53 protein-coding genes and 1 pseudogene (2 of these 54 running past the window's edge) are annotated in these 56849 nt (G+C 66.9%); 24 read left to right on the top strand and 30 right to left on the bottom strand.

Annotated features, from left to right (window positions below):
• Nucleotides 1-486, top strand: the final stretch of a protein-coding gene (locus HNP02_RS11835) for an amidase (RefSeq protein ID WP_375373659.1). The gene continues 1242 nt to the left of window position 1, outside the view; the window shows 486 of its 1728 coding nt (coding positions 1243-1728); its start codon lies beyond the left edge, outside the window; the stop codon is at nt 484-486.
• Between the two features lie 9 nt (nt 487-495).
• Here HNP02_RS11835 and HNP02_RS11830 read toward each other — a convergent pair whose 3' ends face one another.
• Nucleotides 496-2112 carry a PucR family transcriptional regulator gene (locus HNP02_RS11830; protein WP_184438425.1) on the bottom strand — a complete coding sequence of 539 codons (1617 nt, stop codon included), beginning with the start codon at nt 2110-2112 and terminating at the stop codon, nt 496-498.
• A 131-nt stretch (nt 2113-2243) separates the two neighbouring features.
• On the opposite strand from HNP02_RS11830, the gene HNP02_RS11825 reads away from it, so the two are divergent.
• Entirely contained in the window at nt 2244-3749 is a 1506-nt protein-coding gene (locus tag HNP02_RS11825) for a CoA-acylating methylmalonate-semialdehyde dehydrogenase (protein WP_184438423.1), read from the top strand.
• Between the two features lie 11 nt (nt 3750-3760).
• Nucleotides 3761-5143, top strand: coding sequence for an aspartate aminotransferase family protein (locus HNP02_RS11820; protein ID WP_184438421.1), 1383 nt, complete (start codon nt 3761-3763; stop codon nt 5141-5143).
• Here HNP02_RS11820 and HNP02_RS11815 read toward each other — a convergent pair whose 3' ends face one another.
• The 5 genes from HNP02_RS11815 to HNP02_RS11795 form a co-directional block, all read right to left on the bottom strand.
• The gene (locus HNP02_RS11815) at nt 5144-6313 is read right to left on the bottom strand and encodes a S1C family serine protease (RefSeq protein ID WP_184438419.1); all 1170 of its coding nucleotides are present in this window, start codon (nt 6311-6313) and stop codon (nt 5144-5146) included.
• 105 nt (nt 6314-6418) lie between these two features.
• Nucleotides 6419-7267: an aldo/keto reductase gene (locus tag HNP02_RS11810; protein WP_184438417.1), complete on the bottom strand. Its 849-nt coding sequence runs from the start codon at nt 7265-7267 to the stop codon at nt 6419-6421.
• Nucleotides 7268-7391: 124 nt separating this feature from the next.
• Nucleotides 7392-7541 carry a hypothetical protein gene (locus HNP02_RS11805; RefSeq protein ID WP_184438415.1) on the bottom strand — a complete coding sequence of 50 codons (150 nt, stop codon included), beginning with the start codon at nt 7539-7541 and terminating at the stop codon, nt 7392-7394.
• Between the two features lie 159 nt (nt 7542-7700).
• Nucleotides 7701-8381 carry a GAF and ANTAR domain-containing protein gene (locus HNP02_RS11800; protein WP_255506439.1) on the bottom strand — a complete coding sequence of 227 codons (681 nt, stop codon included), beginning with the start codon at nt 8379-8381 and terminating at the stop codon, nt 7701-7703.
• 140 nt (nt 8382-8521) lie between these two features.
• Nucleotides 8522-8764 carry a hypothetical protein gene (locus HNP02_RS11795; protein ID WP_184438413.1) on the bottom strand — a complete coding sequence of 81 codons (243 nt, stop codon included), beginning with the start codon at nt 8762-8764 and terminating at the stop codon, nt 8522-8524.
• Between the two features lie 87 nt (nt 8765-8851).
• On the opposite strand from HNP02_RS11795, the gene HNP02_RS11790 reads away from it, so the two are divergent.
• Genes HNP02_RS11790 through HNP02_RS11780 form a run of 3 tightly spaced genes read left to right on the top strand, consistent with a single transcriptional unit; the run spans nt 8852 to nt 12525 of the window.
• Nucleotides 8852-10069, top strand: coding sequence for an acetyl-CoA acetyltransferase (locus HNP02_RS11790; RefSeq protein WP_184438411.1), 1218 nt, complete (start codon nt 8852-8854; stop codon nt 10067-10069).
• A 5-nt stretch (nt 10070-10074) separates the two neighbouring features.
• Nucleotides 10075-11616, top strand: coding sequence for a carotenoid oxygenase family protein (locus tag HNP02_RS11785; RefSeq protein WP_184438409.1), 1542 nt, complete (start codon nt 10075-10077; stop codon nt 11614-11616).
• 51 nt (nt 11617-11667) lie between these two features.
• Entirely contained in the window at nt 11668-12525 is an 858-nt protein-coding gene (locus HNP02_RS11780; protein ID WP_184438940.1) for a helix-turn-helix domain-containing protein, read from the top strand.
• A 75-nt stretch (nt 12526-12600) separates the two neighbouring features.
• Here HNP02_RS11780 and HNP02_RS11775 read toward each other — a convergent pair whose 3' ends face one another.
• Nucleotides 12601-13191, bottom strand: a complete 591-nt coding sequence (locus HNP02_RS11775) for a GNAT family N-acetyltransferase (protein ID WP_184438407.1) — start codon at nt 13189-13191, stop codon at nt 12601-12603.
• On the bottom strand, nt 13188-13622 hold the full coding sequence (locus HNP02_RS11770) for a hypothetical protein (protein ID WP_184438405.1): 435 nt from the start codon (nt 13620-13622) through the stop codon (nt 13188-13190). Before HNP02_RS11770 ends, HNP02_RS11775 begins: the two co-directional genes overlap by 4 nt.
• 48 nt (nt 13623-13670) lie before the next feature.
• Between HNP02_RS11770 and HNP02_RS11765 the strand changes: the two genes are divergently transcribed.
• Nucleotides 13671-14117 carry a cupin domain-containing protein gene (locus HNP02_RS11765; RefSeq protein WP_184438402.1) on the top strand — a complete coding sequence of 149 codons (447 nt, stop codon included), beginning with the start codon at nt 13671-13673 and terminating at the stop codon, nt 14115-14117.
• Here the strand turns inward: HNP02_RS11765 and HNP02_RS11760 are convergent.
• Nucleotides 14107-14832, bottom strand: a complete 726-nt coding sequence (locus tag HNP02_RS11760; protein WP_184438400.1) for a 3-keto-5-aminohexanoate cleavage protein — start codon at nt 14830-14832, stop codon at nt 14107-14109. The two genes, HNP02_RS11765 and HNP02_RS11760, sit on opposite strands and share 11 nt — an antisense overlap.
• Nucleotides 14833-14896: 64 nt before the next feature.
• Here HNP02_RS11760 and HNP02_RS11755 point away from each other — a divergent pair, with 64 nt between their 5' ends.
• A complete protein-coding gene (locus HNP02_RS11755) occupies nt 14897-16618 on the top strand; it encodes an NAD-binding protein (protein WP_184438391.1) in 1722 nt (573 codons plus the stop codon).
• A gap of 65 nt (nt 16619-16683) precedes the next feature.
• On the opposite strand, the gene HNP02_RS11750 is transcribed toward HNP02_RS11755, so the two are convergent.
• Nucleotides 16684-17406: a dienelactone hydrolase family protein gene (locus HNP02_RS11750; RefSeq protein ID WP_184438389.1), complete on the bottom strand. Its 723-nt coding sequence runs from the start codon at nt 17404-17406 to the stop codon at nt 16684-16686.
• Nucleotides 17403-18050: a TetR/AcrR family transcriptional regulator gene (locus HNP02_RS11745; RefSeq protein ID WP_184438387.1), complete on the bottom strand. Its 648-nt coding sequence runs from the start codon at nt 18048-18050 to the stop codon at nt 17403-17405. The genes HNP02_RS11750 and HNP02_RS11745 overlap by 4 nt, the downstream gene beginning before the upstream one ends.
• Nucleotides 18051-18147: 97 nt before the next feature.
• On the opposite strand from HNP02_RS11745, the gene HNP02_RS11740 reads away from it, so the two are divergent.
• The 5 genes from HNP02_RS11740 to mdlC are packed head-to-tail and all read left to right on the top strand — an operon-like array spanning nt 18148 to nt 23318.
• Nucleotides 18148-18597 (top strand): heme-binding protein, encoded by a 450-nt coding sequence (locus tag HNP02_RS11740; RefSeq protein WP_255506438.1) that lies wholly within the window; start codon nt 18148-18150, stop codon nt 18595-18597.
• Nucleotides 18598-18634: 37 nt separating this feature from the next.
• Nucleotides 18635-19489 carry an HpcH/HpaI aldolase/citrate lyase family protein gene (locus HNP02_RS11735; RefSeq protein ID WP_184438385.1) on the top strand — a complete coding sequence of 285 codons (855 nt, stop codon included), beginning with the start codon at nt 18635-18637 and terminating at the stop codon, nt 19487-19489.
• 34 nt (nt 19490-19523) lie between these two features.
• Nucleotides 19524-20078 (top strand): cupin domain-containing protein, encoded by a 555-nt coding sequence (locus HNP02_RS11730; protein WP_184438383.1) that lies wholly within the window; start codon nt 19524-19526, stop codon nt 20076-20078.
• A gap of 7 nt (nt 20079-20085) precedes the next feature.
• Nucleotides 20086-21681, top strand: coding sequence for an FAD-dependent oxidoreductase (locus HNP02_RS11725; RefSeq protein WP_184438381.1), 1596 nt, complete (start codon nt 20086-20088; stop codon nt 21679-21681).
• 20 nt (nt 21682-21701) lie between these two features.
• Complete coding sequence (mdlC, locus tag HNP02_RS11720; protein ID WP_184438379.1) at nt 21702-23318, top strand: benzoylformate decarboxylase; 1617 nt, start codon at nt 21702-21704, stop codon at nt 23316-23318.
• Here mdlC and HNP02_RS11715 read toward each other — a convergent pair.
• From HNP02_RS11715 to HNP02_RS11670, 10 genes are all read right to left on the bottom strand, one after another.
• Nucleotides 23293-24063 (bottom strand): VOC family protein, encoded by a 771-nt coding sequence (locus tag HNP02_RS11715; RefSeq protein ID WP_184438377.1) that lies wholly within the window; start codon nt 24061-24063, stop codon nt 23293-23295. The two genes, mdlC and HNP02_RS11715, sit on opposite strands and share 26 nt — an antisense overlap.
• 57 nt (nt 24064-24120) lie before the next feature.
• Nucleotides 24121-24741: an RES family NAD+ phosphorylase gene (locus HNP02_RS11710; protein ID WP_184438375.1), complete on the bottom strand. Its 621-nt coding sequence runs from the start codon at nt 24739-24741 to the stop codon at nt 24121-24123.
• On the bottom strand, nt 24734-25249 hold the full coding sequence (locus HNP02_RS11705) for a hypothetical protein (protein ID WP_184438373.1): 516 nt from the start codon (nt 25247-25249) through the stop codon (nt 24734-24736). The genes HNP02_RS11710 and HNP02_RS11705 overlap by 8 nt, the downstream gene beginning before the upstream one ends.
• Nucleotides 25250-25338: 89 nt before the next feature.
• On the bottom strand, nt 25339-26223 hold the full coding sequence (locus tag HNP02_RS11700) for an amidohydrolase family protein (protein WP_309241518.1): 885 nt from the start codon (nt 26221-26223) through the stop codon (nt 25339-25341).
• Between the two features lie 79 nt (nt 26224-26302).
• Entirely contained in the window at nt 26303-26755 is a 453-nt protein-coding gene (locus HNP02_RS11695; protein WP_184438371.1) for an SRPBCC family protein, read from the bottom strand.
• Between the two features lie 2 nt (nt 26756-26757).
• Nucleotides 26758-26982, bottom strand: a complete 225-nt coding sequence (locus HNP02_RS11690) for an antitoxin (RefSeq protein ID WP_184438369.1) — start codon at nt 26980-26982, stop codon at nt 26758-26760.
• Nucleotides 26983-27045: 63 nt separating this feature from the next.
• Nucleotides 27046-29433, bottom strand: a complete 2388-nt coding sequence (locus HNP02_RS11685) for a cation-translocating P-type ATPase (protein ID WP_184438367.1) — start codon at nt 29431-29433, stop codon at nt 27046-27048.
• Between the two features lie 28 nt (nt 29434-29461).
• Nucleotides 29462-31069: a serine hydrolase gene (locus HNP02_RS11680; RefSeq protein WP_184438365.1), complete on the bottom strand. Its 1608-nt coding sequence runs from the start codon at nt 31067-31069 to the stop codon at nt 29462-29464.
• Nucleotides 31070-31086: 17 nt separating this feature from the next.
• On the bottom strand, nt 31087-32196 hold the full coding sequence (locus HNP02_RS11675; RefSeq protein WP_184438363.1) for an MBL fold metallo-hydrolase: 1110 nt from the start codon (nt 32194-32196) through the stop codon (nt 31087-31089).
• Nucleotides 32197-32931 (bottom strand): enoyl-CoA hydratase, encoded by a 735-nt coding sequence (locus HNP02_RS11670; RefSeq protein WP_184438361.1) that lies wholly within the window; start codon nt 32929-32931, stop codon nt 32197-32199.
• 37 nt (nt 32932-32968) lie between these two features.
• Between HNP02_RS11670 and HNP02_RS11665 the strand changes: the two genes are divergently transcribed.
• The gene (locus tag HNP02_RS11665) at nt 32969-34444 is read left to right on the top strand and encodes a carboxyl transferase domain-containing protein (protein WP_184438359.1); all 1476 of its coding nucleotides are present in this window, start codon (nt 32969-32971) and stop codon (nt 34442-34444) included.
• 171 nt (nt 34445-34615) lie between these two features.
• Nucleotides 34616-35284, top strand: a complete 669-nt coding sequence (locus tag HNP02_RS11660; protein WP_184438933.1) for a hypothetical protein — start codon at nt 34616-34618, stop codon at nt 35282-35284.
• Between the two features lie 22 nt (nt 35285-35306).
• Here the strand turns inward: HNP02_RS11660 and HNP02_RS11655 are convergent, their stop codons facing one another.
• The gene (locus HNP02_RS11655) at nt 35307-36434 is read right to left on the bottom strand and encodes a substrate-binding domain-containing protein (protein WP_184438357.1); all 1128 of its coding nucleotides are present in this window, start codon (nt 36432-36434) and stop codon (nt 35307-35309) included.
• Between the two features lie 61 nt (nt 36435-36495).
• Between HNP02_RS11655 and HNP02_RS11650 the strand changes: the two genes are divergently transcribed.
• The 3 genes from HNP02_RS11650 (at nt 36496) to HNP02_RS11640 (ending at nt 39718) form a co-directional block, all read left to right on the top strand.
• Entirely contained in the window at nt 36496-36861 is a 366-nt protein-coding gene (locus HNP02_RS11650; RefSeq protein WP_184438355.1) for a MarR family transcriptional regulator, read from the top strand.
• Between the two features lie 542 nt (nt 36862-37403).
• Nucleotides 37404-38648: a formamidase gene (fmdA, locus tag HNP02_RS11645; protein ID WP_184438353.1), complete on the top strand. Its 1245-nt coding sequence runs from the start codon at nt 37404-37406 to the stop codon at nt 38646-38648.
• 20 nt (nt 38649-38668) lie between these two features.
• On the top strand, nt 38669-39718 hold the full coding sequence (locus HNP02_RS11640; protein ID WP_184438351.1) for an alpha/beta fold hydrolase: 1050 nt from the start codon (nt 38669-38671) through the stop codon (nt 39716-39718).
• Here the strand turns inward: HNP02_RS11640 and HNP02_RS11635 are convergent.
• A complete protein-coding gene (locus HNP02_RS11635; RefSeq protein WP_184438349.1) occupies nt 39700-40242 on the bottom strand; it encodes a TetR/AcrR family transcriptional regulator in 543 nt (180 codons plus the stop codon). The two genes, HNP02_RS11640 and HNP02_RS11635, sit on opposite strands and share 19 nt — an antisense overlap.
• 102 nt (nt 40243-40344) lie before the next feature.
• Here HNP02_RS11635 and HNP02_RS11630 point away from each other — a divergent pair, with 102 nt between their 5' ends.
• Both HNP02_RS11630 and HNP02_RS11625 read left to right on the top strand, forming a co-directional pair.
• Nucleotides 40345-41484 carry an NAD(P)/FAD-dependent oxidoreductase gene (locus HNP02_RS11630; protein WP_184438347.1) on the top strand — a complete coding sequence of 380 codons (1140 nt, stop codon included), beginning with the start codon at nt 40345-40347 and terminating at the stop codon, nt 41482-41484.
• Nucleotides 41485-41521: 37 nt separating this feature from the next.
• The gene (locus HNP02_RS11625) at nt 41522-42367 is read left to right on the top strand and encodes a VOC family protein (RefSeq protein ID WP_184438345.1); all 846 of its coding nucleotides are present in this window, start codon (nt 41522-41524) and stop codon (nt 42365-42367) included.
• Here the strand turns inward: HNP02_RS11625 and HNP02_RS11620 are convergent.
• The 4 genes from HNP02_RS11620 to HNP02_RS11605 form a co-directional block, all read right to left on the bottom strand.
• A complete protein-coding gene (locus HNP02_RS11620; RefSeq protein WP_184438343.1) occupies nt 42339-42797 on the bottom strand; it encodes a hypothetical protein in 459 nt (152 codons plus the stop codon). The genes HNP02_RS11625 and HNP02_RS11620 overlap by 29 nt on opposite strands.
• A gap of 3 nt (nt 42798-42800) precedes the next feature.
• Nucleotides 42801-44756: a primary-amine oxidase gene (locus tag HNP02_RS11615; RefSeq protein WP_184438341.1), complete on the bottom strand. Its 1956-nt coding sequence runs from the start codon at nt 44754-44756 to the stop codon at nt 42801-42803.
• On the bottom strand, nt 44753-46210 hold the full coding sequence (locus HNP02_RS11610; protein WP_184438340.1) for an APC family permease: 1458 nt from the start codon (nt 46208-46210) through the stop codon (nt 44753-44755). The genes HNP02_RS11615 and HNP02_RS11610 overlap by 4 nt, the downstream gene beginning before the upstream one ends.
• 114 nt (nt 46211-46324) lie before the next feature.
• Entirely contained in the window at nt 46325-47833 is a 1509-nt protein-coding gene (locus tag HNP02_RS11605) for an aldehyde dehydrogenase family protein (protein WP_184438339.1), read from the bottom strand.
• A gap of 242 nt (nt 47834-48075) precedes the next feature.
• On the opposite strand from HNP02_RS11605, the gene HNP02_RS42610 reads away from it, so the two are divergent.
• The 3 genes and pseudogenes from HNP02_RS42610 to HNP02_RS11590 form a co-directional block, all read left to right on the top strand.
• Nucleotides 48076-49533 carry an APC family permease gene (locus HNP02_RS42610; protein ID WP_375373664.1) on the top strand — a complete coding sequence of 486 codons (1458 nt, stop codon included), beginning with the start codon at nt 48076-48078 and terminating at the stop codon, nt 49531-49533.
• Nucleotides 49530-50249 carry an IclR family transcriptional regulator C-terminal domain-containing protein gene (locus tag HNP02_RS11595; RefSeq protein ID WP_184438338.1) on the top strand — a complete coding sequence of 240 codons (720 nt, stop codon included), beginning with the start codon at nt 49530-49532 and terminating at the stop codon, nt 50247-50249. The genes HNP02_RS42610 and HNP02_RS11595 overlap by 4 nt, the downstream gene beginning before the upstream one ends.
• A 70-nt stretch (nt 50250-50319) precedes the next feature.
• Nucleotides 50320-50745 (top strand): annotated as a pseudogene (locus HNP02_RS11590) (Clp protease N-terminal domain-containing protein); the annotation flags it as partial.
• A 9-nt stretch (nt 50746-50754) separates the two neighbouring features.
• On the opposite strand, the gene HNP02_RS11585 reads toward HNP02_RS11590, so the two are convergent.
• Together HNP02_RS11585 and HNP02_RS11580 are read right to left on the bottom strand one after the other, a co-directional pair.
• The gene (locus HNP02_RS11585; RefSeq protein WP_184438337.1) at nt 50755-52368 is read right to left on the bottom strand and encodes an AMP-binding protein; all 1614 of its coding nucleotides are present in this window, start codon (nt 52366-52368) and stop codon (nt 50755-50757) included.
• On the bottom strand, nt 52365-54071 hold the full coding sequence (locus tag HNP02_RS11580) for an AMP-binding protein (protein WP_184438335.1): 1707 nt from the start codon (nt 54069-54071) through the stop codon (nt 52365-52367). The genes HNP02_RS11585 and HNP02_RS11580 overlap by 4 nt, the downstream gene beginning before the upstream one ends.
• A gap of 58 nt (nt 54072-54129) precedes the next feature.
• On the opposite strand from HNP02_RS11580, the gene HNP02_RS11575 reads away from it, so the two are divergent.
• Nucleotides 54130-54987 carry a LuxR C-terminal-related transcriptional regulator gene (locus HNP02_RS11575; RefSeq protein WP_309241517.1) on the top strand — a complete coding sequence of 286 codons (858 nt, stop codon included), beginning with the start codon at nt 54130-54132 and terminating at the stop codon, nt 54985-54987.
• An 83-nt stretch (nt 54988-55070) separates the two neighbouring features.
• Here HNP02_RS11575 and HNP02_RS11570 read toward each other — a convergent pair whose 3' ends face one another.
• Nucleotides 55071-56849, bottom strand: the 3' portion of a protein-coding gene (locus HNP02_RS11570) for an ABC transporter ATP-binding protein (protein WP_184438331.1). The gene runs 42 nt beyond the window's last position; only the last 1779 of its 1821 coding nucleotides appear in the window; its start codon lies off the right edge, out of view; its stop codon occupies nt 55071-55073.

Raw genomic sequence — 56849 nt, 5'->3', positions numbered from 1 at the left:
GGGGCATTATCGGACCAGTATCACGGCTTCGACGACCAGATCTCGGCGTATCCCGCACACGTGCGGGAGCACCCGGTGCAGGCGTTCACCGACATCCCACACCTCGAAGAAGGCCTGCGCGGGCTGGAGCAGACCCGCCGCATCGACCTCGAGGACTGGATGGACCGCCTCGGTCTTGACGCGGTCGTGTTTCCCGCCGTCGCCGACGTCGGCAAGGCCGACATGGACGTCGACGAGACATCCGCGGAACACGGCTGGCGCAACGGTGTTTGGGTGGCAAACGGCAATCTGGTGCCACGCCACCTCGGCCTCCCCACGGTGACGGTGCCACTTGGCACGATGGCCGACATCGGCATGCCGGTGGGCGTGACCTTCGCCGGACGCGCCTACGACGACACAGCGCTGCTGGCGCTTGCCGCGGCCTTCGAGGCCACCGGCAGCCGGCGCACCGCACCACCCCGGACGCCCACTCTCGCGGCCGGCTGACGTTTGCGCTTAGCCCGGCACCCCGACGTCGTCGCCTCGCCGCGCCTCCAATACCAACAACGCCACGTGCAGCGAGAGCATCGACTCGGCGTCGTCCAGGTCAACTCGCAGGCTGCGCTCGATGGCCGACAGCCGCTTGTAGAGCGCCGGCCTACTGACGTGTAGATGCTTGGCCAACGCCGCCTTGTTTCCGCCCAATCGGAGGTACTCGCGCAGGATCGCCAGATCAGACGGTGCTCTGCCGTCCTCGGCGGCGAGCAACGTCTTGAGTTCCGTTTCGGCGAAGGCCTGGACGCGGGAGTCGTTCTGCAGCAGGGAAACCAGGCCCCGCAGTCGCACGTCTGATGCACGGTAGAACGGCCGCGGCCGACCGCGCATGGCAAGCGCGACCTCCGCGATGTGGGCGGCGTCGCTGAGCCCGATGACGGCATCGCCGACGAGAGCCGATGGCTCACCGAGCGCCAGCACGGCGCGCTGGCGGCTGTCGAGACGCGCGACCTCCCGCGCCAGGGCCGTGCCAAGGTCACTCCACGCCTTGTCCGATCCCCCTGCCCGGGTGGCACTCAACGCCACGACGGCGCCGATCTCGCCGTCGCCGCGAATCGTGAACAACCCGCTGTGGCCCGCGGCGTTGACGATCTGGGCCACGGTATCGAGGAAGCCGACGTTGCGGCGCCGGTCCGCGACGGGGTCGGACTTGGCGGCCGCGCTCCGGATGCTCACCACCACCGGGAAGTACCGGGTGGCCTTGTGCAGTCCCAATGCGTGTGCGCGAGCGGCGATTTCTCGCTCGTCACTGATCCTGCTGCGGATCACGTCGTCGATGAGGCCGCTCTGCGCCTGCTGATGCAACCCGGACCGGTCGCGCTCGATCATCCGGTTCAGTGCGAGCGCCGCGGCCGCCCGTTCGAGCACCAGGCCCGTGCGCGTCACGTCGGAGGGCAAGCGCGGCACGATGAGCCTTCCCCATTCCTCGCCGCGGGGGCCCACCATCGTCATCGCCCAGTCCTCGCCGGCGTGCCCACCGGCGAAGCGGCGAGAGCGCTGTTCCCAGTCGTCGAGGAGCGTCGCCGTCGCGGCAGGACCGGGAGCGACGGCAACCGCTTGGTGCGCAAGGTCTTCCAGCACGATCGGTTCGTCGAGCATCCTGGCGGCAGCCGCCACGATCCCCGTCGCCGACGCTCGCTTCATGCTGAGGTCGGTGAAGGTCCTGTGCACGCGCCTGTCGAAGGCGACCTCGTCGAACTGCTCTGACACGATCCGGCGGTGCACCTCCTCGGTCACCTCGACGAATCTGACTTCGCGGTGCAGCACCACCAGCGCCAGATTCAGCTCCTTGGCCACCGCCGCCGCCGATTCGGGGAGTGCACCCTTCTTCCCCAGTTCGACGACGACGCCAATGGCGCCCGCCTCGGCGATGCCGTGCAAATATCCCTTGGGTGACCTTCGCAGTGCAGCACCCGTGGTCAGCACGAGCTCCCCGCCCTGCAGCAAAGTGGACAGGCTCACTACATCGCTGACGTGTACCCAGCGGATCGGCTCCTGCCAGCGGCAACTACTGAGGATCTGCGGGTCGCCTCGCTGCAGAACCGGAAGGGCCACCACCTCACCCACCGTCATCGCCATTTACACACTGTAATCGTTCCGTGCGATCCGGTGACACATTGCTGGACCGTTACCCGCCCTGCACAGCGCAGACTTGGTTCAATGCTGGCCGTCTTCGATGGGCCGGCCCAACCTCGATGCGACGGAGACCGATGGCGAACGTTTTGCAACACTGGCGCGGCGGCGAACTGTTCAGAGGAGCCTCTGACCAAACTGCGCCGGTGACGAATCCTGCAACGGGTGTGGTGACCGGTGAGGTCGCGCTGGCCAGCGTGGAGGATGCGCGGGCGGTCATCGAAACCGCGGCAGCGGCATTCCCGGAGTGGCGGGATACCTCGCTGGCCAAGCGCACGCAGGTGTTGTTCAACTTCCGTGAGCTGCTCAACGCCCGCAAGGGCGAGCTCGCCGAGATCATCACCAGCGAGCACGGCAAGGTCGTCTCCGACGCCCTCGGTGAGGTGTCGCGCGGCCAGGAAGTCGTCGAATTCGCCTGTGGCATCCCGCACCTGCTCAAGGGTGGGTTCACCGAGAACGCCTCGACCAAGGTCGACGTCTACTCGATCCGCCAGCCGCTCGGTGTCGTCGGGATCATCTCCCCGTTCAACTTCCCCGCCATGGTCCCGATGTGGTTCTTCCCCATCGCGATCGCCACCGGCAACACCGTCATCCTCAAACCGTCGGAGAAGGATCCGTCGGCAGCGCTGTGGATCGCGAAGCTGTGGGCCGAAGCCGGCCTGCCCGCCGGGGTGTTCAACGTCCTGCAGGGCGACAAGACGGCCGTCGACGAACTGCTGACCAACCCCAAGGTGAAGTCAGTGTCGTTCGTGGGGTCCACCCCGATCGCGCAGTACGTCTACGCCACCGGCACCGCCGCCGGAAAGCGCATCCAGGCCCTCGGTGGGGCCAAGAACCACGCCGTGATCCTGCCCGACGCCGACCTCGATCTCGCCGCCGACGCCATGGTCAACGCCGGCTTCGGCTCCGCAGGGGAACGCTGCATGGCCATTAGCGCCTGCGTCGCCGTCGGACCGATCGCCGACGATCTGGTCGCCAAGATCACCGAGCGCACCACGGGACTCAAGATCGGTGACGGCACCAAGGATTCCGACATGGGGCCGCTGGTCACCAAGGCCCACCGCGACAAGGTCGCCTCCTACATCGACGCAGGCGAAGCCGACGGCGCCAAGATCGTCGTCGACGGCCGCAACGTCACGGCCGAGGTAGGCCCGGAAAGAGACCCCGACGGGTTCTGGTTGGGGCCCACGCTGATCGATCACGTCACCCCCGAGATGAGCGTCTACACCGACGAGATCTTCGGCCCCGTCCTTTCGGTGGTGCGGGTGGAGACCTACGACGAGGCCCTCGAGTTGATCAACGACAATCCGTACGGAAACGGCACCGCGATCTTCACCAACGACGGTGGCGCGGCCCGGCGCTTCCAGAACGAGGTCCAGGTCGGCATGGTCGGCATCAACGTCCCGATCCCGGTGCCCATGGCGTACTACAGCTTCGGCGGCTGGAAGGCCTCGCTGTTCGGCGATTCGCACGCCCACGGCATGGATGGCGTGCAATTCTTCACTCGACAGAAGGCCATCACCCAGCGCTGGCTCGACCCCAGCCACGGCGGCATCGAACTCGGCTTTCCGCAAAACCAGTGAGTGAGACAATCATGACCGTGGCCCCGGAAACCGAACTGCTGCCCAACGGTTTGACCGTCGACGAGGCCAGCCAACAGGCTTCGCGCACCTACGAACTCGACCGCAAGCACGTGTTCCATTCCTGGTCGGCGCAGGCGCAGATCAAGCCCATGACGATCACCGCGTCGCAGGGCTCGTACGTGTGGGACGGGGACGGCAACAAGCTGCTGGACTTCTCCTCGCAGCTGGTGTTCACCAACATCGGCCATCAGCACCCGAAAGTCGTTGCGGCCATTGCCGAACAAGCGGCGAAGCTGTGCACGGTGGCACCGCAGCACGCCAACGAGGCCCGCTCCGAGGCGGCCCGCCTGATCACCGAGCGCACACCGGGTGACCTGAACAAGGTGTTCTTCACCAACGGCGGAGCCGACGCCGTCGAGCACGCCGTCCGGATGGCCCGCCTGCACACCGGCCGCTACAAGGTGCTCTCCCGTTACCGCTCGTATCACGGTGGCACCGACACCGCGATCAACCTGACCGGCGATCCGCGGCGGTACCCCAACGATTACGCCAGCAGCGGCGTCGTGCACTTCAACGGCCCATTCCTGTACCGGTCGTCCTTCCACGCCGAGACCGAGCAGCAAGAATCCGAACGTGCGCTCGAGTACCTGGAGCGCCTCATCCAGCACGAGGGCCCGGCGTCGTTCGCCGCGATCATCCTCGAGTCGGTGCCCGGCACCGCGGGCATCATGGTGCCGCCCCCCGGATACATGGCAGGCGTGCGCGAGATCTGCAACAAGTACGGCATCATGTTTATCGCCGACGAGGTGATGGCCGGCTTTGGACGGACCGGAAAGTGGTTCGCCATCGAGCATTTCGACGTCGTCCCCGATCTGATGACCTTCGCCAAGGGCGTCACCTCCGGCTACGTGCCCCTCGGTGGTGTCGCGATCAACGACGAGATCGCCGCGACGTTCGACGACCGCGCCTACCCGGGCGGGCTGACCTACTCCGGCCATCCGCTGGCTTGTGCGGCCGCCATCGCGACGATCAACGCGATGGAGGACGAGGGCATGGTGGCCAACGCCGCCCGGATCGGATCCGACGTCCTCGGTCCCGGCCTGCAGGACCTCGCGGCGCGCCACCCGTCGGTCGGCGAGGTCCGAGGACTCGGTGTGTTCCAGGCGATCGAATTGGTCGCCAACCCGCAGACCCGTGAGCCGCTGGCGCCCTACGGCGGTTCCAGTCCGGCGATGAACGCGGTGATGGCCGCGTGCAAGTCAGGCGGCCTGCTCCCCTTCGCCAACTTCAACCGCATCCACGCGGTGCCGCCGTGCAACGTCACCGATGCCGAGGTCGCCGAGGGGCTCGAGATCCTCGATGACGCACTGGCCGTCGCCGACTCATTCCTGTAACTACGGCTGGTCGACCTGGTCGGTCCCCAGCAAGACCTGGGCACTGCGGGTGACGCCGGTGGGGTCGAGGTAACCGACGGTGACCCGATTGCCGGGCGCCTTCGACTGCACTGCGGCGGCCAGCGCGTCGGCGTCGTCGATGACCTGATCGTCGACCGTGACCACTACCGCGCCAGCGGACAAGCCTGCAGTCGCGGCTGGGCCGCCGCTCGTCACGTCCAGGATCTTGGCGCCGTGGGTCTCGTCGTCGCCTGCCTGCACGCCCAGCGAGGCATGCGACGCCGTTCCGGTGGCGACGAGTTCGTCGGCGACGCGCTTCGCCTGATCGACGGGAATCGCGAAACCCAAACCGATGGAACCACTCCCGGCGTCGGGCGAGCCGCCCAGCGTGGCAAGCGCCGAGTTCATCCCGATGAGCCGACCGTTAGCATCGACCAGCGGCCCTCCCGAGTTTCCCGGGTTGATCGGGGCGTCCGTCTGGATGGTGTCGATCGCCGTCGACGAAGTCTGCGAGTTGGGACCAGTGGTCACCGGACGGTTCAGCGCGCTGATGATGCCGGTGGTGACCGTGCCCTCCAGGCCCAACGGGGATCCCACCGCCACCACCTGCTGGCCCACGCGGAGGTCGTCGGACGTGCCGAGCGTGATGGGGGTGAGCCCAGAGACTCCCTTCGCCTGGACGACGGCGATGTCACTCGTCGGGTCCGTGGCGACCACCGCGAAGGGTGCGGTGCGGCCGTCGGCGAAGATGACCTGGGTGTGGGCTGCGGCGGGATCGGCGTCGGCCGCGGGCGCCACCACGTGGGCGTTGGTCATGATCAGCCCGTCGGGGGTCAGGACGATGCCAGAACCCTGCTCGCTCTGGTCGGCCACATCGGTCTCCAGTTGCACCACGCTGGGCACCACCTTTGCGGCGACCTCCTCGACCGTGCCCGGACCTAGGCTCGCCGTCGCGCGCGGTGCCGCCGCCGCGGCCGCCAGGGCGTCGAGTGTGGACGTGTGTGGCTGCAGGGCCAACGCCGCGAACCCGCCGACACCGGCGGACACCACCGCGAGCACCAGGCCCGCGAGGACCAGCCCACCAGAAGGATTGGGCGGCTTGCGATGTGCCGCCGCTGGCGCATCCGGCTGCCGTTGATCGTAGTGATCGGGGTACGGGAGCGTGGCCATGACACTTAGGATCGCGTCATTGGCACCAGGTGTCGTCAACGCTGCCGCCCATTGCCGATTGCTGCTAGCAGGAGTGCCGGATACCCGCTAGCTGCAACTCGGGCGTTAGGTGGGGATGCGGTCGAACACGTCCGGGTTGGGGCCCGTCCGCCCCGATTCGCCCTTGTCGAGGGCGGAGAGCGCGTCCATGTCGGAGTCGTTCAGTTCGAAGTCGAACAACTCGAAGTTCGACCGCATTCGGTCGGGCGATACGGACTTCGGGAAGACGATGTCACCGCGCTGAATGTGCCAGCGCAGCACGACCTGGGCCGGTGACTTGTCGACGCCCTTGGCGATTCGCTCGACGACCGGGTCGTCGAGCACCTTGCCCTGCGCGATCGGCGACCACGCCTCGGTGGCGATGCCATGCTCGCGCCCGTACGCGCGCACCTCTTCGTTCGTGAAGTAAGGATGAACCTCGATCTGATTCACCGCCGGGACGATCGAGGCCTCCTTCGCGAGGCGGTCGAGGTGCGCGGTTTGGAAGTTCGATACGCCGACGCTGCGGGCGCGTCCATCCCTGGCGAACTCCTCGAGAACACGCCAGGTGGAGACGAAATCACCGTCGTAGAGCGTCGGGAGTGGCCAGTGGATGAGGAACAGGTCGACGTAGTCGGATCCCAGCGCGTCGAGTGTGCCGTCGAACGCACGCCGTGCATCGTCCGGCTCGTGGAAACCGTTGTTCAGCTTGCTGGTGATGTAGACGTCCGCGCGATCCACCCCAGCGTCGCGGACACCCTGGCCGACTTCCCGTTCGTTTCCATACATCTCGGCCGTGTCGATGTGTCGGTATCCCGTCTCCAGCGCAGCCTTCACCGCCGACGCCGTCTCCTCTGCCTTGATCTGAAACACTCCGAATCCAAGCTGCGGGATGCGCGCACCGTCGTTCAGTTCGATGTCGGGAACGTTGCTCATCAGTAGGTCCTCTTCCTCGGTCGGCGGTCCGCAGCAATACCAACGATTGCACTCGACCCAGCGACTGTCGATGCCGCTGGTACCCGGGTGGCATACCCACTGACGGTAAGACTTCACATGCGCGTCAGCGCAGCGTCGACTGCTGCACCGCGGGCACCACGGTGGGGCCGGGCTCGACGGGCGCCATCATGCAGATCGCGCCGATGCCGATCAACCCGGCCACCAGAACGCCCAGGATGAGCCCTGGGCGGAAGGTCTCGTCTGTGTGGTTCATCGAAACTCCTACCGTGCGGCCGCCCGGTGCGGGCGGCGTTCACTAGGTAGGAGTCGCGAAGCGGCGAAAAGGGCACACTTTTTCGTCCACTTTGTGTCCAGGGTGCGAAATCGGCCGAAATCGCGCCCTGCGCGCAGCGTCGACGGTCAAGTCGCCGGGTTACTGCGTCCTGGTGTCGATGACCCGCTGCGCGACGTCGGTCAGCTTCGTATTGCCGTCTTGCGACAGCTGGCGCAGCATCGCGAATGCGCGGACGTCATCGATGCCGAACCGCTCCATGATGATGCCCTTGGCCTGGCCGATGCGGTCACGCGTCGACAGCGCCGACTGAAGCTGGTCACCCTGGCGGCTGGCCAGGATGGCCGCCGCGGCGTGCGCCGCCAGCACCATGCCGATGGTCTCGGCTTCGGTGTCCCACAGCCTCGGCTCGAAGGCGAACAGGTTGAGTGCGCCTGCGGTGCGGTCGGCGGTGTACAGCTTGAAGGACAGGCCGCTGCGCACTCCCAACCCGACGACCGCAGGCGAGTAGTTGGGCCATTTCGGCTCGTTGCGGAAATCGTCCGTGCGCACGACGATCTCGTCTAGCGCCGCCTGGACGCACGGCCCTTCGAGATAGCGCATCTGCAGCTCGTCGAGCTTGAACATCAGATCGGACGTGGCCGCCACGGTGTCGAAACTGCCGTTCTTGCCGACCAGCAACACACCGGCGACGTCCACGCCTGGGATCAGTGTCATGGCGGCAGCGGTGACGTCGGCGAGCACATCGTCGACGCTGCGCAACGCAGTCGAACGCGCCAGCTCGGCCATCCGAAGTGCGAGGTCGTGATTCTGCAGGGCCATGGCTGCATCATCCCCCCTGATCCGATGGATACACACGTTTGTGCCACCGGCAGCCGGGCAATGCTCGCACAGGTGCGCTTGGCGGTGCACTACCAAGCGCGCCGAGGTCTCACCGGTTCAGAACCGAGCCGGTGGGACCGTCACGCCGCGACGAGGACGTCCACGGACAGCAAGTCGCTGATGGCGTGAACCGCGGGCCAGTTGCCTGCGCGGGCGGCGCGGGCGAGGTCCTCGGCCATCGGGCTGTCGACTCCAAGCTCGGCCAACCACGCCGACACCGTGGCAGCGATCCGGTTGACCGGCACATGGGCCGCCCGCCGGGCGTACAGCCGGTCGATGATGTCGTACGTCGTCGCTTTTCGGAGATGACTTGTCGTGCTCATACAGGTAAGAGAGCGGTGCCCGACCGAAACCGACACTTTTCTACAATCAATCTCCAGTCACTCTGTTAGTTGTAGTACGGTGCCGTCATGGCTGGTTCGAACGTGTGGATTCTCGGCGGCTACCAGAGCGACTTCGCGCGGAACCTGACCCGTGAGGAGGTCGACTTCGCGGACCTGACGGCCGAGGTGGTGACGGCCACTTTGGAGACGGCCAAGATCGACACCGTCGACATCGGCGTCGTCCACGTCGGCAACGCCTTCGGCGAGATGTTCGCAGCTCAGGGCCACCTCGGCGCGATGCCCGCCAGCGTCGTCGACGGCCTCTGGGCCACCCCGTCGTCACGCCACGAAGCCGCCTGCGCCTCCGGGAGCGTCGCCACCCTGGCGGCGATCGCCGACCTGCGGTCCGGCGCGTACGAGACCGCGCTGGTGCTCGGCGTCGAACTGGAGAAGACGGTGCCCGGCGACATCGCCGCCCAGCACCTCGGCGCCGCCGCCTGGACCGGGCACGAGGGTCAGGACGCCACGTTCATGTGGCCATACATGTTCAGCCGCGTCGCCGACGAGTACGACCGCCGATACGGCATCGACGACGTCCATCTCCGGGCGATCGCGCAGCTGAACTTCACCAACGCGCACGCCAACCCGAACGCCCAGACCCGGGACTGGTCGGTGCCCGATCTGATGGCCGGCAGCAACGATGAGGTCAACCCCATCGTCGAGGGGCGGATCCGCCGGTTCGACTGCAGCCAGATGACCGACGGCGGCGCGGGCATCGTCCTGGTCGGCGACGACTATTTGCGCGACCACCCCGATGCCCGCCCGATCGGCCGGATCGAGGGCTGGGGCCACCGCACCGTCGGGCTGGGCCTGCAGCACAAGCTCGACCGCTCGGCCGGCGACCCGTACGTCATGCCGCATGTGCGGCGGGCCGTGCTGGACGCCTTCACGCGCGCCAGGGTGTCGCTGGACGATCTCGACGGCATCGAGGTGCACGACTGCTTCACGCCGAGCGAGTACCTCGCGATCGACCACATCGGGCTGACCGGCCCCGGCGAATCGTGGAAGGCCATCGAGAACGGCGAGATCGAGATCGGCGGCCGGCTGCCGATCAACCCGAGCGGCGGGCTGATCGGCGGTGGCCATCCCGTCGGCGCTACCGGGGTGCGGATGCTGCTCGACGCCGCCAAACAGGTCAGTGGCACTGCAGGCGAGTATCAGGTCGACGGCGCAAGGACGTTCGGCACGCTGAACTTCGGCGGCAGCACGGCCACCACGGTGAGCTTCGTCGTGAGTGGGGTGTGAGAGACATGGACGTCGAAGTCGTGGGCAAGTTCCTGTCCACGCTGCCCGAGGACGACGACCACCCCTATCGAACGGGGCCGTGGCGCCCGCAGACCACGGAGTGGGACGCCGACGACCTGACCGCGGTGGCGGGTGAGATCCCTGCCGACCTCGACGGCGTCTACCTGCGCAACACCGAGAACCCGCTGCACCCGGCGATCAAGGCGTATCACCCGTTCGACGGTGACGGCATGATCCACGTCGTCGGCTTCCGGGACGGAAAGGCGTTCTACCGCAACAGGTTCGTTCGCACCGACGGCTTCGCCGAGGAGAACGCGGCTGGCGGCCCGCTGTGGCCCGGGATCGCGGAGCCGGTCGAGCTTGCGCGTCGCGACTACGGCTGGGGCGCAAGGACGTTGATGAAGGACGCGTCCTCGACTGATGTGACGGTGCACCGCGGGACGGCACTCACCAGCCACTACCAGTGCGGCGATCTGTACCGCATCGACCCGTATTCCGGTGAGACGCTTGGGAAACAGGACTGGGGCGGCGCGTTTCCCTTCGACTTGGGCGTGTCGGCGCACCCCAAGGTCGACGACCGCACCGGCGAGCTGCTGTTCTTCAACTACGGCAAGCAGGCGCCCTACATGCACTATGGCGTCGTCGACGCAAGCAACGAACTGGTGCATTACGTCGACGTGCCACTGCCAGGCCCACGCCTTCCGCACGACATGGCCTTCACCGAGAACTATGTGATACTCAACGACTTTCCGTTGTTCTGGGAACCAGAATTGCTCGAACACAACGTGCACCTGCCGCGCTTGCACCGCGATATGCCCTCGCGCTTCGCGGTCATCCCGCGCCGTGGGGACAGCTCGCAGATCAGGTGGTTCGACGCCGATCCGACCTACGTCCTGCACTTCACCAACGCCTACGAGGACGGCGACGAAATCGTGCTCGACGGGTTCTTCCAGGGCGACCCCGAGCCTGCCGACAACGGGATGGGCAACAAATGGCAGCGGGCGTTCCGGTTCCTCGCGCTGGACCGGATGCAGCCCCGGTTGCACCGTTGGCGTTTCAACGTCGTCACCGGCGGTGCTCGCGAGGAGCAATTGACCGACAGCATCACCGAATTCGGGATGATCAACTCGGGTTACGCGGGAAGCGAGTACCGCTATGCCTACGCCGCGACGGGCAAGCCAGCCTGGTTCCTGTTCGACGGGCTGGTGAAGCACGACCTGCTGACCGGAGCGGAGGAGCGGTTCGCCTTCGACGACGGCGTGTACGGCAGCGAGACCGCGATGGCGCCCCGAGTCGGCAGCGTCGGCGAGGACGACGGCTACCTGATCACCATCACCACCGACATGAACGACGACGCCTCCTATTGCCTGGTATTCGACGCCGCAAGGATGACCGACGGGCCGGTGTGCAAACTGGCTCTGCCGGAACGGGTTTCCAGCGGCACTCACTCGACGTGGGCTCCCGGTTCGGAGCTACGCCGCTGGCACGAGACCGACTCCGCGGCCGAGTCGATCGGACTCGCTGGGGCGAGCGAAGCGACGGGGTGATCTGTAGTGCCCACCGCGTTGCCCGCAGGCGGAACCAATGCCGTCGGCCGGATGCTCGGGCTTCTCGGCGACGAGTGGACGCTGCTGATCCTGCAACGGGCGACGCTCGGTGCGACGCGGTACGGGCAATTCACGGAGCGCCTGCCGATCTCACATGCGGTGCTGACCCGGCGGTTGGAGGCGATGACGGCCAACGGGCTGTTGGCAAGGCGCACCTATCAGGCCAGGCCGCCGCGGGCCGATTACGTGCTCACGCCGCGCGGGCGCGCGCTGTGGCCGGTACTCGTGTCGATCTGGGAGTGGGAAAGACACTGGGTCCCCGACCACGCCCAACGACTTCCCGCGATGCACCACACCGTCTGCGGCGGCGACTTCGCACCGCTGCTGCAGTGCGCCGCGTGCTCGGAGTCGGTGACGGAGAAGGACATTGGCGCACAGTGGGGTCCGAGCGGCGGCTGGTCGCGGTCGATTCCCGCGCTCGCGACGCGGCGCCGATCGAGCTCCGACCGCGTCCGCGGCCGGGCGGACCTGTTCCCGGAGACGATGAGCATCCTCGGCGACCGATGGGCGTTCGCCTTGCTGGTGTCAGCGTTCGTCGGCGCCAGCCGGTTCGGCGACTTCCAGGACCAACTCGGTGCGCCACCCGGTTCGCTGGCCGACCGCTTGCAGATCTTCACGGCCAACGGCGTGCTGGCTGCGGGCGACGGGCGCTACCGGTTGACCGAGAAGGGGCGAGCGGTGTTCCCGATCCTCATCACTGCGCTGCAGTGGGCGCAGCGGTGCTTCCACACGCCGGAGGGGCCCGCCGTCGACCTGGTGCACACCGACTGCGGTGCGGCGTTCCAGGCCACCCTGGCGTGCGACCAGTGTGCGAGCCCGCTGCGCGGTGCCGAGGTGGCGACGCGCTAGGCCGCTCGTTCGTGAATCTGACGACGCGACGCGCCGCTGGGGTGTCGCCAGGTGCACAAACGGCCGGCTGATGCGCTAGCGGTCCAGCCGGAACCGCAGGTTGTTGCGCACCGCTGGCCATTCGATGTCGAGGATCGAGTAGACGACGGTGTCGCGCCGCGACCCGTCAGCCGACAGCTGATGGCTGCGCAGCACGCCGTCGAGCTTGGCGCCGAGCCGCTCGATGGCGGCCCGGCTGGTGGAGTTGAAGAAGTGCGTGCGGAATTCGACTGCTATGCAAGCCAACTCGTCGAACGCATGGCCGAGCATCAGCAGCTTGGCCTCGGTGTTGACGCCGGTTCTGCGCACCGACCCGGAGAACCAGGTGTACCCGATCTCGAGGCGCCGGTTCGGCGGGTCCACGTTGCAGTAGCTCGACGACCCGACCAGGCGGCCGTCCAGCGTGCGTACGACGAACGTCAGCCCGGTATCGGGGTGTTGCACGGCCAACCGCCCGTCCACCCACTCCCGCGCCGTGCGATGAGATGGCGCGCTGGTGAACCACAGGCTGCCGACGTCGCCGTCGGCCGAGGCCACCGCGATCTCCGGGACGTCCGCGGCGCACAAGGGCTCGAGCTTGACCCACTGCTGCCCGGTCAGCACGACCGGCTCGACGAATCCCGTCATCGGCGTCTACTCCCCTCGGACCACGCGGCGACCATTGCCAGTACGGACAACACCACGGCAACGGCGGTCGCTGCCCCGCCGATGTAGAACCCGTAGCCCGCTGCGATCGGCGGTGCCACGTACAGCCGGAAGTACCACCATGCCAGAACCGTCAAGAGCACCGAAATGGACAGGGCCGCAGTCGAAGCGATCCGTGCCGAGAGACCGCGCGCCGCCATCGCCGCGGCCACGATCAACGTCGCGGACAACAGCACCATCAGCTGCCCGACGCCGAAGCCGGGCGGCGGCACGGCGATCTGGCCGAGCTTTCCGCCGATCGCGTTGGCCCGTCCGCCGCCGCCTGCACTGGTCGTCAACCATGGCAGCCACGCGCTGACCAGCAGCACCAATGCACACAGCACGACGAACCATGCGGGGCGCAGGCGTGCCATGCGATGAGGGTATCGGGTTGGCATGGTGCTCCGACGTAGGCTAGACCGATGACGGAGCTACCCGGCTGGGCCCGCACGCTCGACCTCGCCCCGCATCCGGAGGGCGGCTGGTTCAAGGAGACGTGGCGCAGCGAATTGACGGTCGCGCAGTCCTCCCTGCCACCGGGCTACACGGGCGCCCGCAGCGGCGGAACGGCCATCCTGTTCCTGCTGATGCCGGGCCAGCAGTCGGCGTGGCACACCGTGCGCAGCGCCGAGTTGTGGTTCCACCACAGGGGTAGCCCTCTGCTGTTGGAAATCGGACCCGAACAGGACGGTGCCGCAACGCTTCTGCTCGGCAGCGACGTCGGTGCGGGCGAAGCACCACAGCTGGTGGTTCCGCCGGGGCACTGGCAGCGGGCCCGGCCGCGCGACGACGAACCCACCCTGGTGAGCTGCGTGGTGGTGCCCGGCTTCGACTTCGCCGACTTCGCCCTGGCCACCACTACCGACTGAGCAGGCTCACCGCCGCCGACACCAGCGCGCCGTTGTCGGGCGCGACGGACCCGTCCGGCAGCTTCACGGTGTCCTCGAGACCAATTCGCGTCTGCACGCCGCGCTCCCCCGCGTATTCCAGTAACGGCCAACAACTCTCGTCGAGCCCGTGCAGCAGCACCGGGGCCGGCGATCCGACGGCGAAGACCCGCTCGAGCATGTCGTCCGCGGCCGCGATGTCCGCATCACCCTGCAGTTCGATCATCGCCCGCATGCAGTGCTTGGCCAAGTCGGATTTCGCCCAGGACGCGACCGCCTCAGCGTGGAACAGGCCCACCTCGACCCCGAGCCCCTTGCCAAGCAGCACGTGCGCCAGCTCCTCGGAGCCCGGTTCGTGCCAGTTCAGCGACGCGAAGTCGGGCAGCACCGTCCATGCCTCGACCGCCCTCAACCGGGCGTCAGCGTCGGGCAATGCCCAGAACCCCGTCGTCACTCCCAACGGCAGACCGGGCACGGCCGCGCGGACGGCGTGCACCGCCGCCGCGACCGCATCGCCGTACAGCGAGTCGACGCCGTTGGCGTCCTTGGGGTGCATGTGCACGGCCTGCGCGCCGGCCCGATGCGCCTCGAGCGCCGCTGCGGCCAGCTGATCGGGCGTGACCGGCAGGTTCGGGTGCTGGTCGGGGGTGCGGGCTCCGTTGATGCACGCCTTGAGGTAGATGCGTGGATTGCTCATCCATTCATCTTCGCCTGTCACGAACCAGCCGGCAGCCGATGCCCTGCCACAGTAACCTCGCAGCATGCGGGGCCACACCATCGTCTGCGGAGATGACCCGCTGGGACTGCGGATCATCGAAGAGCTGCAGGGTGCGGGGACCGACGTCGTCGTCGTCGCCAACGCCAAGGAGTTGGCCGCGGCCGGTGTTCAGGATGCGACGGCGGTGATCTGCGCCGATGACGACGACGCCCTCAACCTCGAGATCGCCCTGTTGGCACGACAACTCAATGAAAGCGTGCGGGTCGTCGCACGATTGGCCAACAGCGTGCTGCGCGAAGCGGTGGCCTTGAGCAACGGGCCAGGCGCGATCCTCGACGTCGCCGACCTCGCGGCGCCATCAGTCGTCGAGGCATGCTTGGCGCGCACCACCCACGCAATCCCGGTGGCCGGGGTGGAGTTCGTCGTCTCCGGCACCGAGGCACCGTACGACGCCACACTGCGCGACATCTACGGCGACCTCGCACCGGTCGCGGTGATCCACGGGGAGAAGTCACGAACGCCAGGTGAGGTGGTGGCCTGCCCGGGGCGCGACCAGCAGGTCCTGGCAGGCGACTGGACCGCCATGATCGGCACCGCCGACGAGCTGGCGGCCCAGGGCATCAACGTCGCGCAACCAGTGGCCACGGCACGGGCTCGCCGCTCCCCGCTGCGGAAGTGGATCAACGCCCTTCGCGCGTTGCGCGACGACATCAACCCGATGTTCTTCCGCGCATTCGCCGCTTCCATGACGCTGCTGCTCGGTGCGACGGTGCTGCTGCGCTTCTCGTATCGCCATCCCCCGGGGATGGGGTGGATCGACGCGCTGTACTTCAGCACCGAGACGATCGCCACCGTCGGCTACGGCGACTTCAGCTTCATAGGACAACCCATCTGGCTACGGATCTGGGGCATCGGGTTGATGTTCGCAGGCGTCACCACCACCGCGATCCTGGTGGCGTTCATCGCCGATCTGCTGCTGTCGCGTCGGATCGCTCAGTCCGCAGGACGGCGGCGGGTGCGCGACCTGCAGAACCACGTCATCGTCGTCGGCCTCGGCTCGTTCGGCATTCGTGTGGCCAGCGATCTGAAGGCCGCCGGATACGACGTGGCGGTCATCGAGCGCGACGACGACAACCGCTACCTGGCGTCGGCGCGCGAACTCGACGTTCCGGTCATCTTCGGGGACGCCACCCTGCGCCAGACGCTGGAATCCGCTCGCATCGACGAGGCCCAGGCGGTGGCGGTGCTGACCCAGGACGACATGGTCAACATCGAGACCGGGATCGTGCTCCGCGAGATGCTGTCCCACCGCGTGATGCCCGAGGTCGTCCGGCCCGACGTTCCGGTGGTGCTGCGCATCTACGACCGGGCGCTGGGTGCCGCGGTGGCGCATCGGTTCCACTTCGAAAACGTCCGCTCGACAGTCGAACTGGCGACGCCGTGGTTCATCGGAGAGGCGATGGGCCTGCAGGTGTTCGGCACGTTCTCGGTGGGGCAACGTTCGTTCATGGTCGGCGGCGTACTGGTGGAGGCCGCCAGTGAGCTTGACGGGCTCCGGATGGTGGAGCTGTCGAACCAGACTCGCGTGATCGCCATTGCCAGGGACGGCGCACCGTTGAAGCTGCATCCCCGCCGCGAAACACGGCTCGCGGCGGGTGACACCGCCTACCTGGTGGGGCCGTACCGCGAGCTGTTCGACATGCTCAAAAAGGGGCAACGCGCCAAGTCGACCCAGGTTCCTTCGCCGAGATCGAATTCGCACTAGGTCTGGATCAATCACGAAATTCGTAGCGTGAGAATGGTTTACGGCCGCAACAAGCGCAGTCTACGTCAGCGTAGGTGGGTGGCGAAGAACCTTTCGATCCGGTTCCACGCATCCGTGGCCGATTCGGGTTCGGGGCCGATGCCAGCTACCCGCAGGAGGGGACGAAGCACGCGGGGGCCTGCCTCGGCGTCGTTGAGGAAGGCGTGGCTGGCGGCGGGGTATTCCTTGACGTCGTGCGTCACGCCTGCGTTGTCGAGGGCTGCATCGAGCCGGCGGGCGGCACCTCGAAGCGAGGGGTCGCGGCCACCGTAGTTTCCGACGATCGGGCAGGCGCCTGCCACCGCTTCGTCGAGGTGACGCGGTAGCTGACCGTAATTGACTGCAGCCGCATCAAATCCGTTGTTCGCGGTGAGGAGCGCGAAGCCTCCTCCGATGCAGAAGCCGATGACGCCTATCTTGCCGGTGCACTCGGGAGAACCAGCCAGGTAGTCGTGGCCGGCCGAGATGTCTGCGAACGCGCGGCCGCGCCCACGGATCATGGCGGTCATCGTGGCGACCAGGCATCGTGCTGTGCTACCCGCGCTGAACAGGTCGACGGCCAGGGTGAGGTAGCCGAAACCGGCGAGCCGGTCGGCGTGACCGCGCATGACATCGTCGAGGCCGAAGATCTCGTGGATCATCACCACGGCCGGCCACGGGCCGGTGCCCACTGGACTGGCCAGGTAGCCACGAAGCGGCTGGGACCCGTCGCGGACAGCGGCGAAATTGGAGAGGTCGATGTCGGTCATGGTTGGGCATCCTGTGGCGTTGAGGCGGGCAATGCGTAGGGGCCGACGACGGCCGCGCCGAGTAGCGAAAGCCCGTTGCGCAGGGCATCGGCCGGTACGTCGTCAACGAGATGGTGCATCACGATCAGACCGTGCATGAGCGAAAACAGGGTCGCGGCAACCGCGTTGGTATCCGAGTTGGGAGGGATGTAGCCCTCGTCGCGCCACCGGCCAGCCAGTTCTGCGATGTGTCCGAGGGTTTCGAGGTAGAGCCCACGGGTACGTTCGTGGAGTACGGGATCTCGCAGCGCCTCTGCCCAGGTCTGCAGCGCGAGGCGGGTCATGTCGTAGTCGGGGTTGTTCGTCCTGCTGCGCAGTTCGGCGACCAGCTGGGTCACCGTTTCGGCGGGAGTAGGGACCGGGTCGCGGTCGAGTAGCCCTAGGAAAATGCCCCGCACCCGCACCACTCCTTCCTCGGCGCTGGCGTGGATGATCTCCTCTTTGCTGCCGAAGTAGCGGTAGACCGCCCGGGCGGACATCCCCGTCGCAGCGATCACCTGGTCCATCGAGGTGGTGTGAAAGCCGCCGCGTGAGAAGCACGTCCATGCACTCGTGAGGATGTGCTGGCGGCGCTGCGCGCGCGTCTGCTCGCTGAGTTTGGGCACGGATCCATACTAAACGAACACGATCACTTGCGCTATAGATTTATCCGGCGTACTTTCGTCTTTAAATGAACACGTTCATGTTTGTTTGGGAGGACGAATGCCACCCGCGACGGCTATGTTGATCGACCTGGTGCGCGCCCGCACGATCGTGGACCGCGCGCTCAACCACGCACGCAACACCGATTTCCCGCCGATGACGGTGGCCGTACTGGATGCCGCCGGCCGGTTGGTGGCCTTCGCGGGAGAAGACGGCTCGAGCCTCCTGCGGGAACGCATCGCCCGCGGGAAAGCACTCGGGGCACTGAACATGGGGGTGGGCAGCCGCAGCCTGGCCGGGCGCGCAGCGTCCAACCCCGCCTTCGTCAACTCCCTTGTGTCGCTGGCCGAGGGCAACCTAGTGCCCGTCCCTGGCGGGGTGCTCATCCGCGACGACAACGATGCCGTCATCGGTGCGGTCGGGGTGAGCGGTCACCTACCCGACGACGACGAAGCCTGCGCCATCCACGGCATCACAGCCTGTGAGCTGCGAGCCGATCCCGGCGCCTGATCTGTCACCAACCCCGCAACTGAAAGGCTCACCAACCATGTTCGATACCGACAACCGACTGCTCGCGATGATCCAGCAGAGCCAGATTCCGTTGGGAATGCAGTGTTTTACCGGCGATCGCGCGTTGATCGAAGTCCTGGGGCTGACCGGCTTCGACTTCGTCATGCTCGACACCGAGCATTCCCCGACGAACCCCCGTGCCATTGAGGAAGCGGTCCTGGCCGCGGACATCGTCGGCTTGGTGCCGCTGGTCCGCGTGCCGAGTTGTACGGATGAAACCGCCATCCGACGCGCGATGGAAGCCGGCGCGCAGGGCGTGTTCGTGCCGGAGGTCAAATCGGCCGACGATGTCCGCCAGGTCCTCGACGCCGCACTCTTTCCGCCGTTGGGCAACCGCGGCATCTGCCCGGCCACCCGCGCCGCGAGGTACTCCTACCGCACCTTCGTCGACTACGCCGAATGGAACAATCGCAACTTCCTCGTCGTCCCGCTCATCGAGAACCCCGACGCCGTGGACAACATCGATGAGATCTGCGCATTGAACCAAGTCCACGTGCTGGCCTTCGGTCCCGGCGATCTCGCCTACGCCATCGGCGAGGGCAACAACATGACCGACAGCCCCAAGATCCGTGAGGCGTACCTGAAGGTCCAGGCCGCCGCCGACCGGCACGGCGTCGCGGTGATGGGCGGCCCGGTACTCGATCCCAGTGTCGACGGCTGTAAATCCGCACTGGAAGACGGCGTCAAGGTGTTCTGCCTCGGCCTGGACGTCATGGGATTCCGGCGGTTCTGCGAGCACACCGTCCGCATCGCCGGCGACTCAGTGCAAGGCACCGCCTACACCCGCCCCGTTACCCCAACACCAGACTTCGCGCCCCATCTCAGTGCGTGAGAACGCGATCGGAATGATTGAAGGGAACAGTGGAATGACGGCTACTCGTTTGAACCGGTTCGTGGTCGGGCCCAACGCCGAAGGCCGCTCAGCGGTACTGCAACACGGTCTGACCAATGTCCAGTCCCGCGAGGGGTTCTACTGGCGCGCCACGCTGTGGGCGACTCAAGAGACGCCGGTGGACAACAGCATTGACGGCGACCGATCGCAGACGGAGGGTCTCGGCGCCAGCCGCGAACCTTTCCCCAACGGCATGATCTGCCGGGCACTGGAAATCCCGCCGGACGACACCGACGAAGTCGAACACCGCCGTGTCCTCGCCGAACTCAATGACGAGGTGCATCAAAAGCACCGGCCGAGCCAAACCGATCTCGCCCGGCATCCGAGCATGCACCGCACCGACACCCTCGACTGCCTCACCTGCGTCCGGGGCGAGATCTTTCTGGTCACCGACACCGATGAGACGCTGATGCGGCCCGGCGACACCGTGATCATCCGCGGCACCAATCACGCCTGGAGCAACCGGTCGAATGCGCCCTGCCTGCTCGTCGGCACCATGACCGACGCCACCCCTCCGAGCGGAGGCTGAGCAAGCAATGTCGGAATTGGCGGTCGACACGTGCGATTGTGACGTTCTGGTCGTCGGTGGCGGTCTCGTCGGTTTGGCCGCTTCGATGTTCCTGGCGCAACAGGGATTACGTGTGTGGTTGGTCGAGCGGCACGCCTCGACCTCGAGCCATCCCAAGTTGCGCGGTGTCAGCGCCCGAACGATGGAGTTGTATCGGTCCGCCGGAATCGAAGAAGCGGTACGCGCCGCGGGCGAGAACCATTTCGGTGTTGCGATCGGCGACAGTCTCTCCGGTGAGTACGAGCGGGTACATCTACCACTCACGCTCGCCCGCCAGAACCGGCTGAGCCCCACCACGCACTACGCATGTGACCAGGACCGAATGGAACCCATTCTGTTGCAACGCAGCATCGAGTTGGGCGCCCTACTGTTCTACGGCTGCACCGCCGTCGACATCGAGCAGCACGACTCCACCGTCACCGCCGACGTGGTGTGGTCGTCATCCCATGTCGGCACGCCCGCGCCGGCCGCGCCACCGAGTCGGATCACCGCCCGCTATCTGGTGGCCGCCGACGGGGCCAAGGGCACGATCCGGGCCAGCCTCGGTATCGGACGCCACGGCCGACCCATACCGGGAAAAGGTCTGAGCGTGTTGTTCGACGCCGACCTCGAGTCGGCACTGAGGGGACGGCGGATCAGCGCAATGGTCGCCCCGGCCGAGGGTGCCCTGTTGTTCACTCGTAGCGACGCTCGCGACCACAACTGGTTCGCCCTGACCCCAAGGGCCGACTTGGATTCCATTGATCCGACTGCTGTTGCCACCGAGGCGATTCCGATGATCCGGTCCGTGGTTGGTGTAGCCGACCTCGACGTTGCGGTTCACAGCGCGATGACCTGGAGCACCGGGGCCTTCGTCGCCGACCACTACCGCGCCGGTCGCATCTTCCTGGTCGGCGACGCAGCCCATCTCATGCCGCCCTACGGCGGATTCGGCGGCAACACCGGAATCGCCGATGCGCACAACCTGGCCTGGAAACTGGCCGCTGTCTGTTCGGGCGACGCCGAAGACACATTGCTGGACACCTACCAGTCCGAACGCCAACCGATCACGGAGTTCACCCTCAAACACGTCATGCTGCGCGCCGGGGACGGGATCGGCGAATTCTTCCGGCAGTTCGACCAGTTCGACCCCAATCCGATCACACTGGGATTTCGCTACCCCATGGCCACAGCAGAAGGATTCGATCCCGAACTGCCCGTGGAAGACCCGGCCCAACCTAGCGGACAGCCCGGCACCCGCGCCCCTCACATCCCACTCAAAGGGGCGATTTCGAGCACGCTGGACCTGCTGGATCCGGGCGCGTTCACCTTCCTCACCCCTGATGCCAGCTGCTATGCCTCCACATTGCGAGCACATCCGGTCTCTGGCGTGCGGCTGCGTGAGATCCGCCGCCAAGAAATAGCCGACCACAACACATGGGACCGGATCTTTCCCGCGCCCGCAACCGCAGGCCTACTCATCCGGCCGGACGGCGTGATCTGCTGGCGAGCCCAGTCCACCCACCCGGATCCGGCACTGGTGGTGCACACCGCCCGAGCACGCGCACTCGAACCGAAAACCTAGATCGAAGGCAGTGATTCGCCATGCCCACTGTTCACCAAGCCACCTGGGGATTGCTGCGCGCGCTGGGCGTGCGCAAGGTGTTCGGCAACCCGGGGTCAACCGAGATGCCGTTCCTGGCCAACTTTCCCGACGACATCGACTACGTTCTCGGCTTGCACGAGGGCTCGGTGGTCGGCATGGCCGACGCCTACGCCCAGCTGACCGGCGAACCCACGCTGGTGAACCTGCATACCGCGGTGGGCCTCGGCAACGCGATGGGGGCGATCATCAACGCCGCGAGCGCACACAGCCCGTTGGTCATCACCGCGGGCCAACAGGTGCGCGCGACGTTGACGATGCAACCACTGCTGGCCAACCCCGATCCGACAATGCTGCCAAGGCCTGCGGTCAAGTGGGCGTTCGAGCCGCCCCGTGCCCAGGACGTGCCCGCTGCGCTCGCTCGGGCATTCCGCTACGCGGCACTACCGCCGGCGGGGCCGGTATTCGTGTCTCTGCCGATGGACGACTTCGAGCAGCCCGCGGAAGCCGGCACCACGGAACTGCTGGCGGCGCGCCGACTAACCGGCCGGTCCGTCCCCGCCCCCGTCGAGCTCAACGCGCTCGCGAAACGCCTTGCTGCCGCCCGCAATCCGGTGTTGGTGGTGGGCGCGGGGTTGGACGCGGCGCCGGGCGGGTTCGAGGCAAGCGTCGCGCTGGCCGAACGGCAGAACCTGCCGGTGTGGCTCGCCCCGAACGCCTCGCGGGTCGGGTTTCCCACCGACCACGCACACTTCCGGGGCAGCCTCCCCGCGGGCATCGCGTGGCTGTCCGAGTCGCTCGCCGGGCACGACCTGATCCTTGTTGCCGGGGCACCGGTGTTTCAGTACTACCCCTACGCCCCGGGCAGCTACCTAGGTCCCGGCGCCGAACTCGTTGCGATTACGGACGATCCGGATGCCGCGGCACGTGCGCCGCTCGGCGACGCGGTGGTCGCCGACCCTGCCCTTGCCTTGCAGGGTCTGCTGGAGCTCCTACCGCAGACCAACAGGCCCGCGCCAGCACCGCGTGCACCGCTCGAGATTCCGCCCGCAGTCGACACGCTCACCGCATCCCAGGTCTATGACATCGTTGGACCGCAGTTCGGTCACGACGGCATCGTCGTGACCGAATCGATGAACGGTGCTGCCGCCATGTGGGACCGGATGAAGTTTCGCCGTTCGGGTTCGTTCTTCTTCTGCGCCGCAGGCGGCCTCGGGTTCGCCATCCCCGCCGCAGTGGGTGCCCAGCTCGCCCAACCCGAGCGGCCGGTGCTGGCAGTCAGCGGCGACGGCGGCGCGCAGTACGGCATCCAAGGGTTGTACACCGCGGCCAGCCGCCGACTTCCCGTCACGTTTCTGATCCTGGTCAACCGCGAATACGGAATCCTCAAGGGTTTTGGCGACTACCTGACCACCACCGGTGTGCCGGGTCTCGACCTCGACTACCTCGATTACGAAGCGCTGGCCAAGGGCTACGGCATCCCCGCCGTGCGAACCGGGCGCGCCGACGAATTGGCCGTTGCGGTGAAGGAAGCATTCGCCGCGGCCAACGGGCCGCACATGGTCATCGTCGACGTCGCGCCGGGTGGCGCCGTCAGCCCTGCAGCGACGACAGGTTGAAGCCCGCACCCGTCGGATCGGTGACCGCGGCGAGGCGGCCGTACGGGGTGTCCTCCGCGCCGCGGACCACGCTGCCGCCGTAGTCGGTGATCAGCTCGACCGTCTTGTCGACGTCGTCGGCGCCGAGGAAGACCGCCCAGCTCGACGGCCCGACCTCGGGGAAGACCGATCCGTCCATCACGCCGAGCAACGGCTCACCATCGAAAATCGCGTTGCTGTAGCGGAATTCGGGGGTGTCCGCCTCGACCTGGATCTGCCAACCGAAGACCTTCGCGTAGAAGTCGATGGCGCGGGCGAAGTCGCTGGTGGTGAGCTGATGCCAGACCGGGGCACCCGTCTCGTTGACGACCTCGAAGCCGTTGTGGCCATTGGGCTGCCAGAGCCCGAAGAACGCACCGGTGGGATCGTTCAGCGTGGCCATCCTGCCCTTGGCCGGAATGTCCATGGGTTCGCCGCACGAGCTGCCGCCTGCGTTGACGGCGGCCGCGATCGTCGCGTCGACGTCGGCGGAGTGGAGGTAGGTGGTCCAGCCGTCGGGTGTCCGGAATTGCGGATCATTGCCCATCAATCCGGCTACGGGTCGGCCGTCCTTGGACGCAGTGACGTAGCCGCCGTATTCGGGTCCTGCGGATTCAAACGTCCAACCGAACAACGTGCCGTAGAAGTCCTTGGCGCGGTCCAGGTCGGACGTCAGCAGGTCGATCCAGGTGGGCGCGCCCAGCGGGGCGACGGTGCGGTTGGCCATGAGGTCTCCTTGGTCGGCGGGTCGGTCACTGGTATCGACCGGGCCCGCCCAGAAAACTCATCGCGGGCCGATGTCCCAGTCCACGGTGAAGCCCTCGCGCAACACCAGATCGATCAGGACGTCGCTGCGCTCCGCGAGAGGCCACCAGTCGTGCATGAACCCGTCGATGCCGAAGAAGGCGTAGTTCGCCGAGGTGCTCGGCGTCGTCCGGGATCGGTAGACGATCGCGTCGAGGTCGGGCCACCATCGGCGGGCCGCATCGGCGAGGTGCTGGCATGTGTTCCACACCGCCTCGTGTTGGCCAGTGCTGATCTGGTCGTCGACGTGGAGCGCATCGAGATTGCGCTCGGTGCGCAGGTCGAGGAGCCGCAGCGACCGTGTGCTCACCAGCCGGATGAGACGTTGACCGGCGTGGTCCGTTGGCACGACCGAGCCCGTGGCGCGGTAGCGCTCGCGGAATGCACCGACGAGTCGGGTTGCCGCATACCGCGTCCGGAATCCACCCGACACCGGATCGAACCGGTAACGCGGATCCGCGAACCCCTTCCACGTCCATTCCGAGGGATGGGTGGCCTCCACGCGCCACAACTCGGTGCCGGCCCGGACGCGTCGACTCTGCAGCCCGCTCGGCCGCTGCGCGGGCAGCGGCCGACGATAGCCGGCTGGGAGGTCAGGCACCGAGCGAGGTGAGGATCCGCCATGCCGCGTCTGCCGTGGCCGGGTGGCGCAACGCCTCGGTGATCGACGAGCCGTCGAGTTCGTCGCGGGTCATCCGCATGATGCGGTCGGCGGCCACCGGATCCGACGTGAACTGGGTGAGCAGGTCGAGGATCCGGGGTAGGTCGGTGCGCAGTCTGTCGTCGTCGAACTGCCATGCCGGAAACCACGTCTGGTTGCCGACGGGGCCACCGAGCAGCCGGCCCCGACTGCGGAGTCGATGCACGGCTTGCGGTGAGGCGAACCGCAATAGGTGCTGGACCTCGGACGTCGGCAGGGCGCCGTCCATGAAGTCACTCGCGAGCACGGCACGGCGGCGTTCGTTGATACTGCCCGCCGCCACGTGCTCGAGCGTTCCCTCCGGCGTCGTCGGCGCGAGCAGGAGCTCGTCGAGGACCTGCGCGAAGCCGGCGTCTTGGCGAACACGCGCCTCGACCTGGCGAACGAGTGGGGAAACAGCGGCGGTCATGCTGCGATTCTACGCTCCACGTTCCAATTGAAACAATCGAAACAGAATCCACGATCACCGAGCAGTGTATCCGCGTGCTTCCCCTGCTGTTAGGGCGAGATCCCCAGCACCCGCAGCGCGTTCTCCTTGAAGATCAGCGGCCGCACGGCCGGATCGAGATCGAGGGCGTCGAAGTCCTTCTTCCAACGGTCCAGCTGGATGTAGGGGTAGTCGGTACCGAAGAGCGCCTTGGTGCGCAATTGCCTGCCGAGGGCACGGACCAACTGCGGGGGGAAGTACTTCGGCGAGTAACCCGAAAGATCAAGGTACACATTGGATTTGTGTGCCGCGATGGCGATCTGCGAGTCGACCCACGGCACCGCTGGGTGGGCCATCACGATGGTCAGGTCGGGGAAGTCGGCGGCGACGTCGTCGAGCAACATCGGGTCGCTGTAGCGGAGTTTGATGCGGTGCCCGCCGGGCAATCCCGAGCCGATCCCGGTCTGCCCCGTGTGGAACAGCGCGGGCACACTCGCGCCTGCGATGGCGTCATAGATCGGGTAGAACCGGCGGTCATTGGGCTCGAACGCCTGCATGCTCGGATGGAACTTGAAGCCCTTCACACCGAGCCCGGCCTGCTCGCGGACCCGTTGCACGGCGCGGTCGACCTGCAACGGATCGACCGTCCCGAACGGGATCAACACGTCGTTGTTGCGCGCGGCACCGGCGATCAGGTCCTCGATCGAGTTCGGCGCGTGGCCCATCGCCGTCTCGGCGTCGATGGTGAAGACCACCGCGACCGCGTTGCGCTGGCGGTAATGGTCGGCGAGTTCGTCGACGCCCGCCGCCGCGGTGTCACCCATCTTGAAGTACGACCGGGTGGCGTCCACCAACTCGTCGTCATACGAGTTGTGCCCGTGGCCGTCGACCTCGACGTGCGTGTGGATGTCGATGGCCTCGACGGCATCGAAGTCGATCCCGTACGCGTAGCTCACGACGCGACCCTCCGTTCCCGCGAGCAGTCGTAAATGGCCCTCATTTGGGCCGAATCAGGGCCATTTGTGTCTGCTCGCGCTATGGGGAGGTGGACGCGAAGACGGTCTTGAACTTGTTCAATGAGTCCCGGATGTCACCCTTGAGCGCCCCTGCAACGACCATGCCGATCGGGCCGAAAAGCGCAGGGCCACCAAGGTGCAGGTCCAACGTCACCGTGGACGCCTCTGGGTGGTTTTCGGCCTGTTTGATCTTGGCGATCAACTTGACCTTGACGCCGCCCTTGCCGTTGCCGTCGAGCGTCATGGCCTGCGGCGGTTTGAAGTTGACGATCGTCCAGCTGATCCGATTGAGCATGCCCTTGACCTCGACGATCGACTCGAGTTGGGCGCCCTTCTCCAGCGTCTCGGGCAGCTTGGTACGCCACATCCGGTGGATGGTCAGCCACTCCTTGTAGCGCGACAGGTCGGAGGCGGCCGCCCACGCGTGCTCTGGAGGCAGCGGGACGTCGACCGAGACCGACAGCTTGGCCACCCCTAGGACGCGGGCGGTGCAGGCGGCGCGGCCGGAGGCGGGGCCTGCGGGGGCTGCTCCGTGGTGCCGTCCGCCGCCTTCTTCGCGGCCTCCTGCGCCTTGTCGACGGCGCCCGCGTACTTGCCCTGCGTCTTCTGGTCGACGATGTCGCCGGCCTTCTCGATGGCCGTGTCGACCTTGTCGGCGTTCTTCGAAACCAGGCCCTTTAATGTGTCAAGAAATCCCATGGTCCCCACCTTATCTGTCGGCGATACCGTCATTCTTTCAATCCGCAGGCGATCTCCACAACCTCAATCCGAGGCTGAACGCCACAACCGACGGCGTTCCCCAATCACCGCGCCCTGCACCCACCAGATCACCTCGATCAGTCCGGCGGCGACGATACCGAGCCCGAACGCCATCGCCGTCAGCGCGGCGTTGGACGGATCGAGCATGAACTGTTCTCGAGCGAACGGGATCGAGAAGATCACGACGTAGGCCAAGGCGGACACCGCAACGAGCGCCACCCGCCACCACTCGTAGGGCCGCGCCACCACCGCGAGCACCCACAACGCTCCGATCAGCAGCGTGATGAGCGCGGCCGTCGACGCTTGGGTCTGCTCGGTCTCCGTCGCCGCCCGGCCCTCGTAGGCCAGCAGATAGGCGGTGAACGTCGCAATGCCCACCACCAGTCCGGACGGCAGCGCCGACGTCATCACCCGTCGCACGAAACCGGAATGGGCGCGCTCCTTGTTGGGTGCCAGCGACAGCACGAACGCCGGGATGCCGATGGTGAACCAGGCGGCGATCGTGACGTGGATGGGCTGGAACGGAAACAGCAACGGGTCGGTGCCGAACAGCTTCGAGGACAGCCCGGCCAGACCGACCAGCATGGCGAGCAGCACCGAGTAGACGGTCTTGGTGAGGAACAGGTTCGAGACGCGTTCGATGTTGCCGATGACGCGCCTGCCCTCGCCGACGACGTAGGGCAGGGTGGCGAACTTGTTGTCCAGCAACACGATCTGGGCGACCGCACGCGACGCCGAGCTGCCAGAGCCCATCGCCACCCCGATGTCGGCGTCCTTGAGCGCCAGCACGTCGTTGACGCCGTCGCCGGTCATCGCGACCGTGTGCCCGCGGGACTGCAGCGCATGCACCATGGCCCGCTTCTGATCGGGCCGCACCCGGCCGAAGGTGGTGTACTCCTCCAACGTGTCGGCCAGCTCGTCGTGTCCGGCGGGCAGGTTGCGGGCGTCCATCGTCTCGCCGTGCAAGCCGAGCGTGCCCGCCACCGCGCCGACCGACACCGCGTTGTCGCCGGAGATCACCTTGACGGTGACCTTCTGGGATGCGAAGTAATCCAACGTGTCTCGGGCGTCTGGGCGGACCCGCTGTTCGAGAACCACCAGCGCGACCGGCCTGACCTCACCGGGCGGATCGGGCGCATCGACCGAGATGTCGGACGACCCAAGCAGCAGCACCCGCAGACCCAGGGCACCGATCTGCTCGGCCTGCTCCGCTTGTGGCGACGCCGGGTCGAGCAGGACGTCGGGAGCGCCGATCACCCAGTTGCCGTTGTCGCCGTACGACGCACCGCTCCACTTGGTCGCCGACTTGAACGGCGCCTTCGCCGTTGCGGTCCAGCCCGGCGGCGTGCCATACGCCTCACCGATGGCGGCCATGCTGGCGTTCGGCCGCTCGTCGTCGGCGGCCAGCTGAGCGAGAACGTCCTCGACGTCGTCGGTGCTCAGCGCCTTGATATCGCTGACCCGCATGCCGTTTTCGGTGAGCGTGCCCGTCTTGTCGGCGCACACCACGTCGACGCGGGCCAGTCCCTCGATGGCGGGAAGTTCCTGCACCAGGCACTGCCGCCTGCCGAGCCGGACCACGCCGACGGCGAACGCGATCGACGTCATCAGCACCAGGCCTTCTGGCACCATCGGCACCAGGGCACCGACCATGCGCAGCACCGAATCCCGCCAGCCGGCGTCGGTGGTGAACAGTTGGGTGTAGATGATCAGCAGGCCCGAGGGGATCAGCAGGTAGGTGATGAATTGCAGGATCTTGTTGATGCCGCTGCGCAGTTCGGACTTCACCAGCGTGAACTTGCTGGCCTCCTCGGCGAGCTTGGCGGCGTAGGCCTCGCGGCCCACCCTCGTGGCGCAGTAGGCGCCGCTGCCCGCGACGACGAAACTGCCCGACATGATCTTGTCGCCGACGTCCTTGTCGATCGGGTCGGCCTCACCGGTGAGCAGCGACTCGTCGACCTCGAGGTTGGTCTCCTCGATGAGATCGCCGTCTACGACGATCTGGTCGCCGGGACCCAGCTCGATGACGTCGTCGAGCACCACTTCGTTGGGCAACCTCGCGACGGTGCCGGATTGCCTGCGCACCACGGGTTTCGCCTGACCGACGATGGCCAGCTTGTCCAAGGTCTGCTTGGCCCGCAACTCCTGGATGATGCCGATCCCGCTGTTGGCGACGATCAGCAGCCCGAACAGTCCATTGATGAACGATCCGGTGGCCAGCACGATGATCAGCAGAACGCCGAGGATCGCGTTGATGCGCGTGAAGACGTTGGCGCGCACGATCTCCTTGACGCTGCGAGCGGCCCGCGCGGGCACGTCGTTGGTCTTGCCCTCCGCGACGCGCCTGGCGACCTCGGCTTCCGACAGTCCTGCGGCGAGCGTGCTCGTCAACTGTGCCTTCTCTCTTCGCGCAAGCGGCTCATCGCCAAAAGGCGCCCATTCCGTCCTGGTCGTAGTACTCCAGTGTCAGCTTGCCACCGTCGAACGTGGCCTTGGAAACCGTTCCCGGCGGAGCGTTCTCGGCGACGAACGAGAAGGTGAATACGTTGCCGTCCCAATGCTGGAGCGGGACGCGGAGTTTCGGGCCGAGCGACAGTGTCAGCGCGCCGTCCTTCTCGTCGACGCGGGCCGGTCCCCAGTACGGGTTGTCGTAAGTGCCCGCGTAGCTCGGCAGCGCAGCGGCAGGCGCGGGGTTCGCGGGCGGCTGCTTGCCGACGAGCGAGCCGAACGGCTCCTCCATGTGTTTGAACGCGTCGTTGTAGAGGGTGAACCAGTCCTCGCGGACCTCACCGAACTGCACCAGGTCGGCGAACTGCGCGGTGAGTGCCTCGGGCACACCGGACGGCGTGGCATTGGTCAGCGCGACGATCGCCACGTCCGCCGACGGCAGGATGACGAAGTTGGTGCCCGCCCCGAGCTCGAAAGCCCCGGAGTGGCTGAGTTGCATCCGGGCACCCGAGGTGGTGCCGACGTTGAACCCGTAGCCGTAGAAGCCCGATCGCATCGCCGGCTCACTGGCCGGACTGGACACGATCTGCGGGGTCAGTGCCGGCAGCAGCGCCTTGGCGTCGACGATCTGCCTGCCGTCGTAGCTTCCGTTGGCCAGCACCATGTTCAGCCAGTGGGTGACGTCGTTGACCGAACTGCTCACACCGCCTGCCGGCGCCTCGGGCTGCGGGTCGCGGACGTAGTTCGGATGGTAGCCACCGTCGACGTGGATGTGTCCGACTGCGCGGTTGGGCCGGGCCAGGTACTCGTCGAATCGCGAGCTCGTCGACGCCATGCCCAGTGGTCGATACAGCACGTCCTGGCTGAGGTCCTCCCACGACTTTCCCGCGCCGACGGCAACGGCCTCCGCGCCAGCGGTGACGCCGAAGTTGGTGTACGCGTAGGACGTCCGGAACTCGCCGAGCGGGAGTTGGCGCAGGTGCTCGAGGACGTAGCGCCGGTCATAGCCGAGGTCCTCGAGCAGATCGCCCGCGTGGTCGGGCAGCCCGGACCGGTGCGAGTACATGTCGCCGATCGTCACCATCCTGCTGGCGGCCGGATCGGAGAGGGCGAACCACGGCAGTTTGTCGACGATTGGGGTGTCCCAGCCGATCGCGTTCACCCCGACCTGATGGGCGACCACCGTCGAACCGAACGGTTTGGACAGCGACGCCAGTTGGAACACCGTGTCGGGGTCCACCTTGTTGTCGGCGGCATCGCCGTTGCGGACGTCCTTGACCCCGAATCCCTTGGCATACACGGTCTTTCCACCGTGTACCACGGCGACTGCCATGCCGGGGATGCCGGTCTTGGTCATCAGATCTTGGGCAAGGCCGTCGAGTTTGGCAACCGCGTTCTCGACGGCGTTGTCCGGCAACGGCATCGCCGGTACCAACGGTGGAGGCACGTCGGACGACGATGGGGGGCTGGACGGTTCGGTCCCTTGGTCGGCCTTCTGAGATGGCGAACCACACCCGACGAGTAGGACCAGCGCGGCGAGCGCCGCGATCACCAGGCGAGACTTCGGGGGGCGGCGCACATCAGCACGCTAGCCGGTTACGACCTCCACCACGGGTCCAACGAAGAGGTCGGTCCGGCTTCGACGCGCTCGCCAGGTCTGGGAACGGCGACCCTGACACCCTCGGCGTCCGCGGCAAGGAGCGTGCGCTCCACGGGCTCCAACCACGGATGCGGCGCGAGCCGGAACGTTCCCCAGTGGATCGGCACCAGCAGCCCGGCGTCGCTGACGTCGCGGTGGGCGCGGACGGCGTCCTCGGGATTCATGTGGATGTCCGGCCAGCCAGGGTGGTACGCCCCGACGGGCATCAGCGTGAGATCGAACGGACCGTGGTCGGCGCCGATGTCGGGGAAGCTCTTGGTGTATCCGGTGTCGCCGCCGAAGAAGGCCCTGTGCCGCGGGCCGATCAGCGCCCACGACGCCCACAGCGTCACGTTGCGGGTCAGGAACCGTCCCGAGAAGTGCCTGGCAGGGGTGCACACCAGGGTGAGTTCACCGAGCTGGGCGCTCTCGTTCCAGTCCAGCTCGACGATTCGGTCGTCTGGGATGTGCCATGCCCGCAGATGCGCGCCGATCCCCAGCGGCACGTAGAACATGGCCCGCTGCGAGCGGGCCAGCTTCTTGATGGTGTCGACGTCGAGATGGTCGTAGTGGTCGTGGCTGATGATGACGGCGTCGATCGCGGGCAGCGCGTCCAGCGGGGCGGGCACCGGGTGCAGGCGCTGCGGGCCGAGCGCCCGCGACGGTGAGCATCGGTCGCTCCACATGGGGTCGGCGAGCACGCGGTAGCCGTCGATCTCGATCACGGCCGACGAGTGGCCGTACCAGGTGACGGCGAGATCCCCTGGGGGTAGATCTGCGGCAGGGATGACCAGCGGGATGGGCTTCTCCGGATGCTGGCGCGAGTTGCCCCCGACGATCTCGCGGACCAGCAGGAACTGTTCCTGGCGGGTGAGGCTCAGCATGGACGACGGTTCGAGATTCTTGAAGACGCCGTCGTGATAGTTCGGCGAACCCTTCGTCACGGCGTCGATCTCGACCGGCGAGGCGCCGAGCGCCGACGGGGCGCCCTGCACCGCACGCAGCGCCCACCCGCCGGCGGCGATGGCCGCCGTCCCGCCGATCAGCCGGGCCGCCTGCCACCACATCTAGGCGCCCTGGAAGTTCGGTGGCCGCTTTTCGATGCGGGCGACCTGCGCTTCGATGACGTCCTTGCTGCTCCACGCCTTCTCGAACAGTTCCTGGTGCGCGGGCCACGGGTCTTCGTAGGCGCCGTCGTCGTTGAGCACCCGTTTGGCGTGTTGCAGCGCTAGCGGAGCGAACCCGGCGATCTCGGCAGCCCACGCCTGCGCGTCGGCGAGCGTGCCGAGTCGGTTGGCCATCCCCGTGTGGAGTGCGGCATCCGCGGTGAGCCGCTCGGCGGCTATCAGCATGCCCCTGGCGCGGCCGGCACCGACGAGTGACGTCAGTCGGCGGATGCTCCAGTTGTCCAGCGCCAATCCATATTTGGCGACCGGGAACTGGAAGTAAGCATCCGTTGCGACGACCCGTAGGTCGCAAATCATGGCCAGGATGACGCCCGCTCCGATCGCCGGTCCGTTGATCGCGCCGATGACGGGGATCGGCGCCGCGTCGATGGCGAGGTTGAGCGCCTTTGCCTTGTCGGGCAGCTTCTCTGCCATCCCGGCTGTGTCGGTCAAGTCGGCACCCGAACTGAACACGTTGCCGGCGCCCGTGATGACGATCGCGTGGACGTCGTCGGCGGCGGCCTGCTCGATCGCCTCCCGTAGAGAGTCGACGAGCTCGCAGTTCAGTGCGTTGCGGCGATCCTCCCGCTGCATCTCCAGGGTCATCACGTGGCCAATGCGGGTAACTCCGATCATGGGGTCAGCCTATCGAGGCGCCCGATAGCCTTGCTGCGTGAGCCGGATCGGTGCCGTTGCGCTCCGCGATGCCGTGCTGGACGAGGGTTCGTTCGCCAGCTGGGACATTGCCCCCCTCGAGGTCGACGCCGATGACGAGTACCGGCGGGAGTTAGCCGAGGCGAGGGCCGCGACCGGCTTCGACGAGTCGGTGTTGACCGGCGAGGGCCGAGTGTTCGGACGGCGGGTCGCCGTGGTGGCCTGCGAGTTCGACTTCCTGGCCGGGTCGATCGGGGTGGCCGCGGCGGAGCGGATCACCTCGGCCATCGAGCGCGCGACGGCCGAGCGTCTGCCGCTGGTGGCGTCGCCGAGTTCCGGGGGCACCCGCATGCAGGAGGGCACCGTCGCGTTCCTGCAAATGGTGAAGATCGCGGCCGCCGTCGAGCTGCACAAGCAAGCCCACCTGCCGTACCTGGTCTACCTGCGGCATCCCACCACCGGCGGGGTGTTCGCCTCCTGGGGATCGTTGGGTCACGTCACCGCCGCCGAACCCGGCGCGCTGATCGGCTTCCTCGGGCCGCGGGTCTACGAGCACCTCTACGGCGAGCCGTTTCCCAAAGGCGTCCAGACCGCCGAGAACCTGCACCGCCACGGCGTCATCGACGGTGTCGTCCCGCTGGACCTGCTGCGCTCGACGCTGGACCGCGCGCTCAAGGTGATGGCCGACGAACCGGGCGCTCCCCCGCAGACACCGGACGTCGCGCCGGTCCCCGACGTGCCCGCCTGGGACTCCGTTGAGGCGTCGCGACGTCCGGACCGTCCTGGCGTCGACTACCTGCTGAGGCACGGGACGACCGATCGGGTGCTGCTGTCGGGCACCGAGCAGGGCGAGGCGGCGACGACGGTGCTCGCTCTCGCGCGATTCGGCGGGCAGCCCGCGGTGGTGGTGGGTCAGCGACGGGTCGTCGGCGGGCTGGTAGGGCCGCGGGCCCTTCAGGAGGCCCGTCGCGGCATGGCGCTGGCGGCCGGGCTGCGACTGCCGCTGGTGCTCGTCATCGACACCGCGGGCCCTGCTCTGTCGACCGAGGCCGAACAGGGCGGCCTCGCCGGGGAGATCGCCCGCTGCCTTGCCGAGCTGGTCACGCTGGACACGCCGACGCTGTCGGTGCTGCTCGGCCAGGGCAGCGGCGGCCCTGCCCTGGCGATGGTGCCCGCCGACCGGGTACTCGCCGCGCTGAACGGCTGGCTAGCTCCTCTGCCGCCGGAGGGCGCCAGCGCGATCGTCTACCGCGATACCGACCACGCCCCGGAACTGGCTGCCGCACAAGGCATTCGGTCGGCCGATCTGATGCGCCACGGGATCGTGGATGCGATCGTGCCCGAGCACCCCGATGCGGCGGACACCCCGGTGGAGTTCACCGGACACCTTTCGGCGACCATCGCCGACGAACTGCACCGGCTGCGTGCCCAGCCCGCCGAGACGCGGATGGCCGACCGGCTGCGCCGGTACCGCAACATCGGCCTGGCCCCGTAGTCCAGCCAACCATCTCGAGACTGCTGGGAGATCGACGATTCTCGCGGTGTGGCGATCTCACCGCAGTCTCGCGGCTGAATGGCGGCCACCACGGTGTTCGCTGCGCGCTGAATGGCCGAGTTCGGGGGTCGGGCTCGTTGCGGTGGCATTCTGGAAACCGTGGACTCCGTGATGCACTTCTGGTGGCTGATCTTTCCGCTTGGCGGGATGATCGGCGGCGGCATCAGGGCGGTCGCAGCGGCCAACGACCGCCGCGCCGAGCGCCGGCTGGAGAAGTTCCGGATCAAGCAGCAGACCAAGATCGCGGTCGCAGAGGCGTCGGGGCGCGCCAAGGTCGACGAAGTTACGTCGCGGCGTGAGCTGACCAAGCTCCTCGGACACCACGACCGCATCGACGCGCGCTGGCTGGACTACGAGATGGACGTCGCCAAGCTGCTGGACTTCCCGATGATGACCGACATGCGGCAACCGCTCACCGTCGCCTTCCACAAGTCGCGCAGCCGCGCCGACCTGTTGCGCCCGGCGACCGTCGACGACGCCATCGGCGACCGCGCGACCCAACTCGACTACCGCGACGCGGTGCACGACTACGCGTCGGCGTTCGACGTGGCCGAGGCGGAGGCCATCCGCAGACGACGCAGTGACTTCTCGCCGGAGGGCCAGCAGCGGCTGGAACGCGCGCAGCTTCTGCTCCGCGTGGCGGCCGACGAGTCCGCCACCCACGACGAACGCCGCAACGCCTACGCCAAGGCCCGCAACGAGCTCGACGGCCTCGTGGTGCTGCCCGCGATCGCCAGGGCCAGCATCGAGCGGCGCATCGTCGGCGAGATCGAGGCCTAGCTCCCCGCGTTCCGCTCCTGGTTCATCGGACTTGCGCGATGACATCGAGCTCGACGCCGCGCGCCTTCGCCAGGTGGACTGGGTGCCGCGCTGATCCGCGATCGAGGTCGACCGGCCCGTGCGGGGAATCCCATCCCCATTTACTGAATGCGCGCCGCGCGTCCTGCACCGTCGGTACCGAGGTGCTCGCGATACCCGCCAAGAGATGGACCGCCGAGTACGTCGTCTCGGCCATCGTGCCTGGGGGCGGCGCCGCTGACTCGCCGATGGGTGCGGTCCCGTTCAGCAGATCAAACGCCCGGGCGAAACCGGCGGTGAACTCGACGGCCGACGCAGAACCAAGGCCTGCGAACCACCCCGCCGAGATGAAGAGGTTCGCTGTCGCGTCGGCGCCGCTGGCGAGGATCACGGTCTCGTCGGTGAAGGGACTGAAACGAGTGATCGTCGCGTCCAGCCCCATGCGTCCGAAGGCACGGTTGAACCGCACCGCGTCAGACCCGACGAGCAGTGACATGACGCCTTCTGCCCCACTGCGGACGACCTCGCCGAGTACTCGATCCCAGACCGCTGGGGCGTCGGTGCCCAGCGGCAGGAACCGTTCACCGAGGATCGAGATGTCGGTGTCCTGCAGTCCGACTCGAGTTGCCGCCGCCGTTCCGCGCGGCCACACGTAGTCGTTGCCGACGATGAACCACCGGCGCAGCCGCGCCTCGGTGCGCAACCAGTGCAGTGACGCCACGATCTGATCGCCGGGAACTTCCCCGCTGCACAGCACGCCGTCGCTGCACTCACCACCTTCGTAGGCGGCAGCATAGACATACGGCACTCGCCCACCGACGACCTTGGCAATGGCCTGGCGAGCGTTCGAGAGGTGCCACCCAGTGACGGCATCGATCGCGCCGGAGTCCAGAAGCGCTGTGATGGTGGCGGCAGTCGTCGCGGGGTCGCCGCCGGCATCGACGTGGACGAATTGCACGGTACGACCAGCGACTCCGCCCGACGCGTCGATCTCGGCCGCCGCCAGCTCCGCTGCGGCGCGACACTCGAGCCCGAATATGCCGGCCGGACCTCGTCGCGGCAGCGCGAGAGCGACTCGGAATTCCGTTGGTCGAGTTGCTCCTGCTTCAAACACCGGCACACTATCTGGCATGCTGGTGCTCCTCCGGGCGCAGTATGAGCACGGTTGGAGGACTCGTCTCAGAAGGCAGGTCATGGAAGCTGTCGCGGACACACTCGAGTTGCTCAGACGAGCATCGCTGGTCGTCGCGAGCATCGAAGACGCGCTCGCCGGTACCGATCTCACCGTGGATCGCTGGCGCGCTCTCGCGTGCATCGAGTCGAGCCCGGGCTGCTCGATGTCCGATGTGATTGACGCACTGGTCATCCCGTCGACGTCGGCGACTCGGATCGTGGACTTCCTCGTCGAGATCGGCGCCATCTTCCGGACGGTCTCGCCGCGCGATCGTCGCAGGACTACGCTGCGCCTGTCCTCGCATGGTCAAGCTCTCCTTCGTGATGTCGAGCCAACGATCGTCGGTGCGATAGGCGTCAAACCTCAGAGCGTTTCCCCACTGTAGATCTCGCTTCGTCGTAATCCTCCGCGATCGATCTCACCGCGGACGTTCGCCGGTGTTGCCTGCATGTAACTCGCGTCCCGCGGAAACGTCGTCGTGTGACCGGCTGGTTAACAGGCGCTGTGACCCCCGGTGATCTGATCGCTGTCTCTTGACGCAGCCGGAGCAAGGTGTAGGTTCAGCGTGGAGATGTTCCCATATGGGAGTAAATCCGCACGCTCCACCGAGAGGTGTCATGGCTGGATACCAATACCGTTGCGCCACACACGGACTCATCAATACCCAATTTCGAATCGGCACTGCTCCCGCGTCGTTGACATGTGAGTCTTGTCGCGCACCGGCACGACGGGTGTTCTCGTTGCCGGCTCTGACCACACAGTCAAGCTGAGGCCTGAAAGCTCTTGACATGCGTGAGAAGTCGAGGTCCTCGCCTGGGCTGGTCACCAGATCGACCGACCCCGCTGGCCCACGGAGCGGCATCGATCCGCGCCACAATCGCCTCCCGCGACCCTAGAAGACCGACCACCCCCTCGAGGAGACAACCAGTGCCCGATGTCATATTCCCCGTCGATCAGAGCAAGCCGTTCCGGGAGCAGGAATTGGTCGGCCACAACCGGTGGCATCCAGACATTCCAGCCGTCGCGACGGTCAAGTCCGGCGACACCTTCCGTGTCGAGTCCAAGGAGTGGTTCGACGGAACCATCGTCAACTCGGACGACGCGAACGACGTCCGCGACTGCGACCTGTCGATGGTCCACCAACTCTCCGGACCGTTCGCCGTCGAGGGAGCCCAGCCGGGCGACCTCCTGGTCGTCGACATCCTCGACGTCGGTCCGGTGCCGCAGGAGACCGGACCGGTCGCGGGCCAAGGCTGGGGTTACACCGGCCTGTTCGCGAAGGAGAACGGCGGAGGCTTTCTCACCGACTGGTTCCCGCAGGCCTACAAGGCCGTCTGGGACTTCACCGGGCAGAAGGCGACGAGCCGTCACATCCCAGGCGTGGAGTTCACCGGACTGATCCATCCCGGTCTGATGGGGACCGCGCCGAGCGCCGATCTGCTGGCCACCTGGAACAGCCGGGAGGCCGAGCTGATCGCGACCGATCCCGATCGCGTCCCGCCACTGGCGTTGCCGCCACAGCCCGTGAATGCGGTGCTCGGTGGCCTCACCGGTGCCGATTACGAACGTGTCGCGGCGGAGGCGGCGAGGACGGCGCCCCCGCGGGAGAACGGCGGCAACCAGGACATCAAGAACCTCTCCAAGGGAAGCCGGATCTTCTACCCGGTGTTCGTCGACGGGGCCAACCTGTCGCTTGGCGACCTGCACTTCTCGCAGGGCGACGGTGAGATCACCTTCTGTGGCGCCATCGAAATGGGCGGATACATCGATCTGCGGGTCGAGATCATCAAGGGCGGTATGGAGACCTACGGTGTCACCACCAACCCAATCTTCATGCCCGGCAACGTCGAACCGCGATACTCGGAGTTCCTGACCTTCGTCGGCTTCTCGGTCGACAAGTTCGGTAAACAGCACTTCCTGGACAGCACATTGGCCTATCAGAACGCCTGCCTGAATGCGATCGAGTACTTCTCGAAATTCGGCTGGACGCGCGAACAGGTCTATCTCATGCTCGGCGCCGCCCCCGTCGAAGGGCGTCTGTCCGGCGTGGTGGATGTGCCGAACTCCTGTGCAACGCTTTATGTTCCGACCGCGATCTTCGACATCGACGTGCGGCCGTCGGCGCAGGGCCCACAACGCATCGACCGCGGCCAGTGCGCGGTGAGCACCTAAGAGCTGAAAGGGATCTCATCATGCCTGCACCAACCGATGCCGAGTACTTCGATCTCGGCGACTTCACGCTGCAGAGCGGGTTCACGCTAAGAGACGCGAAACTGGCCTACAAGACCTACGGCACGCTCAACGCCGACAAGACCAACGTCATCGTCTACCCCACCTGGTATTCGGGGTGGCATACGGACAACGAATGGCTCATCGGCACAGACAAAGCGCTCAACCCCGATGAATGGTTCATCGTCATTCCGAACATGATCGGCAACGGGCTGTCGTCGTCACCGTCGAACACCCCGGCGCCCTACGATCGGGCCCGCTTTCCCGCCGTGACGTTCTACGACCAGGTGCAGGCGCAGCACAAACTGGTCACCGAGAAGTTTGGCATTTCGACCATCGCGCTGGTGACCGGATGGTCGATGGGTGCCGGCCAGACCTATCAGTGGGCCGTAAGTCACCCCGAGATGGTGCAACGCGCCGCACCGTTCTGCGGCTCGAGCAAGACCGCGCCGCACAACAAGGTCTTCCTCGAGTCGCTGATCGCCGCGCTCACCGCAGACGCCGTATGGGCCGACGGCGACTACTCCCCGGATGCGCTACCCATCAAGGGATTACGCGCGTTTGCCCGGGTCTACTCGGGCTGGGGTTTCTCACAGGCGTTCTACTGGGAAGAGGCGTGGCGCGAACTGGGGTTCACCTCGTTCGACGACTTCCTGTACGGGTTCTGGGAGAACTTCTTCCGCGACGGGCGCGACCCCAACAACCTGATCACCATGATCCGTACCTGGCACAGCGGAAATGTCGGCAACACACCGGGATTCGGAGGTGACGTCGAGAAGGCACTTGCCTCGATCCGGTGCCCGCTACTGGCGATGCCTGCCGAGAAGGACCTCTACTTCCCGCCGGAGGACGAACACTGGGCGTCTCAGTTCATCGCGCAAGGTGAGGTGCGAGTCATTCCCGGTATCTGGGGTCATTTCGCCGGAGGTGGACCGAACCCCGTGGACACGGCATTCATCGACGCCGGTATCCGGGACCTGCTCGCCAAACCGGGCTACTCGCCATCGACGTAGCGCTGCAGCGTCGGTCCGATCCACTCGATCAGCTCATCCCTTGGCATCGCGACGATCGGCGGAATCCGTAACACGAAGCGGCAGAGCGCCATGCCGAGCACCTGGGTGGCGATCAGGCCAGCCCGACGCGGTGCGTCGTCGGGCACCAGCTTTGCGATCGCAGGCAGCAACTGCGCCGCGAAGATGTCCATCATGCGTTGGGCCGCTTCGGCATTCGTAGTGCTGGAGCGCAGTAGCACGATCAGCGCGTCATCGTCTTCCCAGCGCGCCAAGAAGTGCGATGCCATCGCCACGCCCACCTCGGACCGCTCGATGCCGGTGAGGTCGGGGAACCGCAGGTCGAACTCCGCGGCCGCGGCGAACAACTGATCCTTGTTGCCGAAGTAGCGCATCACCATTGACGGGTCGATGTTGGCGTCGGCTGCGATGCCTCGGATGGTGGCGGCTTCGTACCCCGATTCGGCGAAGCGTTCCCTGGCCGCGGTCAGGATGACGGCCTTGGTCTGATCGGCTTTCCTACCCATGCCAACAAGTGTAGGCCAACGCATGTTGACTTTTCTAGCGACGAGGCGCACCATGGGAATGCCAACACGCGTTGGCAAAGACGACAAGGCAAGGAGAACACCATGAACGACACCGACGTCCTCATCGTCGGGGCCGGCCCCACCGGCCTGACCCTGGCCGCATCGATGCTGGCCAAAGGCACCAGGGCGACGATCGTCGACCGCCAGGCCGAAGGCGCCAACACGTCGCGCGCAGGTGCCATCAATGCCCGCACCCTCGAGGTGCTCGAAGGTCTCGACGTCTCCCGCCGCATGGTCAAGGAGGGCGTCCAGGCGCCGAACTTCACCATCCGCGACGGCAGGAAGGTACTCATACCGATCGACTTCTCCCGCCTGCCGAGCGCGTATCCGTACACGCTGCTGCTCCCCCAGAACGACACCGAGCGGCTGCTGCTGGAACGGGTCGTCGAACTCGGTGGCGAGGTGCGCCGGCCCAAGGTGCTGGCCACCGTCGTGCAGGACGCCGACGGGGTCACCGCCACGTTCGAGGACGGTGACGTCGTCCGGGCCGCCTACATCGTTGGCGCCGACGGTATGCAAAGCACCGTGCGGGAACAGGCGGGCATCGGCTTCCACGGCGACAAGTACGAGCAATCGTTCGTGCTCGCCGACGTGCACCTGACGGGTGAAGCGCCCACCGACGAGGTCGTCTTGTTCTGGGCGGCGGCCGGGCTCACGGTGGTCGCGCCACTACCCAACGGCGCGTTCCGGGTGGTCGCCCCCGTCGACGATGCCCCCGAGGTGCCGTCTGCGGACTTCGTCCAGCGGATCCTCGACGACCGCGGCTACGGCGTAGGCCGGATGATGGTCACCGACGTGGTGTGGGGTTCGCGCTTCCGCATCCACCACCGCGTCGCCGACACCTACCGCTCGGGCCGGATCCTGCTCGCGGGCGACGCCGCCCACGTGCACAGTCCCGCGGGTGGACAGGGCATGAACCTCGGCATCCAGGACGCCGTCGCGCTGGCCGAAGCTCTGACCCGGGTGCTTGGCGGCGCTCCCGACGCGGTACTTGACGACTACGCCGCGGCGCGGCGGCCGATCGCGCAGCAGGTGATCACGTTGACCGACCGACTCACCAGGATGGCGACGTTGCCGCGCGCCGTGCGGCCGATTCGCAACACCGCGATGGGCGTGGCCGGGCGCATCCCCGCCGTCCGGCGTGCACTGGCCTGGCGGCTGTCGGGCCTGGTGTACCGCTGACGTTTGAGGTGTCGGTGCGATCGGGAACCATGAGCACATGACCCAATCGAAGACGTACCCACACGGCGTCCCCAGCTGGATCGAAACCGTCGCCCACGATCTCGACGAGACCAAGCGCTTCTACGCCGGCCTCTTCGACTGGACCTTCACCGACGCGATACCCGCCGATGCGCCTGGCAACTACCTCATCGCCACCATCGGCGGGGAGGACGTCGCCGCGATCGCGTCAGCGGACTCCGACGACGAGCCGGTCACGTGGCGCACCTACATCGCCGTCGACGATGCCGACGCCACCGCCAAGGCCGTCGACGCCGCAGGCGGCACCGTCATCCTTGCCCCGGTCGACGCCGGACCCGGTGGGCGGCTGGCCGTGTGCGTCGATCCCCGAGGGGCCGAGTTCCGACTGTGGCAGGCACGCAAACGGCTTGGCGCGCAACTGGTCAACGCGCCGGGGACGTGGAACTTCAGCGATCTGCTCACGTCGGATCCGCACACCGCCGCCACGTTCTATTCGCAGGTGTTCGGTTGGGAGGTCGACGACGTCGGGTTCGCGACCATGATCCGCAGACCGGGCTACGGCGCTCACCTCGCCGCGACGGTCGACCCCGACATCATGGCGCGGCAAGCCGACATCAGCACGCCACCCGGGTTCGAGGACGCGGTGGCGTGGATGGGCATCATCCCGCAGGGTCATCCCGAACTCTGGCAGGTGACGTTCGCCGTCAGCGACCGGGACGCCTCCGCGGCCACCGCCGAGGAACTCGGCGGCACGATCGTCGACACCGAGGACGCCGAGTGGACCAAGTCTGCGACGGTCCGCGATCCTATGGGCGCTCAGTTCGTGCTGAGCCAGTTCACGCCGCCGAAGAGTTCGCCAAGCTGACGGCGCGGCCCCTGCTCTTGACGTAGAGCACGGCGGTGGCGGCCGCCGCCTCGAGCACCGAGAGCGACGTCGCGACGGTCATCAGAGTCGAGGCAGTCGGCACCCCAGTACCGATCAAAACCCTGCTGATCACCCCGGTGTGGTGATGGCCGGGCGCCGACCAGTGCACCGCGATCATGCCGAGGTTCATCACCGCGACGAGGCACCACGCGCGCGACGAACCCGTCGTCCACAGGTCACGGGCGCAGTACAGGCACGCGACCGTCATCGCGACGACGAGGATCGCCAGGGCCGGGTTCGTGGACCGACCCAGCATCAGCGCATGCACCGCCGCCGAACCCACCGCCACCATCGCACACGCCCGCCGCCCGAGGACGGCGGACGTGGTCGCGAGAGGACGCCCCCCGTCGCTTCGCTCGCCCCAGGACATGCGTCAACTCTCGCAGCAGTGCGACGTCGGCGCCACCGGAACGTTCAAGGCGGGATTGCGGTCGAAGAATCCGACCGGCTTCAGCTTGAACCCGGCGTAGTCGACGGGCATCACCGGCCAGTCCTCCGGCCGCGGGAAGTGCGTAAGACCGAACGTGTGCCACACCACGATGTCCTCGCCGTCGATGTTGCGGTCCTGGGCGACGAACGACGGCAGGCCCGCATCGCCCGGGTGCTGGTTCACGAAGTCGCCTGCCGAATAGCGTTCCGCGGGATCGTACTTGGTGACCCAGAGGTGCTTGGTGGCGAACGCAGCACGCTTGGCGATCGAACTGGACGGATCGGCAAGCAGCACCGGCTGCCCCTCCGGGTGCAGTGCGTAGCCGACGTTCTGGCCCAACCGGTTCTGCTTGGTCGGGTTGGTGATGTGCCAGACCCGGGCCTTGAGATTGTCGGCGATCCGCATGCCCTCCGACTCACGGGTCAGCTTGGTTCGTTGCGGTCGGAATGCGTTGCCCCACGGGTTGTCCGGGCCTACCGGGACCGCGACGGCGTCGACCTCCTCGACCACGTTCACGTCGCCGTCGACCGACATGTCCAGGCGCGCCGAGAACATGTGCTGATGGAACGGGGCGCCCAGTCCGGGTGCCATCTCGGTGGAGTAGCCGTCGGGTCCCCGGTAGGCCGAGGCGAAGACGATGCCGGTGGCCTTCGCCTCGAGCTGGATGGTGCCGTCGAGGTACAGGTACCAGTAGAACCCGTAGTCGTAGTTGCCGATGGTCAGGAAGAACGAGATGACCAGCCGACGCGAGCGTCGGGTCTCGGCCATCTGATTGAACATGTCGGTGTGCTTCCACAGCACGCCGTAGTCCTCCTCGTGCAGACAGATCGCGTTCTTCATGACCCTGGGGTGGCCATCCTCGTCGGCGATGGCGACGTCGAAGTACTTGATCTCGCCGAGGCAGTCGCAGCCGAGCTCCAAGGAGTTGGTGTAGCGGCCGAACAGGTACTCACCCTGATCGAAGTAGTTCTGCCAGTACCGGACCGGCGATGGATCGGCGTACGGCACCACCATCTCTGCGACCGACGCGCGGTAGACCACCGGCCGTTCCCGATCGCCGTCCCGGAGGGACAGCTGGTGCAGCGTCAGGCCCTCCCTGACGTCGAAGCCGAACCGGAAGGACCAATCCGCCCAGGTGATCTGGTTTCCGTCGACGGTGAAGCTGGCCCCCTCCGGCTGAGTGATCTCGATGGGCTTGAGGTCGGTGCGCGCCGGCACCGCGTGCGGCTCGGCGTTCCACTCGCCACGTTCGGTGGGCAGTGGCAGGTTGATCTCGTCGATGACCTTGACCACGGTGCGCCGGGTGAGGTCGACGTAGGCGACGACGCCGTCGATCGGGTGCGCCCACGGCAGGTCGGCCGCGTCGTACTGGTAGAACGCGAGCACCCGCACGATCCGCTTGCCCACCTCGTCCTCGTGGCCGAATACGCCCGCCGACAACGGCACTGCGCGCACCTTGGCGGGGTCGAGCTCGCGCTTGCTCATGGCGGCCAGCCACTCTGGGCACTCCAGCAGGAAGGACTCGATGTCCTCGAATTCCTGGTCGAGGATCGGCACGTGGCCGTTGGCCGTGCCGTCGACGGCCACCTGGCCGTCGATGCGTTCGTTGGTGACCGACACCACCAGATCGCTGCCCTGCCCGGTCGCGCGGTCCAGCAACAGGACCCTGGCCCGCCGGTCGATCGGGTCGCCCGGCTTGAACGCCAGCACGATCTTCTTGTGGGGTTCGTCGAGCGCGACGTAGACGAAGCGGACGTCCGCCCCGAGCAGGCCGTTGGCATCGACGATCCTCCGGACGGCGCGGATCTCGTCGGCACTCAGCGGGCTGAGTGGGTGATCGGTTGCGCCAGACGGGGTTTGGTTGATGGTGTCGATGGTGTCGATCGTGTCGGTGCTCATCGTGCGATCTCCTTGTCGGTATCGGAATTCTGGTGACCGGCGTGCGGGCGCAGGACCGCGACCGCGGCCCCGCCGAGGAAGGCGCCGGCCAACAGCACGCCGATGATGGCGGCCAGCGTGTCGGATCCACCGACCAACAGCGGGAGGTTCACGGCCGTCATCACCGACAGGATCGCCAGGCCGACGAAGCCGAGGCTCGGGGCGATCACGGTGTGCCACGGCCTGGTGTCGAACCTGGTGCGGCGGAAGTACACCACCACCGCGGCGGACGTCAGCGTCATCAGGACGACGATGCCGACCGATGCCGCCCCGACGAACCAGGTGAACACCTCCAACACGGGATCGAGGTTGGCGACGACGCAGGCGACGACCACGACCAGCGCCGAGACGGTCTGCACCACGGAGGCGATGTGCGGCGACGCATGGCGCACGTGCGAGCGACCGCACCACTCTGGGAGTGCTCTGGTGTTGCCCAGCGAGAAGATGTAGCGCGTCAACACGTTGTGGAAGGACAGCAGTGCGGCGAAAAGGCTAGTGATCAAGAAGATCTGGACCAGGTCACCTCCGAGGGAGCCGACGTAGCGGGTGGCCGTCTCGGTCAGCATCGTCGCCGGGCCGTCCGCCGCCATCTTGACCGCGCCGTCGTCACCCCAGGCACTGACCATGGCCCAACTGCTCAACGCGTAGAAACCGCCGATGAGCAGCAGCGCCACGTACGTGGCGCGCGGGATCGTGCGGGCCGGGTCACGCGCCTCGTCGCGGAACACCGCGGTGGCCTCGAAGCCGATGTAACCGGCGAGCGCGAAGATCAGCGCGATGCCGGGTGCGCCGGAGAAGAAGTTGCCGGGGTGCAGGGCGGCGGTCGACAGACCCTCGGCGCCACCGCGGGCGAGGACGGCCACGTTGATGACCATCACGATGCCGACCTCGCAGACCAGCAGGACAGCGAGAACCTTGCCGGACAGTTCGATGTGGCGATACCCCAGCGTCGTCACGACGGCCATCATCACCAGCGCGTACAGGTACCACGGCACCGACGGCCCGCCGTGCGAGGTGACCAGGTCGTTGATCGCGGCACCGACGTAGCCGTACACGCCGACCTGAACGGCGGTGTAGGACAGCAGTGCCAGGAACGCCGCGCCGAGCCCGACGTGACGACCGAAGCCGTGAGCGACGTAGGTGTAGAACGCGCCTGCGCCCCGGATGTGCCGGGCCATCGCAGTGAAGCCAACGGCGAACAGCAGCAGCACCGCCGTGCATACGACGTAGGACCCGGGGAACGCTGCGCCGTTTCCTGCGGCGATGCCGATCGGGAACGTACCGGCGACGACGGTGAGCGGGGCGGCAGCCGCGACCACCATGAAGACGATGGCGGTGGGGCCGAGCTTGCCGGCCAGCTTGTGGGTTTGCCCTCCCTGGGATACCCCGTCGGAAAGCAGAGCGTCAGTTGTCATGGCAATCACTTTCGGTGAAATTGATTGAGCGGTGGTTGCGGTGCGGTAAGGCTCGCGTGAGCTCAAATGAGAATGGCGGCGTACCACAATTCCCATTTGACGGGGCGCTGAAATTCAGAGCGACATGTTGACGGCTTTCGTCTGGGTGTATTCGGCGATGGCGCCCTCGCCGAGTTCACGTCCCCAGCCCGACTGTTTGTAGCCGCCGAACGGGAGCGCGGTGTCGAACGCGTTGTGGCAGTTGATCCAGACGGTGCCCGCCTTGATCTGCGCGGCGACCTCGTGGGCCGTCGACACGTCACGGGTCCATACGCTGGCAGCCAGGCCGTACGGGGTGTCGTTGGCCGCATCTTTCAAGGCCCGGGGCCCAGCCTCGCGGTTGAACGGGATCGCAACGGCGACCGGCCCGAAGATCTCCTCCTGGTAGACGCTGAAGTCGCGGTCGACGTCCACAAGGAGAGTGGGTTCGACGTAGAAGCCGGTGTCGCCGTGCCTGCCGCCGCCCGCGAGTGCGCGGGCGCCCTGGCCGATGCCCGCGTCGAGGTAGCCGGTGACCTTGGTGAGCTGTTCGCGCGAGACGAGCGGGCCGATGTCGTTGGTGGGGTCCAGGCCAGGGCCGATCTTCTGGGCGCGGGCGTACTCCGCGACGCCCGCGGTGAACTCGTCGAAGATGCGGTCCTCGACGAGCAGCCGGGTGCCCGCGGTGCAGGTCTGGCCGTGGTTGAACAGGAATCCGCTGGCCGCCCCTGGGATCGCGGCATCCAGGTCGGCGTCGGCGAAGATCACCTGCGGGCTCTTGCCGCCGAGTTCCAGCGAGACCTTCTTGAGGTTGCCCGACGCGGCGTTGACGATCTTGCGGCCCACTTCGGTCGACCCGGTGAACGCCACCTTGTCGACTCTTGCGTGCGCCGAAAGTGCCGCTCCGACGTCGCCGAACCCGGTCAGCACGTTGACCACGCCGTCGGGGACGCCTGCCTCGGCGATCACCTCGGCGAGCAACAGCGCGGTCAGCGGGGTCTGCTCGGCGGGCTTGAGAATCACGGTGTTTCCACAGGCCAGCGCCGGCGCCACCTTGAACGCGGCCATCACCAGCGGGAAGTTCCACGGCACGATCTGCGCGCACACCCCGATCGGCTCGCGCAGCGTGAAGGCGTGGAACCGGGCGCCTGGCGCCCACGGCACCGACACCGGGATCGTCCTGCCTTCGATCTTGGTGGCCCAGCCCGCGTAGTAGTAGAAGATCTCGGCGGCCCACGTGACGTCGACCGCCCGAGCGACGGCCACCGACTTGCCGTTGTCGATGGTCTCCAGCTCGGCGAAGACGTCGGCCCACGCCGTGATGCCCTCGCCGATCCGCCACACCATGCGTTGCCGTTCGGCGGGCGTCATGGCCGGCCACGGCCCGCTGTCGAAGGCGCGTCGCGCAGCCCGCACGGCCCGCTCGACGTCCTCGGGGCCACTCTGCGGAACCGTCGTGATCACCTGCTCGGTGGCGGGGTCGACGGTGTCGAACCGGCGGCCGGACAGCGATTCGACCCATTGACCGTCGACGTACATCTGGCGCGGCCGCGACATGAAGTCGACGGTGCGCGGGTCGAGTTCCGTAGTGAGCAGAGTTGTCATGAATGGCGAAATTACGCCCTGATGTGGTCCACGTCACCACGAATTACGAATGGATATTTCGCTGGCTTGCATTCTCATTTGAAATAGCCCGCTGATTCTCATTCGAAACCACCGATATTTGCAGCGGACGGATCGCATCGAGGGCCAGCGGGCCGGCGTGGTCGTCGGATTCTCATTTGAAGTCGTCGAAGGTTTACCTGACAACGGTGTGGGTGGGGTGGATGATCGGCTACGTTGCGCGGATGGGCGGCAGACGGGCCATGAGAAGTAGCTCACCGGTCTCCGGGCTGCGCCGGGCACAGCTGTCGTTCACCCAGGTGCTTGGCCAGTCGGTGTCGGCGGTGGCGCCGTCGGCGGTGATGGTGACCCTGCCGGCGCTCGTCATCCCTGCCGCAGGCCGCTGGGCGCTGGCCGCGTTCATCGTCACCGCCTTGCTGATGACCGCGGTCGGATACTGCGTCAGTCAGTTCGCCACCCGGATGGTCGCGGTGAGCGGGCTGTACAGCTACACCGTCAAGGGGCTTGGCCCGGTGCCGGGCATTGCGGCGGGTTGGTCGGTGGTGATCGGCTACGCCGCGGCGGCCATGGCGAGCGTCCTTGGCGCGGGGAGCTACCTGAGCGCGCTGCTCGGCCGCACCGGGATACCCGACGGCCCCGTCACGATCGCCGTGCTGGCGGTCATCGTCGGTGCGGTTGCGTTGACCCTGATGGTGCGCGGCGTCCGGCTGTCGGCCAAGACTTCTCTGACCGTCGAGGTGTTCGCGATCGTGGTCGCCGCCGTGGTCCTGGTGATCGCGTTCACCACCGCCGTCGCAAGCGGCCACGATCCGCCGAAAACCACTGCCCCCGAAACGCATTCCGCATTGGGCTTCGCCCTGCTGTTGGCCATCACCTCGTACGTCGGGTTCGAGAGCGCCGGTACGGTGGCCAGGGAGGCGCAGCGGCCGTTCGTCACCGTGCCGCGCGCCATCCGGTGGACGCCGGTCGCCCTCGGCGTGCTCTACGCGTTCGCCGCGGCCATGCAGTCGACCGGAACCATCCGCGCAGGAATCGGTTCCGTCCCGATCGTGCTGACCCTGCCGGCGTCCGCAGGCGCAGGTGCGACTGCGCTGTCGATCGTCATGGAACTCGGCATCACCGCATCGTGGTTCGCCTGCGTGATCGGCTCCGCCACCGCGTTGTCGCGCACCTTGTTCGCGATGGGCCGCGAAGGCGTGGTGTCGGAACGGATCGGACGGGCACACCGCGTGTACCGGACACCGCACGTCGCACTGTGCGTTGCGATGCCGATCATCGTCGCGGTGCCCGTCGGGTATCTGTTCATCGCAGGCTCAAGCCGCGACGTGATGCTCGGCCTCCTCGCGCTGTCGGCACACGGCTATGTCGGTGCATACCTGTTGGTTTGCCTTGCGACGCCGGCGTTTCTGCGTCGGATCGGTGAGCTGACGCGTACCCCGTTGTTGGTCGGCATCACCACCGCCGTCCTGATGATCGCCATCATCGTGTGGGCAGCGCTGACGGTCGACTCCCCCGTCTGGATCGCGACGGTCGTGTACGCGTGCCTGCTGGCGACGGGCCTCGCGTTGTTCGCGCTGCGCAGGCGTGCCGTTCCCGACCTTGCCCAGCGGGTCGGGGTGTTCGACGAGACGGTCGCAGGCGACGTGTTCGCCGACTACAACCCGTGGGAGGTGCGCCGGTGAGCCCCGCCGACGGCGCGCTCTCGGGCCGTCAGCCCAAGGCCGTGCAGAGCGCGCTGCAGGTACTCGAGGCGGTCGCCCTCGCGGGCGTCGGCGTGACGGCAAAGGAGATCGCGGACCGCCTCAAACTGCCGTCGGCGACCACCTACCGGCTGCTGAATCTCCTTGTCGCCGATGGCTACATCGTGCGATTGCCCGACCTTTCCGGCTTCTCCCTCGGTCCGCGAATGGGGGTGCTGATCGACGCCGCGGTGACGCCGACGGTGTGCACCGCGGCGCGCGACGTTCTCGCCGAACTGCGTCTCTCGGTGCGGTTCGGCGTGCACCTGTTCTACTTCACCAACACCTCGGTGCGCATCGCGGACTCCGATAGCGAATATCCACCGCCCGCAGACGAATCGGTGCTCAACCATCGCTTGCACGCCTGTGCCGTCGGCAAGCTGCTGCTCGCCGAGAAGCACGACGTCGAAGCGCTGCTGACCGCGACGCCACCCGGGTTGGCCGAACAGCTGAATGCGGTGCGCGAGCAGGGCTTTGCCACCCAGACTGGCGAACTCCGTCCGGATTCCGCTTGTGTGGCAGTGCCGATCCGGTCGGCCGCGGGAGCTCTCGTAGCCGCCGTCGCGATGTCCGCCCGCGCCGAGCAGGATCAGCTGCTGGCGCGTCAGGTACCGGTGCTCGCCGAGTGTGCGGACCGACTGAGCCCGCTGTTGGCCTGAGGGCTAAAAGCCGAGCAGCGAATACAGTAGACGGCAGTACCCGATGGTTAGTGAGAGCAGGTAACCACCCATGTTCGAACGTTTTACAGATCGCGGACGCCTCGTTGTCATCTTGGCTCAGAAAGAGGCCCGGATGCTCAACCACAACTACATCGGCACCGAGCACATCCTCCTTGGGCTGCTCCACGAGGGTGAAGGCGTAGCAGCCAAGTCGCTGGATTCGCTGGGCATCTCTCTCGAAGGTGTCCGCAGCCAGGTCGAGGAGATCATCGGCCAGGGCCAGCAGGCGCCGTCGGGCCACATCCCCTTCACCCCGCGCGCCAAGAAGATGCTGGAGCTGAGCTTGCGCGAGGCGGCGCAGCTCGGCCACAACTACATCGGCACCGAGCACATTCTGCTCGGCCTGATTCGCGAGGGCGAGGGCATCGCCGCCCAGGTGCTGGTCGAGCTGGGCGCCGAACTGACACGTGTGCGCCAGGAGGTCATCCAGCTGCTGGGCTGAGCCCTAGAGGCCAAGCAGCCGAACGCTTTCGGCGCGCATGTCGACCTTGCGGACCTTGCCCGTGATGGTCATCGGGAACTCATCGACGACGTGGACGTAGCGCGGAATCTTGTAGTGCGCCAGCTTGCCGTCCGCGAAACTGCGCACCGCGTCGGCGTCGAGCGGCGCGCGGCCGGGCCTCATCCGGATCCATGCGCAGGTCTCCTCGCCGTAGCGCTCGTCGGGGACGCCGATGACCTGGGCGTCCTCGATGTCGGGGTGGGTGTAGAGGAATTCCTCGATCTCGCGCGGGTAGATGTTCTCCCCGCCGCGGATCACCATGTCCTTGATCCTGCCGACCACGTTGCAGTAGCCGTCCTCGCGCATCACCGCCAGATCGCCGGTGTGCATCCAGCCGTCGGCGTCGACGGCCTCGCGGGTCTTGGCCTCGTCCTGCCAGTACCCGAGCATCACGTTGTAGCCGCGCGTGCAGAACTCACCGGGTTGGCCCCTGTCGACGACGGCGCCGGTGTCGGGGTCGACGATCTTGATCTCCACGTGCGGATGCGCCCGCCCGATCGACGAGGTCCGCCGGTCCAGGTCGTCGTCGATCAGGGTCTGACACGACGCGGGCGAGGTCTCGGTCATGCCGTAGGCGATGGAAACCTCGCTCATGTTCATCTCGTTGACGCAGCGCTTCATCACGTCGACCGGGCAGACCGAGCCCGCCATGATCCCGGTGCGCAGCGATGACAGGTCGCGCGTGCCGAAGTCGGGATGGCCGAACATCGCGATGAACATCGTCGGCACGCCGTAGAGCGCGGTGCACCGCTCCTGCTCAACGGCCAAAAGCGTTGCCCCCGGGTCGAATCCAGGCGCTGGGATCACCATCGTGGCCCCGTGCGTCGTGCAGCCCAGGTTTCCAAGCACCATGCCGAAGCAGTGGTAGAAGGGCACGGGAATGCACAGCCGGTCGCCGGACGCCAGGTTGAGCAGATCGGTGGTGAAGTACCCGTTGTTCAGGATGTTGCGGTGCGACAACGTCGCCCCCTTGGGGAAACCCGTTGTCCCCGAGGTGTATTGAACGTTGATCGGTTCGTCATTGGTCAACCCGGCCATGCGCGTCGCCAGTTCGTCGGCCGTGATCGCCTTGGCGCCGTCGCGGACCTTCGCCCAGTCGTCGGTGTCGAGGAAGACGACCTCGCGTAGCGCGGGGGCCTCTGGCCGCACCTCGTCGACCATGCCCCTGTAGTCGGAGGACTTGAACGCCGACGCGGCGATCAGCGTGCGCACCCCCGACTGGTTGAGCACGTAGGCCAGCTCGTGCGTGCGGTAGGCGGGGTTGATGTTGACCAGGATCGCGCCGATCTTGGCCGACGCGTACTGCACGATCGTCCACTCGGGGCAGTTCGGCGCCCAGATGCCGACGCGGTCGCCCTTGACGATCCCGAGCGCCATCAGGCCGCGCGCCATCACGTCGACCTCGGCGTCGAGTTCGCCGTACGTCCAACGCCTGCCGCTTTGGACGTCGACGAGTGCGTCGTTGTCGTGATGCCGAGCGGCGATCCGCGCGAAGTTCGCTCCGATGGTCTCCTCGATGATCGGGGTGTCGGTGGGTCCGGCGTCTTGGGACTTCATCGCTCACCTACCAGGTCTTCGTAGCGGTGCTCCGTCTCGATCGGGGAGCCCGATCGGTGTGCCTCATCCTCGCGCTTGCGCAGATCGACGCGGCGGATCTTGCCCGAAATCGTCTTCGGCAGCTCGAAGAACTCGACGCGGCGCACCTTCAGGTACGGCGCGAGGTGGTCGCGGGCGTACTCGAGGATCGACCTTGCGGTCTCGGCATCGGCGGCCCAGCCATCGGCCAGCGCGACGTACGCCTTCGGCACGGCAAGCCGGGTGGCGTCGGGCTGCGGCACCACGGCCGCTTCGACGACGGCGGGGTGTTCGATGAGCACGCTCTCCAGTTCGAACGGCGACACCTTGTAGTCGGAGCACTTGAACACGTCGTCGGTGCGGCCGATGTAGGTGATGTAGCCGTCCTCATCGCGGCTTGCCACGTCGCCGGTGTGGTAGTAACCGCCTGCCATCACCGCGTCGTTGCGTTCCTGGTCGCCGAGGTAGCCGGTCATCAGGTTCCGCGGACCCGCGCTGAGGTCGAGGCAGATCTCGCCTTCCTCGGCGAGCTCTCCGGAGAGTGGGTCGATCAGCACCACCGGGACACCCGGCATCGGGCGGCCCATCGATCCGGCCTTGACGGGTTGGCCGGGCGTGTTGCCCACCGACAGCGTCGTCTCGGTCTGGCCGAACCCGTCCCGGATGGTCAGCCCCCAGGCCCGTTCGACTTGGGCGATGACGTCGGGGTTGAGCGGTTCCCCAGCGCCGAGCACCTCGCGAAGACCATCGGGCCTGGCACCGAGGTCGGACTGAATCAGCATGCGCCACACCGTCGGCGGCGCGCAGAACGTGGTGACCCCGGCCCGGCGGATCTGATGCAGAAGCGCGGCCGCGTCGAACCGCGCGTAGTTGTAGACGAAGATCGTCGACTCGGCGATCCACGGCGCGAAGAAGCAACTCCACGCGTGCTTGGCCCAGCCGGGTGAGCTGATCGCGAGGTGCACGTCGCCGGGGCGCAGGCCGATCCACGCCATCGTCGACATGTGTCCCACCGGGTAGCTGATCTGCGAGTGCTCGACCAGCTTGGGCTTGCTGGTGGTGCCCGAGGTGAAGTAGACGAGCATCGAATCGTCGACGGTGGTCCTTGCGGCGAAGGGACCGGCGGTCTCGGTGTCGTCGGCTTCCGTGTACGAGTGCCAGCCGGCAACGGGTTCGCCGATCACGATGCGGGTGAAGTCTCCCGCCGCGCCGTCGAACTTCGCGGTATCCACGGCGTTGGCGATCACGACGTCAGCGCCGCCGCGGGCGATCCGGTCCGCGAGATCGGCCGGACCTAGTGCGCTGGTAGTCGGCATGATGACGGCGCCGAGCTTGGCCACCGCCAGCATCGACTCCCACAGCTCGACCTGGTTTCCCAGCATCAGGATGACGCGGTCCCCCCTGACGACGCCGAGCCGCTCGAGCCATGTCGCCACCCGATCGGAGCGATCCGCCATGTCGCCGAACGTCACAGTCTGCTCCGAACCGTCCTGCTCGACGATCCACAGCGCGACGCGGTCGGCGGTGGACGGGTCACGGGCGATGACGTCGAACCAGTCGGTCGCCCAGTTGAACGAGCCCGTCAGCTGCGGCCACGCGAAGGCATCGACCGCCTTGTCGTAGTCGCTGATCAGGGCGACGAGTTGATCACGGGCAGTGCGGTAGCGATCGGTGTTGGTCCCCATGACAGATAGGATCCACGTCACACTCACAGGTTCGCTACCCCCGAAGGAGGGGAATCCCGTGTCCGCCCGTTCGCCGCTGCTGCGCCCGCGTGACACGGACGCGCTGCGTGCCGAGCTGCGCTATGTCGCGGCGGAGGGCGGTGTTCCCGTGTTGTTCGGCGGCGAGGTGCACGGCGATGCGTTGCTGCTGAGCGAGTTCGTCGGGACCAGGACCGGGCTGTTGCGCGGCCTGGTGGTCCGGTCGAAGTCGGGGCTCGGCGGCGCCAGCATGGTCGCGGGACGGCCGATGTCGGTGGCCGACTATCGCAACTCCTCGCACATCACCCACGACTACGACACCCCCGTGCTCTCGGAGGGCATCCAGTCGGTGCTTGCCGTTCCCGTCGTCGTGGACGGCACCGCCAGGGCGATGTTGTACGGCGCCTACCGCGCAGGCGCGCCAATCGGCGGGCGAGCGGCCAACCTGATGGTCGCCTCGGCGCGGCGGTTGTCGGACGAGCTGCGCATTCGCGACGAGGTGGACCGGCGACTGCGACTGCGCGAGGCACACCTCGCCGGATTCGGCGACAGCGTGGCCTCCCCCGAGGCGATCCGCGAGGTGCACGCCGAACTGCGGCGGCTGGCATCCGACGGCACGGTCGCACCCGGCACCCGGGCACAGTTGCGCACGCTCGCCGACCGCCTCGCCGCGGCGCTGGGCGGGTACACGCCCGCGGTCAGCACGCCGTTGACGACGCGTGAGCTCGACGTGCTCGCCCAAGTAGCTCTGGGATGCACGAACAGCGAAGCTGCCCAACGTCTTTCGCTGAAACCGGAGACGGTCAAGAGCTACCTGCGCAGCGCGGCAGCGAAACTCGGTACCCGCACCAGGCACGAGGCGGTGTCGAGGGCCAGGAGTTTCCGGCTGATCCCCTAACCTCAGCGCGCCGAAACTGCGGTGAGATCGCGATCTACACCACAATTGCGATCTGACAGCAGTCTCGAGGTGGTGGGTGGCCCTCAGGCCAGCGAGTCGACCCAGGCCCGGTGCAGTGCGGCGTATCTGCCGTCGCGGGTGATCAATTCGTCGGGCGGACCGTCCTCGACGATGCGGCCGTGTTCGAGGACGAGCACGCGGTCCGCGCTCTGGACCGTGGACAGCCGGTGCGCGATGACCACGGCGGTGCGGTCGGTCAGCACGGTCGCCAGCGCCCGCTGCACCAACCGCTCGCTGGGGATGTCCAGCGACGAGGTGGCCTCGTCGAGGATCAGCACGGCGGGGTTGGCGAGGAACGCCCGCGCGAATGCGATCAGCTGTCGCTGGCCCGCCGACAACCGGCCGCCGCGCTTGGCTACGTCGGTGTCGTATCCGTCGACGAGTCCCTCGATGAACCGGTCCACACCGACCGCCCTTGCGGCGTCGCGCATCTCGTCGTCGCTGGCGTCGGGTCTGCCGAACCGGATGTTGTCGGCGACGGTGCCCTCGAACATGAAGTTCTCCTGGGTGACCATCACGATGTGGCGGCGCAGTTCGGCCTGCGCGAGATCTCGGAGGTCGACGCCGTCGAGTGTCACCGAGCCGTCGACGGGGTCGTAGAACCGGGCGATCAGCTTCGCGATGGTGGTCTTGCCTGCGCCCGTGGTGCCGACGAGGGCAACGGTCTGGCCGGCCGGTATCTGCAGGGTCAGATCGGGCAGCACGGGGCGGCCCGGTGCGTAGGAGAAATGCACGCCGTGAAAGCCGATGTCGCCGTTGACCTCTTGCAGATGCACCGGCTGCGGCGGATCCTCGATGCCCGGCTTCTCGGCAAGCACTCCTGCGATCTTCTCCAGCGCCGCAGCGGCCGACTGGAAGGTGTTGAAGAACTGCGAGATCTCCTGCATCGGCTCGAAGAAGATCCGCAGATACAGCAGGAAGGCGGTCAGGGTGCCAAGGGTCATCTCGCCCTCCAGCACCCGGTAGCCGCCGTAGAGGAGCACGATTCCGGTGGTGATGTTGCCGACCAGCCGGACCCCCGGCATGAACACCGCGAGCAGCTTGAAGGCCTTCTCGTTGATGTTCTTGTACTGGTCGGCGACGTCTTCGAAGATCTCCTGGTTGCGCGGCTCGCGGCGGTAGGCCTGCACCGCCTTGATGCCCGTCATCGTCTCGACGAATTGCACGATCACCAGGGCGGCGTTTTCGCGCACCTTCTTGTAGGTCTTCGCCGACTGCGTGCGGAACCACCACACCAGCGCCACTAGCACCGGGAAGGCGCCAAGACACATCAGGCCCAGCCGCACGTCGAGCACGACGAGCAGCACCGACGTCCCCACGAGCGTCAGGACTGCGGTGATCAGACCGTCGAACCCGGTCTCCAGCATGTCCTGGATGGCCTCGACGTCGTTGGTCGAGCGGGCGACCACGCGGCCGGAGGTGTAACGATCGTGGAAGGCGACGTCGAGACGCTGGAAGTGCCGGAAGATCCTGCGGCGCAACTCGAGTAGCACTTCTTGACCGATCCGCCCAGCGCGGCGCAGGAAGTACATCCGGCTGACGGCCTGTACCAGCACCACACCGCAGAGTGTCGCGACGATCAGCAGCAGTTCGCGCGACGAGCGGCCGTCCACGATCGGCGGGATGCCCTGATCGATGCCGCGTTGCACCAGCAGCGGCACCGACAGCCGGGCGGCGTTCTCCAGCACGACGACGATCGCCAGCAGTGCGACCGCGGTGGCGTAGGGCCGCAGCAGCGAACCCAGGAGCGTGCGGGCCTCGCGGCGGCGCGAGACCGATTCGTCGATGGGCAGATCGTCGTC

Source organism: Mycobacterium sp. AZCC_0083 (assembly GCF_014202335.1).
Classification (GTDB): Bacteria; Actinomycetota; Actinomycetes; order Mycobacteriales; family Mycobacteriaceae; genus Mycobacterium.
The sequence above is the reverse complement of the archived record's forward strand: the minus strand, read 5'-3'. Positions and strand labels throughout refer to the sequence as shown.

What these genes read in the sequence shown, in the direction of transcription:
- HNP02_RS11830 (WP_184438425.1), bottom strand. Translation starts at nt 2,112, where the DNA reads ATGGCGATGACGGTGGGTGAGGTGGTGGCCCTTCCGGTTCTGCAGCGA.
- HNP02_RS11825 (WP_184438423.1), top strand. Translation starts at nt 2,244, where the DNA reads ATGGCGAACGTTTTGCAACACTGGCGCGGCGGCGAACTGTTCAGAGGA.
- HNP02_RS11820 (WP_184438421.1), top strand. Translation starts at nt 3,761, where the DNA reads ATGACCGTGGCCCCGGAAACCGAACTGCTGCCCAACGGTTTGACCGTC.
- HNP02_RS11815 (WP_184438419.1), bottom strand. Translation starts at nt 6,313, where the DNA reads ATGGCCACGCTCCCGTACCCCGATCACTACGATCAACGGCAGCCGGAT.
- HNP02_RS11810 (WP_184438417.1), bottom strand. Translation starts at nt 7,267, where the DNA reads ATGAGCAACGTTCCCGACATCGAACTGAACGACGGTGCGCGCATCCCG.
- HNP02_RS11805 (WP_184438415.1), bottom strand. Translation starts at nt 7,541, where the DNA reads ATGAACCACACAGACGAGACCTTCCGCCCAGGGCTCATCCTGGGCGTT.
- HNP02_RS11800 (WP_255506439.1), bottom strand. Translation starts at nt 8,381, where the DNA reads ATGGCCCTGCAGAATCACGACCTCGCACTTCGGATGGCCGAGCTGGCG.
- HNP02_RS11795 (WP_184438413.1), bottom strand. Translation starts at nt 8,764, where the DNA reads ATGAGCACGACAAGTCATCTCCGAAAAGCGACGACGTACGACATCATC.
- HNP02_RS11790 (WP_184438411.1), top strand. Translation starts at nt 8,852, where the DNA reads ATGGCTGGTTCGAACGTGTGGATTCTCGGCGGCTACCAGAGCGACTTC.
- HNP02_RS11785 (WP_184438409.1), top strand. Translation starts at nt 10,075, where the DNA reads ATGGACGTCGAAGTCGTGGGCAAGTTCCTGTCCACGCTGCCCGAGGAC.
- HNP02_RS11780 (WP_184438940.1), top strand. Translation starts at nt 11,668, where the DNA reads ATGCTCGGGCTTCTCGGCGACGAGTGGACGCTGCTGATCCTGCAACGG.
- HNP02_RS11775 (WP_184438407.1), bottom strand. Translation starts at nt 13,191, where the DNA reads ATGACGGGATTCGTCGAGCCGGTCGTGCTGACCGGGCAGCAGTGGGTC.
- HNP02_RS11770 (WP_184438405.1), bottom strand. Translation starts at nt 13,622, where the DNA reads ATGGCACGCCTGCGCCCCGCATGGTTCGTCGTGCTGTGTGCATTGGTG.
- HNP02_RS11765 (WP_184438402.1), top strand. Translation starts at nt 13,671, where the DNA reads ATGACGGAGCTACCCGGCTGGGCCCGCACGCTCGACCTCGCCCCGCAT.
- HNP02_RS11760 (WP_184438400.1), bottom strand. Translation starts at nt 14,832, where the DNA reads ATGAGCAATCCACGCATCTACCTCAAGGCGTGCATCAACGGAGCCCGC.
- HNP02_RS11755 (WP_184438391.1), top strand. Translation starts at nt 14,897, where the DNA reads ATGCGGGGCCACACCATCGTCTGCGGAGATGACCCGCTGGGACTGCGG.
- HNP02_RS11750 (WP_184438389.1), bottom strand. Translation starts at nt 17,406, where the DNA reads ATGACCGACATCGACCTCTCCAATTTCGCCGCTGTCCGCGACGGGTCC.
- HNP02_RS11740 (WP_255506438.1), top strand. Translation starts at nt 18,148, where the DNA reads ATGCCACCCGCGACGGCTATGTTGATCGACCTGGTGCGCGCCCGCACG.
- HNP02_RS11735 (WP_184438385.1), top strand. Translation starts at nt 18,635, where the DNA reads ATGTTCGATACCGACAACCGACTGCTCGCGATGATCCAGCAGAGCCAG.
- HNP02_RS11730 (WP_184438383.1), top strand. Translation starts at nt 19,524, where the DNA reads ATGACGGCTACTCGTTTGAACCGGTTCGTGGTCGGGCCCAACGCCGAA.
- HNP02_RS11725 (WP_184438381.1), top strand. Translation starts at nt 20,086, where the DNA reads ATGTCGGAATTGGCGGTCGACACGTGCGATTGTGACGTTCTGGTCGTC.
- mdlC (WP_184438379.1), top strand. Translation starts at nt 21,702, where the DNA reads ATGCCCACTGTTCACCAAGCCACCTGGGGATTGCTGCGCGCGCTGGGC.
- HNP02_RS11715 (WP_184438377.1), bottom strand. Translation starts at nt 24,063, where the DNA reads ATGGCCAACCGCACCGTCGCCCCGCTGGGCGCGCCCACCTGGATCGAC.
- HNP02_RS11705 (WP_184438373.1), bottom strand. Translation starts at nt 25,249, where the DNA reads ATGACCGCCGCTGTTTCCCCACTCGTTCGCCAGGTCGAGGCGCGTGTT.
- HNP02_RS11690 (WP_184438369.1), bottom strand. Translation starts at nt 26,982, where the DNA reads ATGGGATTTCTTGACACATTAAAGGGCCTGGTTTCGAAGAACGCCGAC.
- HNP02_RS11675 (WP_184438363.1), bottom strand. Translation starts at nt 32,196, where the DNA reads ATGTGGTGGCAGGCGGCCCGGCTGATCGGCGGGACGGCGGCCATCGCC.
- HNP02_RS11670 (WP_184438361.1), bottom strand. Translation starts at nt 32,931, where the DNA reads ATGATCGGAGTTACCCGCATTGGCCACGTGATGACCCTGGAGATGCAG.
- HNP02_RS11660 (WP_184438933.1), top strand. Translation starts at nt 34,616, where the DNA reads ATGCACTTCTGGTGGCTGATCTTTCCGCTTGGCGGGATGATCGGCGGC.
- HNP02_RS11655 (WP_184438357.1), bottom strand. Translation starts at nt 36,434, where the DNA reads ATGCCAGATAGTGTGCCGGTGTTTGAAGCAGGAGCAACTCGACCAACG.
- HNP02_RS11650 (WP_184438355.1), top strand. Translation starts at nt 36,496, where the DNA reads ATGGAAGCTGTCGCGGACACACTCGAGTTGCTCAGACGAGCATCGCTG.
- HNP02_RS11640 (WP_184438351.1), top strand. Translation starts at nt 38,669, where the DNA reads ATGCCTGCACCAACCGATGCCGAGTACTTCGATCTCGGCGACTTCACG.
- HNP02_RS11635 (WP_184438349.1), bottom strand. Translation starts at nt 40,242, where the DNA reads ATGGGTAGGAAAGCCGATCAGACCAAGGCCGTCATCCTGACCGCGGCC.
- HNP02_RS11630 (WP_184438347.1), top strand. Translation starts at nt 40,345, where the DNA reads ATGAACGACACCGACGTCCTCATCGTCGGGGCCGGCCCCACCGGCCTG.
- HNP02_RS11625 (WP_184438345.1), top strand. Translation starts at nt 41,522, where the DNA reads ATGACCCAATCGAAGACGTACCCACACGGCGTCCCCAGCTGGATCGAA.
- HNP02_RS11620 (WP_184438343.1), bottom strand. Translation starts at nt 42,797, where the DNA reads ATGTCCTGGGGCGAGCGAAGCGACGGGGGGCGTCCTCTCGCGACCACG.
- HNP02_RS11615 (WP_184438341.1), bottom strand. Translation starts at nt 44,756, where the DNA reads ATGAGCACCGACACGATCGACACCATCGACACCATCAACCAAACCCCG.
- HNP02_RS11610 (WP_184438340.1), bottom strand. Translation starts at nt 46,210, where the DNA reads ATGACAACTGACGCTCTGCTTTCCGACGGGGTATCCCAGGGAGGGCAA.
- HNP02_RS11605 (WP_184438339.1), bottom strand. Translation starts at nt 47,833, where the DNA reads ATGACAACTCTGCTCACTACGGAACTCGACCCGCGCACCGTCGACTTC.
- HNP02_RS42610 (WP_375373664.1), top strand. Translation starts at nt 48,076, where the DNA reads ATGGGCGGCAGACGGGCCATGAGAAGTAGCTCACCGGTCTCCGGGCTG.
- HNP02_RS11585 (WP_184438337.1), bottom strand. Translation starts at nt 52,368, where the DNA reads ATGAAGTCCCAAGACGCCGGACCCACCGACACCCCGATCATCGAGGAG.
- HNP02_RS11580 (WP_184438335.1), bottom strand. Translation starts at nt 54,071, where the DNA reads ATGGGGACCAACACCGATCGCTACCGCACTGCCCGTGATCAACTCGTC.